46 protein-coding genes (2 of these 46 only partly in view) are annotated in these 57,671 nt (G+C 69.6%); 19 read left to right on the forward strand and 27 right to left on the reverse strand.

The genetic code is table 11. The annotated features are described in order from the left end of the window. The 4 genes from ACQEVI_RS07060 to glgB form a co-directional block, all read left to right on the forward strand. Positions 1-1,843 carry the 3' portion of an alpha-1,4-glucan--maltose-1-phosphate maltosyltransferase gene (locus ACQEVI_RS07060; RefSeq protein ID WP_432896114.1) on the forward strand. It extends 263 nt beyond the left edge of the window, so the window shows 1,843 of its 2,106 coding nt (coding positions 264-2,106); its start codon lies beyond the left edge, outside the window; it ends in the stop codon at positions 1,841-1,843. A gap of 101 nt (positions 1,844-1,944) precedes the next feature. Next, complete coding sequence (treS, locus tag ACQEVI_RS07065; RefSeq protein WP_432905833.1) at positions 1,945-3,699, forward strand: maltose alpha-D-glucosyltransferase; 1,755 nt, start codon at positions 1,945-1,947, stop codon at positions 3,697-3,699. Then, complete coding sequence (locus tag ACQEVI_RS07070) at positions 3,696-5,120, forward strand: maltokinase N-terminal cap-like domain-containing protein (RefSeq protein ID WP_432896117.1); 1,425 nt, start codon at positions 3,696-3,698, stop codon at positions 5,118-5,120. Before treS ends, ACQEVI_RS07070 begins: the two co-directional genes overlap by 4 nt. Before the next feature lie 56 nt (positions 5,121-5,176). After that, positions 5,177-7,492 (forward strand): 1,4-alpha-glucan branching protein GlgB, encoded by a 2,316-nt coding sequence (gene glgB, locus ACQEVI_RS07075; protein ID WP_432896119.1) that lies wholly within the window; start codon positions 5,177-5,179, stop codon positions 7,490-7,492. A gap of 80 nt (positions 7,493-7,572) precedes the next feature. Here glgB and ACQEVI_RS07080 read toward each other — a convergent pair whose 3' ends face one another. The 4 genes from ACQEVI_RS07080 to ACQEVI_RS07095 form a co-directional block, all read right to left on the reverse strand. Further along, positions 7,573-8,535 carry a tetratricopeptide repeat protein gene (locus ACQEVI_RS07080; protein ID WP_432896122.1) on the reverse strand — a complete coding sequence of 321 codons (963 nt, stop codon included), beginning with the start codon at positions 8,533-8,535 and terminating at the stop codon, positions 7,573-7,575. Positions 8,536-8,625: 90 nt separating this feature from the next. Beyond that, complete coding sequence (locus ACQEVI_RS07085) at positions 8,626-9,642, reverse strand: hypothetical protein (RefSeq protein ID WP_432896125.1); 1,017 nt, start codon at positions 9,640-9,642, stop codon at positions 8,626-8,628. 89 nt (positions 9,643-9,731) lie between these two features. Next, on the reverse strand, positions 9,732-10,739 hold the full coding sequence (locus tag ACQEVI_RS07090; RefSeq protein ID WP_432896128.1) for a hypothetical protein: 1,008 nt from the start codon (positions 10,737-10,739) through the stop codon (positions 9,732-9,734). Beyond that, positions 10,736-12,175 (reverse strand): hypothetical protein, encoded by a 1,440-nt coding sequence (locus tag ACQEVI_RS07095; RefSeq protein WP_432896131.1) that lies wholly within the window; start codon positions 12,173-12,175, stop codon positions 10,736-10,738. Before ACQEVI_RS07095 ends, ACQEVI_RS07090 begins: the two co-directional genes overlap by 4 nt. 359 nt (positions 12,176-12,534) lie before the next feature. On the opposite strand from ACQEVI_RS07095, the gene ACQEVI_RS07100 reads away from it, so the two are divergent. Next, positions 12,535-14,064, forward strand: coding sequence for a DivIVA domain-containing protein (locus ACQEVI_RS07100; protein WP_432896133.1), 1,530 nt, complete (start codon positions 12,535-12,537; stop codon positions 14,062-14,064). Positions 14,065-14,170: 106 nt separating this feature from the next. Here the strand turns inward: ACQEVI_RS07100 and ACQEVI_RS07105 are convergent, their stop codons facing one another. From ACQEVI_RS07105 to ACQEVI_RS07115, 3 genes are read right to left on the reverse strand one after another with little or no spacing between them, the layout of a single operon-like run. Next, complete coding sequence (locus ACQEVI_RS07105; protein ID WP_432896136.1) at positions 14,171-14,989, reverse strand: alpha/beta fold hydrolase; 819 nt, start codon at positions 14,987-14,989, stop codon at positions 14,171-14,173. Between the two features lie 40 nt (positions 14,990-15,029). Next, a complete protein-coding gene (locus ACQEVI_RS07110; RefSeq protein WP_432896139.1) occupies positions 15,030-15,803 on the reverse strand; it encodes an alpha/beta hydrolase in 774 nt (257 codons plus the stop codon). A 35-nt stretch (positions 15,804-15,838) separates the two neighbouring features. Then, positions 15,839-16,138 carry a hypothetical protein gene (locus tag ACQEVI_RS07115; RefSeq protein ID WP_357456456.1) on the reverse strand — a complete coding sequence of 100 codons (300 nt, stop codon included), beginning with the start codon at positions 16,136-16,138 and terminating at the stop codon, positions 15,839-15,841. A 154-nt stretch (positions 16,139-16,292) separates the two neighbouring features. Here ACQEVI_RS07115 and ACQEVI_RS07120 point away from each other — a divergent pair, with 154 nt between their 5' ends. Further along, positions 16,293-17,273 carry an FKBP-type peptidyl-prolyl cis-trans isomerase gene (locus ACQEVI_RS07120; protein WP_432896143.1) on the forward strand — a complete coding sequence of 327 codons (981 nt, stop codon included), beginning with the start codon at positions 16,293-16,295 and terminating at the stop codon, positions 17,271-17,273. Between the two features lie 128 nt (positions 17,274-17,401). Then, complete coding sequence (locus ACQEVI_RS07125; RefSeq protein ID WP_432896146.1) at positions 17,402-17,929, forward strand: phosphoribosyltransferase; 528 nt, start codon at positions 17,402-17,404, stop codon at positions 17,927-17,929. Here the strand turns inward: ACQEVI_RS07125 and ACQEVI_RS07130 are convergent. Then, entirely contained in the window at positions 17,871-18,584 is a 714-nt protein-coding gene (locus ACQEVI_RS07130; RefSeq protein WP_432896149.1) for a phosphatase PAP2 family protein, read from the reverse strand. The genes ACQEVI_RS07125 and ACQEVI_RS07130 overlap by 59 nt on opposite strands. Before the next feature lie 142 nt (positions 18,585-18,726). Here ACQEVI_RS07130 and ACQEVI_RS07135 point away from each other — a divergent pair, with 142 nt between their 5' ends. Both ACQEVI_RS07135 and ACQEVI_RS07140 read left to right on the forward strand, forming a co-directional pair. Then, on the forward strand, positions 18,727-20,259 hold the full coding sequence (locus ACQEVI_RS07135) for a sensor histidine kinase (protein ID WP_432896152.1): 1,533 nt from the start codon (positions 18,727-18,729) through the stop codon (positions 20,257-20,259). Next, positions 20,256-20,933, forward strand: a complete 678-nt coding sequence (locus ACQEVI_RS07140) for a response regulator (RefSeq protein ID WP_432896155.1) — start codon at positions 20,256-20,258, stop codon at positions 20,931-20,933. The genes ACQEVI_RS07135 and ACQEVI_RS07140 overlap by 4 nt, the downstream gene beginning before the upstream one ends. A 396-nt stretch (positions 20,934-21,329) precedes the next feature. Here the strand turns inward: ACQEVI_RS07140 and ACQEVI_RS07145 are convergent, their stop codons facing one another. The 4 genes from ACQEVI_RS07145 to ACQEVI_RS07160 all read right to left on the reverse strand — a co-directional run bounded on the left by ACQEVI_RS07145 (position 21,330) and on the right by ACQEVI_RS07160 (position 23,559). After that, entirely contained in the window at positions 21,330-21,599 is a 270-nt protein-coding gene (locus ACQEVI_RS07145) for a DUF5615 family PIN-like protein (RefSeq protein WP_432896158.1), read from the reverse strand. Next, complete coding sequence (locus ACQEVI_RS07150; protein WP_432896161.1) at positions 21,568-21,810, reverse strand: DUF433 domain-containing protein; 243 nt, start codon at positions 21,808-21,810, stop codon at positions 21,568-21,570. Before ACQEVI_RS07150 ends, ACQEVI_RS07145 begins: the two co-directional genes overlap by 32 nt. 287 nt (positions 21,811-22,097) lie before the next feature. Beyond that, positions 22,098-22,259, reverse strand: coding sequence for a hypothetical protein (locus ACQEVI_RS07155; protein ID WP_432896164.1), 162 nt, complete (start codon positions 22,257-22,259; stop codon positions 22,098-22,100). 67 nt (positions 22,260-22,326) lie between these two features. Continuing rightward, the gene (locus tag ACQEVI_RS07160) at positions 22,327-23,559 is read right to left on the reverse strand and encodes a DUF1684 domain-containing protein (RefSeq protein WP_432896167.1); all 1,233 of its coding nucleotides are present in this window, start codon (positions 23,557-23,559) and stop codon (positions 22,327-22,329) included. 109 nt (positions 23,560-23,668) lie between these two features. On the opposite strand from ACQEVI_RS07160, the gene ACQEVI_RS07165 reads away from it, so the two are divergent. The 3 genes from ACQEVI_RS07165 (at position 23,669) to ACQEVI_RS07175 (ending at position 27,735) form a co-directional block, all read left to right on the forward strand. Next, the gene (locus ACQEVI_RS07165) at positions 23,669-24,259 is read left to right on the forward strand and encodes a helix-turn-helix domain-containing protein (RefSeq protein WP_432896170.1); all 591 of its coding nucleotides are present in this window, start codon (positions 23,669-23,671) and stop codon (positions 24,257-24,259) included. Positions 24,260-24,412: 153 nt separating this feature from the next. Further along, the gene (locus tag ACQEVI_RS07170; protein ID WP_432896173.1) at positions 24,413-26,044 is read left to right on the forward strand and encodes an FAD-dependent oxidoreductase; all 1,632 of its coding nucleotides are present in this window, start codon (positions 24,413-24,415) and stop codon (positions 26,042-26,044) included. Positions 26,045-26,208: 164 nt separating this feature from the next. Continuing rightward, entirely contained in the window at positions 26,209-27,735 is a 1,527-nt protein-coding gene (locus ACQEVI_RS07175; RefSeq protein WP_432896176.1) for an MDR family MFS transporter, read from the forward strand. Between the two features lie 188 nt (positions 27,736-27,923). On the opposite strand, the gene nrdF is transcribed toward ACQEVI_RS07175, so the two are convergent. The 10 genes from nrdF to ACQEVI_RS07225 form a co-directional block, all read right to left on the reverse strand. Beyond that, on the reverse strand, positions 27,924-28,904 hold the full coding sequence (nrdF, locus tag ACQEVI_RS07180; protein WP_432896179.1) for a class 1b ribonucleoside-diphosphate reductase subunit beta: 981 nt from the start codon (positions 28,902-28,904) through the stop codon (positions 27,924-27,926). A 50-nt stretch (positions 28,905-28,954) separates the two neighbouring features. Next, positions 28,955-31,060 carry a class 1b ribonucleoside-diphosphate reductase subunit alpha gene (gene nrdE / locus ACQEVI_RS07185; protein WP_432896182.1) on the reverse strand — a complete coding sequence of 702 codons (2,106 nt, stop codon included), beginning with the start codon at positions 31,058-31,060 and terminating at the stop codon, positions 28,955-28,957. 38 nt (positions 31,061-31,098) lie between these two features. After that, positions 31,099-31,533 (reverse strand): class Ib ribonucleoside-diphosphate reductase assembly flavoprotein NrdI, encoded by a 435-nt coding sequence (gene nrdI / locus ACQEVI_RS07190; protein WP_432896185.1) that lies wholly within the window; start codon positions 31,531-31,533, stop codon positions 31,099-31,101. A 59-nt stretch (positions 31,534-31,592) separates the two neighbouring features. Continuing rightward, positions 31,593-31,835, reverse strand: coding sequence for a glutaredoxin-like protein NrdH (gene nrdH, locus ACQEVI_RS07195; RefSeq protein WP_020017613.1), 243 nt, complete (start codon positions 31,833-31,835; stop codon positions 31,593-31,595). A 401-nt stretch (positions 31,836-32,236) separates the two neighbouring features. Further along, complete coding sequence (locus ACQEVI_RS07200) at positions 32,237-33,712, reverse strand: serine hydrolase domain-containing protein (protein ID WP_432896189.1); 1,476 nt, start codon at positions 33,710-33,712, stop codon at positions 32,237-32,239. Between the two features lie 101 nt (positions 33,713-33,813). After that, complete coding sequence (locus ACQEVI_RS07205; protein WP_432896192.1) at positions 33,814-35,250, reverse strand: GH1 family beta-glucosidase; 1,437 nt, start codon at positions 35,248-35,250, stop codon at positions 33,814-33,816. Further along, the gene (yicI, locus tag ACQEVI_RS07210; protein ID WP_432896195.1) at positions 35,247-37,514 is read right to left on the reverse strand and encodes an alpha-xylosidase; all 2,268 of its coding nucleotides are present in this window, start codon (positions 37,512-37,514) and stop codon (positions 35,247-35,249) included. Before yicI ends, ACQEVI_RS07205 begins: the two co-directional genes overlap by 4 nt. Before the next feature lie 55 nt (positions 37,515-37,569). After that, positions 37,570-38,466: a carbohydrate ABC transporter permease gene (locus ACQEVI_RS07215; protein ID WP_432896198.1), complete on the reverse strand. Its 897-nt coding sequence runs from the start codon at positions 38,464-38,466 to the stop codon at positions 37,570-37,572. Then, a complete protein-coding gene (locus tag ACQEVI_RS07220) occupies positions 38,466-39,446 on the reverse strand; it encodes a carbohydrate ABC transporter permease (protein WP_432896200.1) in 981 nt (326 codons plus the stop codon). Before ACQEVI_RS07220 ends, ACQEVI_RS07215 begins: the two co-directional genes overlap by 1 nt. Further along, positions 39,439-40,743: an ABC transporter substrate-binding protein gene (locus ACQEVI_RS07225; RefSeq protein ID WP_432896203.1), complete on the reverse strand. Its 1,305-nt coding sequence runs from the start codon at positions 40,741-40,743 to the stop codon at positions 39,439-39,441. The genes ACQEVI_RS07220 and ACQEVI_RS07225 overlap by 8 nt, the downstream gene beginning before the upstream one ends. Positions 40,744-41,147: 404 nt before the next feature. Here ACQEVI_RS07225 and ACQEVI_RS07230 point away from each other — a divergent pair, with 404 nt between their 5' ends. The 7 genes from ACQEVI_RS07230 (at position 41,148) to ACQEVI_RS07260 (ending at position 52,231) form a co-directional block, all read left to right on the forward strand. Then, complete coding sequence (locus tag ACQEVI_RS07230) at positions 41,148-42,164, forward strand: LacI family DNA-binding transcriptional regulator (RefSeq protein WP_432896206.1); 1,017 nt, start codon at positions 41,148-41,150, stop codon at positions 42,162-42,164. A 214-nt stretch (positions 42,165-42,378) separates the two neighbouring features. After that, positions 42,379-43,395: an ABC transporter permease subunit gene (locus ACQEVI_RS07235; RefSeq protein WP_432896209.1), complete on the forward strand. Its 1,017-nt coding sequence runs from the start codon at positions 42,379-42,381 to the stop codon at positions 43,393-43,395. Between the two features lie 15 nt (positions 43,396-43,410). Then, positions 43,411-44,334, forward strand: a complete 924-nt coding sequence (locus ACQEVI_RS07240; RefSeq protein WP_432896212.1) for a carbohydrate ABC transporter permease — start codon at positions 43,411-43,413, stop codon at positions 44,332-44,334. A gap of 43 nt (positions 44,335-44,377) precedes the next feature. Further along, positions 44,378-46,129, forward strand: coding sequence for an ABC transporter substrate-binding protein (locus ACQEVI_RS07245; RefSeq protein WP_432896215.1), 1,752 nt, complete (start codon positions 44,378-44,380; stop codon positions 46,127-46,129). A 105-nt stretch (positions 46,130-46,234) separates the two neighbouring features. Further along, entirely contained in the window at positions 46,235-47,983 is a 1,749-nt protein-coding gene (locus ACQEVI_RS07250; protein WP_432896218.1) for an ABC transporter substrate-binding protein, read from the forward strand. A gap of 23 nt (positions 47,984-48,006) precedes the next feature. Further along, positions 48,007-49,755 (forward strand): ABC transporter substrate-binding protein, encoded by a 1,749-nt coding sequence (locus tag ACQEVI_RS07255; protein ID WP_432896221.1) that lies wholly within the window; start codon positions 48,007-48,009, stop codon positions 49,753-49,755. A 109-nt stretch (positions 49,756-49,864) separates the two neighbouring features. Next, positions 49,865-52,231 carry a xyloglucanase gene (locus ACQEVI_RS07260; RefSeq protein WP_432896224.1) on the forward strand — a complete coding sequence of 789 codons (2,367 nt, stop codon included), beginning with the start codon at positions 49,865-49,867 and terminating at the stop codon, positions 52,229-52,231. A 69-nt stretch (positions 52,232-52,300) separates the two neighbouring features. Here the strand turns inward: ACQEVI_RS07260 and ACQEVI_RS07265 are convergent, their stop codons facing one another. The 5 genes from ACQEVI_RS07265 to ACQEVI_RS07285 all read right to left on the reverse strand — a co-directional run. Beyond that, positions 52,301-52,948 (reverse strand): DUF624 domain-containing protein, encoded by a 648-nt coding sequence (locus ACQEVI_RS07265; RefSeq protein ID WP_432896227.1) that lies wholly within the window; start codon positions 52,946-52,948, stop codon positions 52,301-52,303. A 52-nt stretch (positions 52,949-53,000) separates the two neighbouring features. Continuing rightward, complete coding sequence (locus tag ACQEVI_RS07270) at positions 53,001-55,526, reverse strand: glycoside hydrolase family 3 C-terminal domain-containing protein (protein ID WP_432896230.1); 2,526 nt, start codon at positions 55,524-55,526, stop codon at positions 53,001-53,003. Between the two features lie 183 nt (positions 55,527-55,709). Then, complete coding sequence (locus tag ACQEVI_RS07275) at positions 55,710-56,300, reverse strand: GNAT family N-acetyltransferase (protein WP_432896233.1); 591 nt, start codon at positions 56,298-56,300, stop codon at positions 55,710-55,712. A gap of 87 nt (positions 56,301-56,387) precedes the next feature. After that, positions 56,388-57,005 (reverse strand): DUF402 domain-containing protein, encoded by a 618-nt coding sequence (locus tag ACQEVI_RS07280; protein ID WP_432896236.1) that lies wholly within the window; start codon positions 57,003-57,005, stop codon positions 56,388-56,390. A 46-nt stretch (positions 57,006-57,051) separates the two neighbouring features. Then, positions 57,052-57,671, reverse strand: the final stretch of a protein-coding gene (locus ACQEVI_RS07285) for an N-acetylglucosamine-6-phosphate deacetylase (protein WP_432896239.1). Its footprint extends 655 nt past the window's final position; only the last 620 of its 1,275 coding nucleotides appear in the window; the start codon falls outside the window, past its right edge — the gene reads right to left on this strand; its stop codon occupies positions 57,052-57,054.

The raw sequence follows: 57,671 nt of genomic DNA on the forward strand, positions 1-57,671 counted from the left end.
CGAGGGCGACTGGTCGTTCCGGGTGGAGGGGTGGTCGGACCCGTACGCGACCTGGGTGCACTCCGCTGGAATCAAGATCGCGGCGGGCATCGACACCGAGCTGATGCTCGCGGAGGGCGTGCGGCTGTTCGACAGGATCTGCCGCCGGGTGCCGGACGACGCGCTGGTGGCCTCGGGCCGCACCACCCGTGCCGCGCGGGCCCTGACGGCCGCGCGACGTGCGCTGGGTGACGCCTCCCGGCCGGCGGAGGCCCGGTTCGCGGTGGCGACGTCGCCCGAGGTCACCGAGGCCCTGCGGCGCGCGCCCCTGCGCGAGCTGGTCTCGGCGTCGGACACCTACCCGTTGCGGGTATCCCGGCAGCTGGCGCTGGCCGGTGCCTGGTACGAGATGTTCCCCCGGTCGGAGGGAGCGTACCAGAAGAAGGACGGCACGTGGGTGTCCGGCACGTTCCGGACCGCTGCCAAGCGGCTGCCGGCGATCGCGGCGATGGGGTTCGACGTCGTCTACCTGACGCCCGTCTCCCCCATCGGCACCACGTTCCGCAAGGGCCGCAACAACTCGCTGGAGGCTCAGCCGGGCGACCCGGGCAGCCCGTACGCGATCGGGTCGGCGGACGGCGGGCACGACGCCATCCACCCGGACCTGGGCACGGAGAAGGACTTCAAGGCCTTCGTCTCCGCGGCCCGCGCCCAGGGCCTGGAGGTGGCGCTCGACATCGCCCTCAACGCGTCGCCCGAGCACCCCTGGATCACCGAGCACCCCGAGTGGTTCGTCATCCGCGCCGACGGGTCCATCGCCTACGCGGAGAACCCGCCCAAGAAGTACCAGGACATCTACCCGCTCAGCTTCGACACCGACCCCGACGGTCTGTACGCGGCGATGCTGGACGTCTTCCGCACATGGATCGACCGGGGCGTCACCCTGTTCCGGATCGACAACCCGCACACCAAGCCGGTCAACTTCTGGGAGTGGCTGCTCGCGGAGGTGCACGCGACGAACCCCGAGGTCATCTTCCTGTCGGAGGCGTTCACCAAGCCGGCGATGATGCAGACGCTGGCGCGGGTCGGCTTCCACCAGTCGTACTCCTACTTCACCTGGCGCAACACGAAGGAGGAGATCGAGGAGTACCTGGCTGAGGTCAGCGGGCCGCAGGGCTCGGTGCTGCGCCCGTCCTTCTGGCCCACCACCCACGACATCCTGCCGCCCTACCTGAGCGAGGGCGGTGTCGCGGCCTTCGCCGTGCGCGCGGCGCTGGCCGCGACGGGCTCGCCCACCTGGGGCATCTACTCGGGCTACGAGCTCGTGGAGAACACCCCGCGGCCCGGCGCCGAGGAACAGATAGACAACGAGAAGTACGAGTACCGGCCCAGGGACTGGGAGCGCGCCGACGAGTACGGGATCGCGCTGCTGCTGGGCAAGCTCAACGAGATCCGCCGGGCACACCCCGCACTCCAGCAGCTCCGAAACCTGACGATCCACCCCACGACGAACAGCAACGTGATCGCGTTCTCGCGCCGGATCCCGGTCGATCGCCTCCCGCGCGCGACAGCGAAGCCGCAGGGCCGCACCATGAGTGCAGGGGGCAACGATCGGCGTGCCCCGCGGCACGACGACGTGGTCGTGGTCGTGCTGAACCTGGACCCCCGGAACGCACAGGAGTCTGTAGTGCACCTGAACCTTTCCGCCCTCGGCCTCCGCGCTCCCGAGGGTGATGACCGCGCCCCGTTCTTCGTGGCGCACGACCTGTTGTCCGACGAGACCTACGGCTGGGGGGCTCATCCCTGGGTGCGGCTCGACCCGCAGGTCCGCGTGGCACACGTCCTCCAGGTGGGTCCGGCATGACGACATTCGGATCGGGTGGCCCCGCCGTCGGGCCGCCGGAGGACTATCCCCGGACCGAGGCCGCACAGCCCGAGCGGCCCAGCATGCCGAACCCGCCGGTGATGCCCGTACCCGTCCAGGCGCTGCCGCCGCGGCGGCAGCCACGCCTGGACGCCCGGCGCAAGGGCCTGGCGCACGACCCCGAGTGGTACAAGAAGGCCGTCTTCTACGAGGTGATGATCCGGTCGTTCTCCGACTCCGGCGACGGCGGCGCGGGCGACCTGCGCGGCCTGGTGGAGCGGCTCGACTACCTGGAGTGGCTGGGCATCGACTGCCTGTGGCTGCCGCCGTTCTTCCCGTCGCCGCTGCGCGACGGCGGGTACGACGTCGCGGACTTCACGGCGGTCTCGCCGCAGTTCGGCACCATCTCGGACTTCAGCGACCTGGTGGCCGCCGCGCACGAGCGGGGCATCCGCGTGGTGATCGACCTGGTCATGAACCACACCAGCGACGCGCACCCGTGGTTCCAGGCCTCACGCGCCGACCCGGAGGGCCCGTACGGCGACTTCTACGTCTGGAGCGACGACCCCACGCAGTACGAGGGCGCGCGCATCATCTTCGTGGACACCGAGACGTCGAACTGGACGTTCGACCCCGTGCGGCGGCAGTACTTCTGGCACCGGTTCTTCAGCCACCAGCCCGACCTGAACTTCGAGAACCCGCGCGTGGTCGAGGCGATGCTCGACGTCGCGCGGTTCTGGCTGCAGCTCGGCGTCGACGGCTTCCGCCTGGACGCCGTGCCGTACCTGTTCGAGGCAGAGGGCACCAACTGCGAGAACCTGCCCGAGACCCACGCGTTCCTGCGCAAGGTGCGGCGCATGCTCGACACGGAGTTCCCTGGTCGCATCATGCTGGCCGAGGCCAACCAGTGGCCGGCGGACGTCGTCGAGTACTTCGGCACGGACGACGAGCCCGAGTGCCACATGTGCTTCCACTTCCCCGTGATGCCGCGCATCTTCTACGCGATCCGTGACCAGCGGGCCCGCCAGCTGCTGGAGATCCTCGCGGACACGCCGGCCATCCCGGCGGGCGGGCAGTGGAGCACGTTCCTGCGCAACCACGACGAGCTCACCCTGGAGATGGTGTCCACGGAGGAGCGCGCCAGCATGTACGGCTGGTACGCCCCCGACCCGCGGATGCGGGCCAACGTGGGGATCCGGCGGCGGCTCGCACCGCTGCTGGACAACGCCCGCAAGGAGATCGAGCTGGCGAACGCGCTGCTGCTGTCGATGCCCGGCACCCCGTGCCTGTACTACGGCGACGAGATCGGCATGGGTGACAACATCTGGCTGCCCGACCGCGACGCGGTGCGCACCCCGATGCAGTGGACGCCGGACCGCAACGCCGGCTTCTCCACGGCGGACCCGGGCAAGCTCTACCTGCCGCTCGTCCAGTCGCTCGTGCACCACTACCAGCACACGAACGTCGAGGCGCAGCTCGCGCAGCCGACGTCGCTGCTGCACTGGATGCACAACATGCTGGCGTTCCGGCGCCTGCACCCCACGTTCGGTACCGGCGACTTCACGGCGCTCGACTGCAACGACGAGTCGGTCATCGCGTTCACCAGGTCCTCCGCCGAGGAGACCATCCTGGTGGCCGCGAACCTGTCCGCCACAGCACGCTCGTCCACCATCAAGCTGCCCGGATACGCCGGCTGGACGCTCACCGACGTGTTCGGCGGGGGTGAGTTCCCGAGCGTCGGCGAGGACGGGATCCTGACCATGACGTGGGGTGCGCGCGACTTCTACTGGCTGGTGCTGGCCCCGCCGGTGCGCGCTGGATCGGCGGAGTCGGCAGGGCAGGCGGGAGCGGTGTGACTGCGGCGCGCCTCGTCCACGTCTCCCCAGGAGCCGCGCACCTCCCCCCGGAGGTGCTGCGGCTCCTGGACACGTGGCTGCCCCAGCAGCGCTGGTACCCGGTGCCCGCCGAGGGGGTGACGCACGAACCCTGGCTCACCGTCACCTTCCCGGGGGTCGCCGACGTCGTCGTCGCGCTCCTGCGGCTGGCCGGCCCCGGCCTCGCCGCGGGCTCCGATTCGCTGGTGATCCAGGTCCCGCTGGTCCTGACCCCCACCGCGGAGCCGGAGGCCGACACCGCCGAGACCGAGGCGGCGGGCCTGATCGGCACGGTGACGACGGCGTCGGGCACCGCGACGGTGCACGACGGCGGGGTCCACCCCGCCGCCTGGCACGCCTACCTCACCGCCGCCCTGCCGGAGGCGTGCGAGCCGGAGGACTGCGCCGAGCTGGCCGGCGCGCGCCGCATCTCCGGCGAGCAGTCGAACACGTCGGTGATGTTGCCTGCCCTGACCGCGCACGGAGGCCAGGGCGGCATGCTCAAGATCCTGCGGACCGTGGCGCTGGGCCCGCACCCGGACGTCGTGATCCCGGAGGCCCTGACCCGGGCCGGGTGGGACGGTGTGCCCCGGTTCCTCGGCGCGGTCGCGCTGCCGGTGCCCGACGACCTCGACGCGTCGCCGCTCGCCCACCTCGCCGTGCTCTCCGAGCTGGTCACCGACGCCACCGACGGCTTCGAGCTCGCCTGCGCGTACGCATCGCGCGACGAGGACTTCGGGGAGCGGGCCGCGGAGCTCGGGGCCGTCGTCGCACAGCTGCACGCCGTGCTGCTCGAGGCGCTCGGCCCGGGCCCCGGACTCGAGCCCGCGAGCTTCATGGGGGTGCTGCGGCGCCGCGCCGCCGAGGCGTTCGCCGACGTCCCCGACCTGGCCCCGCACCGAGCGGGCGTCACCGCGCTGTTCGACACCGTGAGCGACCGCCTGTCCGCCGTCGTCGAGCGCACCGGCGGACTCGTACCCCTGCAGTCCATCCACGGCGACCTGCACCTCGGGCAGGCGCTCTACTCGCCGGGTGGCTGGAAGGTGCTCGACTTCGAGGGCGAGCCGCAGCGCCCCGTGTCCGAACGTGTGGCGCCCGACCTGCCGCTGCGCGACGTCGCCGGGCTGCTCCGGTCGCTCGACTACGCGGCCGCCGTCGGGCAGGCGACCGACCCGCACTGGGCGGGACACGCCCAGATCAGCTTTCTCGAGGGGTACCGCGAAGCACACGAGGGAACGGTGCACGCGACGTCAGGCAGCGAGCTCACCGTCGCCACCGCCGAGCTGCTGCTGCGCGCGCTCGTCCTGGACAAGGCGCTGTACGAGGTGGTCTACGAGTTCCGGCACCGGCCCGCGTGGATGCACATCCCGCTGACCGCTGTGGAACGCGTCCTCGCTTCGTGACATCTACCAGCCCGGACGTGTCGCACGTCACCTGCTCCGCATGGAAAGGTGAACCCATGGCAGACCTGCCCGACGTCGACCTCGAGGTCCTGACCGCTATCGCGTCCGGAACCCACCACGACCCGCACACCGTGCTCGGCCCCCATCTGCTCGATGGGCCCCGGGCGGTGGTACGCGCCTTACGGCCACTTGCCGACGAGGTGGTGGTGACCATCTCCGGCCCGGGCGGCGACACGGAGGTGACCGCGACGCACCAGGGTGCGGGAGTGTGGGCCGCCGTCGTGCCGACGACGGAGGGCCCGGAAGGGACCAGGCACGCTCCCGACTACCGCATCCGCACCCGGTCGGGCACGGACACCTGGACGTCGGACGACCCCTACCGGTTCCTGCCCACCCTCGGCGAGGTGGACCTGCACCTGATCGGCGAGGGCCGGCACGAGCAGCTGTGGCAGGTGCTCGGCGCCAACCTGCACCGGTACCCGAGCGCGGCCGGCGACATCGCCGGCGTCGCCTTCGCCGTGTGGGCGCCCAACGCCCGCGGCGTGCGGCTCGTCGGCGACCACAACGGCTGGGGCGGCACGCACCCGATGCGGTCGCTCGGTTCCACCGGTGTCTGGGAACTCTTCGTCCCCGACGTCGGCCCTGGTCTGCGGTACAAGTACGAGATCCTGGGGGCCGACGGCGTCTGGCGCGCCAAGGCGGACCCCCTCGCCAAGGCGACGGAGCAGCCACCCGCGACGGCGAGCGTCGTGACCGCCTCGAGCCACGAGTGGCACGACGACGCGTGGATCGCGGCGCGGACCGCGACCGACCCGCACTCCGCGCCGCTGAGCGCGTACGAGGTGCACCTGGGCTCGTGGCGACCCGGCCTCGGCTACCGCGAGCTCGCGGAGCAGCTGACCGCCTACGTCAGCGAGCAGGGGTTCACGCACGTCGAGCTGCTGCCCGTCGCGGAGCACCCGTACGGCGGGTCGTGGGGCTACCAGGTCACCAGCTACTACGCGCCGACCTCGCGCTTCGGCTCGCCCGATGACTTCCGCCACCTCGTGGACCGGCTCCACCAGGCGGGGATCGGCATCATCCTCGACTGGGTGCCCGCGCACTTCCCGCGCGACGAGTTCGCCCTCGCCCGCTTCGACGGCGGGCCCCTGTACGAGCACCCCGACCCCCGGCGCGGCGAGCAGCAGGACTGGGGCACGCTGATCTTCGACTTCGGCCGGCGGGAGGTACGCAACTTCCTGGTGGCGAACGCGACCTACTGGTTCGAGGAGTTCCACGTCGACGCGCTGCGCGTGGACGCCGTCGCCTCCATGCTCTACCTGGACTACTCCCGCAAGGAGGGCGAGTGGTCCCCCAACGTGCACGGCGGGCGGGAGAACCTGGAGGCCATAGCGTTCCTGCAGGAGACCAACGCGACGGCCTACCGGCGCACGCCCGGCGTCATGATGATCGCCGAGGAGTCGACGGCGTTCCCCCAGGTCACCGGCCCGACCTCCAGCGGAGGGCTGGGCTTCGGCCTGAAGTGGAACATGGGCTGGATGAACGACACCCTCCGCTACCTGGCCGAGGACCCGTACAACCGGCGCTACCACCACGGCGAGCTCACGTTCTCGCTCGTGTACGCGTTCACCGAGCAGTTCGTGCTCCCGATCAGCCACGACGAGGTCGTGCACGGCAAGGGGTCGCTGCTCGGGAAGATGCCGGGTGACCGGTGGCAGCAGCTCGCGGGCGTGCGGTCCTTCCTCGCCTACCAGTGGACCCATCCGGGCAAGCAGCTGCTGTTCATGGGCTGCGAGTTCGCGCAGGAGACCGAGTGGTCCGAGTCGGACGGGCTGCCGTGGCACCTGCTCGGCGACGCCGGGCACGCGGGCGTGCAGCACCTGGTCCGGGACCTGAACGCGCTCTACCGCGCGACGCCGGCGCTGTGGGAGCTGGACTTCGACCACACCGGGTTCGAGTGGCTCGAGGGTGACGACGCCGACCACAACGTGCTGGCCTACGTGCGCCGGTCCCGCTCGGGCGACCCGGTGGTGGTGGTCGTGAACTTCGCGGGCGTGCCCCACGAGGGCTACCGGCTGCCGCTGCCGACGCTGCCCCTGGCCTCGCGGGACGAGTCTGCCGAGGCCGCCAACGCCGTCGAGCCCTCGCAGGTCGAACCTGCCGAGAGCCGGGCCACTACCGCCGAGCCGACCGCGGCCTCCGTGTGGCGCGAGGCGCTGAACACCGACGCGACCGTCTACGGCGGCTCAGGTGTGGGGAACATGGGCCGCGTGCAGGCCGAACCGGTGCCCCACCACGGCCGCGCGTGGTCGGCAGTGGTCCGTGTCCCCCCGCTGGGCGCCCTGGTCCTGATCCCCGAACCCCATAGCTGAGTGCTGGATCTTCGCCCTCCCGACCGCTCGGCAGGGGCGAAGATCCAGCACTCAACGGCAGGGCAGGGTCAAGGGCAGGGTCAGTAGAGGCTGATTGCCAGGCGCTTGCGCGCCTTGCTTACCCGCGGGTCTCCCGTGCCGGCGAGCTCGAAGAGCTCCAGCAGTCGTACGCGGAGCTTCTCCTTGTCGTCGGCGTCGGCGCCGGGCAGCAGGTCGAGCAGGCGTGCGAACGCGTCGTCCACCTTGCCGCCCAGCATGTCCAGGTCGGCGACGGCGAGCGCGGCGTCGACGTCGGACGGCGCGTCCGCCGCGGCCTTGCGCGCCGCGGCGAGGTCGGCGTCCCGGGTGCGCTGCATGAGGTGCACCTGGGCGAGGCCGGCCGTGGCGTCCGAGTCCTTGGGGTCCTGCCGCAGGGCCTTCTCGTAGGCAGCGACGGCGGCGTCCAGGTCGTCGCGCTCGATCGCGTCGTACGCCTCCTGGTGGAGGGGCGGCAACGGCGGCAGTTCCTCGGCCTCGACCGCGTCCGCCGCAGGTGCGGCGCCCGGGACCCGGCCGTTGACGCCGTTCTGCTCGGCGGCCGCCAGGACCTGGTCCAGCACACCGCGGATCTGCTGCTCCTCCGCGGCGCCCTGGAACAGCGGCAGGGGCTGGCCCTGGAGCACGGCCACCACCGTGGGCACACCCTGCACCTGGAACGCGGCGGCGACCTGCGGGTAGGCCTGCGCGTCGACGCGGCCGAGCAGGAATCGCCCGCCGTACTCGTCGGCGAGGCGGCCCAGCGTGACGCCCAGCTCGGCGTTCGCCTGGTCGGTCGGGATCCAGATCAGCATCACCACCGGATAGGTGGACGAGTCACGAACCAGCTGCTCGAAGTTCGCCTCGCTGACGTCCACGACGAAGCCACCGGCTACGGGTGCGCCGCCGGGTTCACCGGGCGGTGGCGCCTGGGGTCGGTTGAGGGCGGACAGGTCGACGGCGCCGCGCACCGCGAACTCGGGCTGTGCGCTCCGGGCGGGCCCGGGCTGAGGGGACGGACTGCTCATGGGGACAATCCTAATGACCGTGGGGGCGCCCACCCGCCGACTCCGCTCTCAGCGAGATCGGCGGGCAGCCGCCCCGACCGGCCCTCGCGGTCAGTCGTTCGAGACGTCGTAGGGCACCCGGTGGTGGCCGACCGCACTGATCGCGGTGTCCGAAGCCTTGGGCGGCACGTACAGGGCCACGATGTCCCGGTAGGCGATCCGCACCACGTTGGTCCGCTCAGCGTTGCCCCACAGCGCCCTGGCCGACGGCGTGGGCGGGCCGAGCTGCCAGTTCTCCTCGGCCCGGACCGTCTCCTGGCTGGTCAGCGCCCCGAGGACCAGTGCGCCGCCGTCGACCGTACGGACCGCCTTGACCAGGTCGTCCGTGGGCTCGTACTCGATCTCGAAGGTGCCCCTGCCTTCCTCCGCCTCGATGGCGTCGACCTGGAGCTCGCCGTACGACCGGATCAGCCGGCGAACGTAGTCGTCGGCGAAGCCCTCGGCGTACCGAGAGCGCTCGTCGTGCGTCAGCACCGACGCGTACTGCGCGACGGCCGCCTCGGGCGTCACCTTGAGCGTCGTGTCGTCCACCGCTACCGCCGGGCTGCCGAGGGCAGCCTCCGCGAAGCGGGGCATGGTGATGTCCGGCAGCAGCTGGACGTAGCCCCAGAGCTTGTACTGCTCCCGTGCTGATGTCTGCTCGAAGGCCGCGAGGACCGGCGTGCCCTTGCCCTTCGGCGTGACCCCGATGCCGTAGCTGCTGCGCGGCCAACCCTGCTCGGACGGCAGCACCACCTGCTGCATCTCCAGCGACAGGTCGGTCAGCAGTTTGCCGTCCTCCCGGGCCGCGGCGAGCTGCAGCTCGGCCTCGCGCATGGTGAGCGCCGGCCCGGACAGCCGCGCGGCCAGCGACCCCGCCTCGTCGACCTGGTCCGCCTCCGCGACGACGGTCGAGACCCGGTCGAGGATCTTCAGCTCCTGGGTCTCGCTGATCACCGCCGCGACCACCGGCGCGTCGGCCTCGGGCGTGGGCGGCTCCGCCGTGCAGCCGGCGACCAGCACCGCGACGGCGCCGGCCACGGCCAGGCGGGCGCCGCCCCGCCGTCGGGCGACCTGCCGATGCGTCATGGAAGGAGCTTCGGAACGCAGCAAGGGTGGCCTCCGTAGGTTCACGGAGGCCACCCTAGCGGCGGCTGCTGGTCGGTTCGCCGGCCTGATCAGCCGTTCGAGACCGAGCTCGGCACGTGCTCGTAGCCGACCAGGCTGACCTGGTCGTCCGAGTCCTTCGGCGGCACGTACATCGCCACGATGTCCTTGTAGTTGACCTCGACCACGTTGCTCACGTCGGCGTCGCCCCAGAGCGCCTGGGTCGTCTCCGTCGGCGGGCCGATCTCGCAGCCCTCCTCCTTGGCGGTGATCGTCTCCTGGCTGATCATCGCCGCCATCACGAGAGCACCGCCGTCCGCCGTGCGGACCGCCTTCACGGGATCCTTCGTGGGCTCGTACTCCACCTTGAAGTCGCCGCCGCACTTCTCCTTGTTGATGGCGTCGACCTGGAGCTTGCCGTAGTCCCGGAAGAACTGGCGCAGGTCGTCGTCGGTGAAGGTGTCGGCGTACTTCGAGTCCTTGTCGACGGTGAGCACCGACGCGTACTGCTTGATCGCGTCGGCCGGTGTCACCTTGAGGCTCTCGTCGTCCGACGGGACGGCGGGACTGCCCAGCTGGGCCTCGGCGAACCGCGGCATGGTCACGCCCGGCAGCAGGCGCACCCAGCCCCACAGCTTGTACTGGTCGCGCGCGGTGGCCTGGTCGAAGGCCATCAGCACCGGCGTCGTGAGGTCCTTGGGCTGCACCGTGATGGCGAAGCTGCTGCGCGGCCATTCCTGGTCCGACGGCAGGATGACCTGCTGCATCTCCATGCTCAGGTCCGTCAGCGGCTCGCTGTCCTTGCGGGCGCCTGCGACCTTGAGCTGCGTCTCGCGGATGTCGAGCGCGGGACCGGTCAGCCGCGAGTCAAGAGACTTCGCCTCGCTGGACTTGGTCACCTTGCCGACGACGCTCGCCACCTCGTCCAGGATCTTGCGCTCCTGGGACTCCGTGACGACCGCCTGCGCGACAGGTGCTTCCGGCATCGGGGTCGGCAGCTCCTCGGCGCAGCCGGTGAGCAGCCCTGTGGCGAGCACGGTTGCTACCACGGCCGTGACGCGGGTCGTGGAGCGTCTCATGAGTTACCTCCGTCGTTCCCGGTGACGCCCCAGGTCTGGCGCCACGCGGCAGCCCGGCTGCTCGGTGTCTCCGGCTCGGGTTCGGGTTCAGGTTCGGACGCGGGCACGGTGGGCATGGCGCCCGTCGCGGCCCTGAGCTGCGCCTGCTCGCGCAGGCGCATCTCGCGTCGGGTCAATGGCTTGCCCGACGCCGCGGGAGCGGCCGGCTCGGCCCGTGCGGCGGCCGGCGCCTGGGGCGACGCCGGTGCCTGTTCGGGTGCGACGCCGCCGAACGGCGTCCGCTCTGCCGAGGGCTGTCCGGTAGGCACGGGCGCTCCGGGCGCCTGGCCCCGGCGACGCCGGATCCCGCGGACCGACGCCGCGGCAGGGGCGGCGACCGGTTCGGGAGCCTGCTCGGGAACCGGGGGCGGGGTGATGGGCGCCGCTCCGCCGAACGGGGCCGGCGCCCCCCAGGTGCGCGTGTGGTCCTGGTCAGGTTCGGGCAGACCCCGTTCCGGAGGCCGCACGGGTTCGGGCCCGGGCCTGCCGCGCTCCGGCCTGCTGCGCTCCGGCCTGCCGCGCTCGGGGGTGTCGCGGCCGGGCAGCTCTCGGGCGGCCGGCGGGTAGACCGCCGTCCCGCCGTCAGCAGGGTCGCCCAGGGCAGGCGGGAAGCCTGCGGCCGGCTCGTGGGCGGCCGGGCTCGACTGGTCACCGTCCACCTCGAAGACCGTGTCCCGACGCGACGGGTCGGAGCCCGTCTTCCGGGTACGGCCGGTGGACGACGAGCGTCCCTTGCCGGCGCCGCGGTTCTTTCGACGTGCGCCGATGGCGAGGAAGACGCCGAGGATCAGGAGGAAGCCACCGCCCAGCACACCGGGCCACAGGAACGGGGTGTTCACGGGGCGAGGCCACGTGAACTCCAGCGTGGGCGCCGCCGCACCTTCACCGACGCCCGCGGCCAGCAGGACCGTGCGGCCGGGCTGCTCGGTCCAGCGCATCTGGACGGTGGTCTCGCCGCTCACCTCGGAGATCCACATGTCGGATCCAGCGGGATCAGGACCGGTGCCCGCCTTCTCGCCCGACTCCTCTGCCTCTTCTCCCTCTGCCTCTTCCCCCTCAGGGGCGGCACCGGTACCCGGGACGACGCTCAGCGCCTCCCAGGAGGACAGCCCGGTCACCGAGTCGTAGGGGTCCTCGCCCACCCAGCCGAGAACGTCGACGTCGGACCCGAGCGCGAGCGTGACCTTCTGCCCCTCGGGGACAGTGGCTCGCACGGTCACCTGGTCGTCGACCAGGCCAAGTACGCCGGGCTCGGTCACGACCATGGTTCCGTCGCCGCTGGGGGTCGCGGTCGCGACAACTGTGTCGGACTCGCGCAGGACGGTTGCCGTCGCAACCCCGAAACCGATCCCGCCGAGTCCGGCAAGGATCAGGAGGATTGCCAGAAAGCGTTGCACCACCGATTCCCTTCGAATTTTGGGCGCGCGGCCCGTCGATCAGGTGGATGTTCCAGCATAGGGACCGAACAAGGAGCCCTGTCCAATGACGGGCGTGCTTGTGCGGTTCGGTCGGGATTCTCACCCTTCCTTCACGGAGGTGTGCCTGAACCGCCACCGGGTCGCGGGCCGGTTCGCGCGGGTCAGGTCGCGCGGGCCAGCGAGAGTATTCCATGCAATACGTACATTGCATCCGCTAGCGGGAGTATCCACATCTGCACAAGGCACGTATCCTGGGCGCCGGACGGCCGGTATAAGCGGCGTCCCAGGGGGGAGCCTGACCCGCGCCTCACCAAGTTCCGACACTGGAGGTCTGCACCGTGTCCGACGAGCGCTCGCTCTTTCCGACTGCCATGCGCGGATACGACCGCGATCAGGTGCACGCGCACCTGGACCGGTTGAATCACGCCCTCGAAGAGGCACGGCGCCAGGTCGAGGCATCTGACGGCCGCGCCATGCAGCTCACGCAGGACCTCACCGACGCCAAGCGCAATCTGCGCGAGACCGAGAAGCCCTCGTACGCCGGCCTCGGCTCCCGCATCGAGCTGCTGCTGCGCTCGGCCGAGGACCAGTCGACCGACATCATCAACCAGGCCAACCAGCAGGCCGCGGACATCATGGCGCGGGCGAAGCTGTCCGCGGGACAGGTGCGCTCGCGCGCCGAGTCCGAGGTCGCCGAGATGCTCGCCAGCGCCCGCCGCGAGGCCGAGGAGATCCGCACCACGATGGCGGCGGAGGCCGAGGGCCACCTGCTGGCCGCGCAGCGCCGCGCCGAGGAGCTCGTGGGTTCCGCCGAGCGCGAGTCCGCGCAGATCGCCAGCGCCATCAACGCCGAGGAGAGCGAGCGCCGGGCCAGCCTCGAGCGCGAGCTCGGCACCCTGCGTTCGACCGTCGAGCGCGAGACCACCGAGCTGCGCGTCAAGACCGAGGCGGACGCCGCCAAGCTCCGCTCCGAGGTCGCCGCCCAGACGAGCGAGCAGCGTGAGTCCGCCGAGCGTGACTCCTCCGCGATGCTGTCCAACGCCCGCGCCGAGTCCGAGCAGATCCTCTCGGAGGCACGCCGCCAGGCGGCCGAGGCGGCCAACGCCGTCACCACCGAGATGGAGGAGCTGCGCGAGCAGGCCCGTGCGGCGCTCGCCCAGGCCGAGCTCGACATCGCCAACCGCAAGGAGAGCGTCGAGAAGGAGCTCGCCGAGCGGCACGAGACGGCGAAGTCCGAGATGGCCAAGCTGGTCAGCACTGCCGAGGAGCACGCCGCAGAGGCCGAGAAGCGCGTGGCCGTGGCTCTCGAGCAGTCGGAGAAGATCCGCTCGGAGTCCGACGTCTACGTCAAGGACCTCGTGGCAGACGCCCGCAAGTCCGCGGACCGCATCGTGGCCGAGGCCAGGGAGTTCGCGGAGCAGACGATCGACGACGCTCGCGCCGAGGCGGAGTCGAGCCGGTCGGCCGCGCAGCACCAGCTCGAGGACCTGACCCGTCAGCACGACTCGATCAACTCGTACCTGGACGAGCTGCGGGGCATGCTCGGCACGCCGGCCGAAGCCGCTCCGGCCAAGCCCGCCCTGCCGGCGAAGCCGAAGGGCATGTCCGGGGCGACCCCGGCACAGCAGGCCCGCTTCGCCGTCGTCGGCGACGGCACCGAGGCCGAGCCCGACGTCCCCGAGTCCACCGACACGGGCTCGATGCCCGCGTCGATCCCGCCGAGCAACCCGACGCCCGTGCCCGTCGGCACGGCGACAGTGGTCATCCCGTCGGTCAAGGGCACCAAGGCGAGCACGAAGGCCGGCCAGCCCGCCGAGAGCGAGGACGCCGAGGAGTCGGTCGGCGAGAAGGCCGGCGCCTCGAAGTAGCTCGGCCCGCTGAGGTAGTTCCGCGAAGTAGAGCGCCTGTCCGGTCTCCCTGGTGTTGCCAGGGAGACCGGACAGGCGCTCTACTTCGCGGAACTCGGTATTCTCGTCAGCGGTGCGCCACTACATGGGTGTGCAGCAGGCCCAGGGCCGCGGCGACGGCCTGTGGGTCCTCGACGACGCTCATGTGGCCGACGCCGGGCACGAGAGTGAGCGATCCGTCGCCGGCGGAGAGCCGGGCAGAAGTGCCCGCCGCCCGGACCATGTGCTCCGCCTCGGCGAGCGGCGTGATGCTGTCCTCCGCTCCCACCACCACGGAGACCGGCGCGCCGAAGCGTTCGAGCACCGCCGTCCGGTCCGGGCGGGCGGCCATCGCGCGCTGTGCCCAGGCGACGCCTGCGGGCGACTGCGCGCGGATCCACGAGTCCAGCACCGGGAACAGGTGTCGACGGCGTTCGGTGGTCGTCGGACCCACGAGGGCGGCGGGCATGCTGAGGACGGCGTCCACCGTCTGGCTGGCTTCCACCGCGGCGGCCACCCGGAGGCGCTTGGCGCGCGCCTCCTCGGTGTCCGCCGTCGACCTGGTGCTGACGAGCCCGAGCCCCGCGACGAACCCTGGGTGCCGCTCGGCCAGGGCGAGCGCCACGTACCCGCCCATCGAGTGGCCGACGACCACCGCGTTTCCCTCACCGGCCTCGGTCACGGTCCGGTGGACCCAGTCGGCCGCGTGGTCGATGCTCGGCTGGAAGCCGTCGAGGTCGCTGTGCCCCGCGCCCGGCAGGTCGACGCCGATGGCGCGGGTACCCGGGGGAAGGAACGCCGCGCAGGCCGCCCACATGCGGTGGTCGAGCGGAAAGCCGTGCAGCAGGACGAGCGGCACTCCGCCGCCGTCGTGCAGCGTGAAGGTGGCCAGGGTCTGTGAGGTCATCGTCGTCCTCCTGTGGTGGGTGCTGTGGTGGTGAGGCCGCTCAAGAAGCTCCTACGGGTCCGTCCCAGTGCGTCGGCAGCGGTAGCGGATGGTCGGGCAGCACGTGGGCCACTATCTCGTTCAGCGCGCGGGCGACCGCCGGCTCCCCCACCCACAGGTGCTTGGCTCCGTCGACGCCGATCACCTCGGCCTGCGGCACGCGCGCGAAGCGGCGGCGGGCCTCCTCCGGCCGGAGGTAGTCGTCGAGCTCCGGCACGAGGACCACGAGGGGTTTCCCGAACGCGGCCCAGCGGTCCAGGTCCTCGTCGGTCGCGCGGTGCAGCGGCGGCGACAGCAGGATCGCGCCCTCGATGCTCGGATCGGTGCCGTGCTTGAGCACCAGCTCGGTGCCGAACGACCAGCCGACCAGCCACGGCCGTGGCAGCCCCCGGAACTCGGCGAGCTCGATCGCCGCCGCGACGTCGTACCGCTCGGCGTCGCCGCCGTCGAACGTGCCCTCGCTCGTACCGCGCGGGGACGAGGTGCCGCGCGTGTTGAACCGCAGGACGGCGAGGTTCGCCAGGGCGGGCAGGCGCCCGGCGGCCTTGCGGTACACGTGGGAGTCCATGAACCCGCCGTGCGTGGGCAGCGGGTGCAGCGTCAGCAGGCTGGCCGACGGCTCGCTGTCCGCGGGCAGCGCCAGCTCGCCCACGAGCGTCAGGCCGTCGGCGGTGTGCAGCTCGACGTCCTCCCGCTGCGCGGGCAGGACGGTGAGCGAGCGGATCTGGTGGGTCGTCTGGCCGGAAGCCTCGTCCGGCGTCGCTTCGGTGGTCATCGATCCCATTGTCGCCCCGCTACCCGCCCGCGGGCTCACCGCAGGTTCGCGCGGCGCTGCCAGCAGCTGTTGTGCCAGTGCCGGCGACCGTCCAGGCCGGCCTCGGGACCGCCGAGGACGTCCGTCTTCCACGCGACGACGTGCGCGGTCCCGGGCGTCACCTCCTGGCGGCAGGCAGGGCAGACGTACGTCTTGTCGGACGACCGGATCCGCTGCACCACCCACTCACCGTCCGCCGCCGACTCGCTGCGACGGCCACCCGTAGCCCGATCGACATCGAGGGGGACGTGGTCCGCGGCATACGGACGCTTGCTGGAGCGGCGGTTCGACGGCATGGCAACTATTGTTCCGCAGGGTGGAGCGGACCGCTCGAACCCCGCCCAAGAACTGCTCGCATCGCGCATCACACTGCCTGGGAGCCCCACCCATCTCCGCCCGCTAGAGTGTGGCGGTCCCCAGCAAGGCGCAAACCCGACCGAAGGACTACTTGTGAAGCACCGCACAACTGCCGGCCTGGCAGCCGTCGCGCTGGCATCTATCGCGCTCACCGGCTGCGCAGGCCAAGACGGATCCGCGGACGGCGGCGACGCTGCCGCCTCCAACGGAAACGTCTGCGAGGTGACGGCCGCGCCTGAGCCGTCGCCCGCCCCCAGCCCGTCCGAGGCCGACGTCAAGGCCGTCGACGCGATCAAGGTCGACGGCCCGGTCGGCGAGGAGCCGAAGGTCACGTTCAAGGCGCCGCTGGAGGTCGCTGGCCCGACGTCCCGAGTGGTCTCCGACGGCACCGGTGAGGAGCTCGTCGACGGCGCCCAGGTGACCATCAACTACGTCGTGATCGCGGGCAAGGACGGCAAGACGAGCGGCTCGACGTGGGAGACCAAGAAGCCTGAGTCGTTCACGCTCGGCGACCCCCAGTACGACCTGCTGAACGACCGCCTGATCGGCCAGAAGGTCGGCGCGCGGCTCGTGATGGCGAGCACCGCGATGGACCAGACGATCCAGGTCACGATGGTCGAGGTCGCCGAGGTCAAGGAGATCCCGACGCGTGCCGAGGGCACCGAGGTCGCCCCGAAGGAGGGTCTGCCCACCGTCGCGCTCGCCGACAACGGCCAGCCGACCGTCACCATCCCGAAGAACTACGAGGCACCCACCGAGCTGCTGGTCCAGCCTCTCGTCGAGGGTGACGGCGCCGAGGTCACCAAGGACCAGACGGTCACCGTGCAGTACGCGGGCTGCCTGCTCGACGGCACGTCGTTCGACTCCTCGTGGAGCCGCGGCACCCCGACCTCGTTCCCGCTGAACGGTGTGATCCCGGGCTGGACCAACGGCATCGCCGGCCAGAAGGTCGGCAGCCAGGTGCTGCTCGTCGTCCCGGCGGACCAGGGCTACGGCGACCAGGAGAACGGCGCCATCCCCGCCAACTCGACGCTCGTGTTCGTGGTAGACATCCTCGAGGCCAAGGCCGCCTGACCTCTCAGACCGTCCGCTCGCGGACCGTCTGAGACCTCGCGCACTCCACGTGCGCATCGCCGCTGGTCACGGCGTAGACGTGGCGGGTACCCAAGCCGGGTGCCCGCCACATCTCGTAGGGTCGTCCCATGACCTCGACAGACCTTCCCGCCACTGAGCCCGCTCCGATGCCGGAGCGCGAGGTGCTCACCTGGGAGACCTTCCCCGACGCGGTGCGCGACCTGGCCCACAAGGTCGTCGACAGCGGGTTCGTGCCCGACGTGGTGGTCGCCGTCGCGCGCGGCGGCCTGGTGCCCGGTGGCGCGATGGCGTACGCGCTCGGCACCAAGGGTGTCGGCACCCTGAACGTCGAGTTCTACACGGACATCGGTCAGACGCTGGACGACCCCCGTGTGCTGCCGCCCCTCATGGACACGTCCGAGCTCCCGGGCGCCAAGGTCCTGGTGGTGGACGACGTCGCCGACTCCGGCCGCACCCTGGCCCTCGTCATGGACCTCCTGGACAAGCAGGGCGCCGAGGCTCGCTCCGCCGTGCTGTTCACCAAGCCGCGCACGATCATCCAGCCCGACTACTCGTGGAAGGACACCGACCTGTGGATCACCTTCCCGTGGTCCGCCGAGCCGCCGGTGACCGGCGCGAGGTCGATCGACGCGTGAACCGCTGAGCGCCGGTTTGCACGGCCAGGGCCACCAGGCAGGTGATCGCTACGCCGAGAGCCAGCCCTGAGGCGATGTCGTGCACGTAGTGGACGCCCGCGGCGACGCGGGCGCCCGCCACGGCCAGTGCCAGCGGCACCACCACTGGCCAGAGCCGCGGCACGACGAGCAGGCAGGCGACGGCCAGGGCCCCGGCGATGGTCGAGTGGTTGCTGGGCCAGGACCAGTCTCCGGGCGCGGGGCACGCCAGCACCGTGGCGACATCGATGACGCGGCACGGACGTTCCTCGGTGACCAGCACCTTGACGGCCTCGCTCGTCGCGTACGCGGTGACCGTCCCGGCCCCCGCAGCGGCGAGCAGGCCGAACCCTGGACGGTCACGAAGCCACGTGAACAGCGCCAGGCAGGCCACGACGGCGACGAGGACCAGCAGTCCTTTTTCCGCGACCAGCCCGGCGAGTCCGGCGAGGGGTGAGCCCGTGGTCCCACCCGCGATGCTCTCGAAGAGGCCGGCCCGTGCAGGCCAGGCCGCGAGCGACAGGGCACTCAGCCCGAGGAACGCGGTCAGCACGGTGGGAAGGGTGGCACGCGGGGTCCTGCTCTGGACCGACCCGGCCGGCCGGTTCGCTGCTGGTGCGTGGCGTGTTGTGGTCATGCGGAACACGCTAGGAACCGGCGGCACCTCGCGGATCTGGCGTGGGTAAGGAACGGTCTATGACCCTGGTCCTACGTCACCCGTCCCAAGATCAGCCCTGGGCGGGAAGCCCGCACGGCTACCTTTCGGCGACGATGGTCCGGTGATACCGCCGACCCAGATCGACACCGAGCACGCAGCCGGGGCAGTCGCCGTGCGTCCCCTCCGGCTGCTGCTCGTCGCGGTGTTCGCCGCGCTCCTGGTCCTCGCCGGTGTGGACCCGTGGTGGATGCTCGCGCTGGCCGCCGTCGCGGCGCCCGTCGGGCTGACCGGCGGCGGTGCTCGGCTGGGTGTCGTCGCCATGGTCGTCGCAGCGGGGGTGGGAGCGTTCGCCGTGCTGATCGGCTGGGCCGACCTGCGAGACGCACTGGTCACCGCAGCCCGCGGGGTGGTCACCGGTGTGCTGCCGTGGTCGGTGGCCGTCGCATGGCGCGCCCGTCGCATCGGCGAGGCCGATGCGGCGCTGGCGATGCTCCGCGAGCAGGAGGCCCAGCGGATGCGCGCGGAGACCGATCTCGCGCGCCAGCGGCTGCAGCTCGCCGGGAGCCTGCACGACGACCTGGGCCACGCCTTGAGCCTGGTCGCCGTCAACCTCGGCCGACTGGAGCTCGAGCTCGAGCGGGACCTGGAGACCCGGGCGCAATCCGACTCTCCCGTGGCCGTGCGGGAGTCGGTAGGGCTCGCACGGAGCCAGGTCTCTGACGCCGTCGCCCGTCTGGGAGCCTCGGTCCAGACTCTTCGCACCGGCCTGGCCGAGAGCGCCCCGGACACGCCGTCGGAGGCCTTCCAGCCGGACCTCGAGACGCTCGTACGGGACGCGCGCAGGGCGGGCGCTGATATCGAGCTCACTGGTTCGCCCGGGCCTGCGCGACTGGCCGCCTTCGGGCCTACCGTCTCCCGAATGGTCCAGGAAGGACTGACGAACGCGCTCAAGCACGCACCTGGCCAACCGGTCCGGGTCGCACTGGACGCAGGGCCGGAGCGTCTGGTGGTGACCGTCCGCAATCCCCTGCCGGAGCCACCGACCGCGTCACCGTCTGCTGACACGACCGCGACCGCGTCTCGTCCCTCCGTCGGCGGCACGGGCGTCGTGTCGCTCACCGAGCACGTGCGCGCAGCCGGCGGTTCGGTCAAGGCCGGCCCGGCGAACGGCGAGTACGTGCTGCGGGCAGAGCTGTTGCCGCTGGACGGACCTGTGCGTGGCCCCTCCCTCGGCCATCGGGCAGATCACTCGATCACCGGGAACGTGCGCGCTCTGGATGCCCACGCGGTCACCCACGGTCTGGTCCGCGCCCGGCGCCGCGGCGGGGCGCTCTTGCTGGCCGCGGTTCTCGTACCGGCAGTGGCACTGGTCGCTGTCGCGGCGGCGATCCAGCTCTCCGACCATCTCGACGCGCGGCGCGCGCTGCTGGCTCCGGATAGTTTCGCCCGGATCTCGGTCGGCGACTCCCAGTTCGACGTCCGGCGGTTGTTGCCCGCCGCCACGCTGCAACCGCCACCCGGCGCCGATCCGTCGTGCGACTACTACGCGGTCACGGCCGACCCGCTCGCCGACGCGTCCGGCGACGCCTACCGGATCTGCTGGGCGGACGGTCGTGTCGCCTCGGCGGACGTCGTGGTGGGCGGTGCGCGATGAGCAGCCCGGCTCCCGGCACACCGCTGCGCGTGGTGATCGCCGACGACGAACCCCTCGTCCGCGCCGGCCTCGTGGGGATCCTGGAGACCGACGACGGCGTGTGCGTCGTCGGACAGGGATCCTCCGGCGAAGAGGCGCTGGCGGCGGTCCGGGCCCACCGGCCTGACGTCGTGCTGCTGGATGTGCGCATGGGAGCCTTGAGCGGTCTGGACGCTCTCGCGGAGATCCGACGCTCCGAGGAGCATCTGCCGTGCCTCATGGTCACCACGTTCGGCGAGGACGAGTACGTCGCGGAAGCGATCAGGCTGGGCGCCGACGGCTTCGTCCTGAAGTCGGGCGACCCCCGGGAGCTGCTGCTCGCGGTGCACGCGGCAGCGTCGGGTGGTGCCTACTTCTCGCCCGCCGTGTCGCGGCGCCTGCTGCAGACCGGGTTGGGCACGCGGCTCGTCGCTCAGCAGGACGCCAAGGAGCGGTTCGAACGGCTGACCCGGCGCGAGCGGGAGGTACTGACCCTCATGGGCGACGGGCTGGCGAACCCGGAGATCGCCGAGCGGCTCCACCTCGCGGAGGGAACGGTCAAGGTGCACGTCACCTCGATCCTGCGCAGGACTGGTGCGCGTAACCGGGTAGAGGCGGCCCTGATCGCGGCGCAGGCGGCTGCGTCCTACTCCTAGCACTCCGGCGCGCGGTCTCCCCCTCCCCGTCGCCGCCTGACGCGTAGCGGCCCGGAACTGCAGAAGTCTGCGGTTCCGGGCCTCTGATCAGCCACTATGGGCGACGGGCTCCCGACACGAGGTCAGGAGTCCCGATACGTGCTCCGGAGGGCAAGAGGAGCGGTAACTCGGGGATTCTGCGATGTTCGCGAGGCGACGTGCCTTCTACAAGCCACTCGTAGGTGATTCTGCGGTTGCGAGCTCGATCGTCCGTTCATGAATGCGTTCGACGAGTGTGCAGGGTGAGTGCACTCGATCCCAACTCGACGAAGTCCGTATGAACGAACACTGCTGCAATCGCGACATGATGAGAGGTGACTAGCGTGAGCAAGTCCCGGTTCTTGATGTTTCCGACGGTCACGAGCAGCAACCTGCGGGGGTGCCCGCCCGTCTCGTGCGTGTGCCGAAAGTCCGCGTCCTGGTGACGACAATCCTGCGATCCAGATCAGCGACTTTCGTGATCTCGGAGTCGCTGGTGTCGCCCCCGGCCGGAAGCTCCTTGACGTGGATTGCGTCGTACCCAAGCTCTGTCAGCCGGACTGCCAGAGACTTCGGAAGCTGCGCATCGACGATGAATCGCTCCGATTCGGCCGCCTCAGGCGACAAGGGCCTGAACCTGGAGACCACCAGCTACCGAGGCCGCGTACTCGAGGGCAGCCGCAATATCCTCCCGGGACAGCTCGTCGTACTCGTCAAGGATCTCTTCGAAGGTCTCGCCAGCCGCGAGCAGTTCCAGGATGACCTGCACCGTCACCCGGGTGCCACTGATCCGTGGCTTCCCGTGCACCACCGTAGGGTCCACAGAGATCCGTTCGAGACGAGTCGTTTCAGCAGCCATACCGCCAGTCTCCCACGCGTGCCACCTCCTAGCCAGGGACACTCCACCGTTCCTTCGACCTTCCGTGCCCATGGAGAGTCGGCACGCGAAGATGCCCGGAACCGCAGGAATCTGCGGTTTCGGGCCCCTCATCAGCCGCTATGGGCGACGACCTCCCGACATGAGGTCAGAAGCCCCAGTTATCGCCCCTCGGTGGGTCACGGCCGCGGTGCCCTGAGGGCGCCCGCGGTCGGGACCTGGGCGCCGGTCAGATCGAGTTCACGATCCGCTCGTGCTCCAGCTCCCCCTCACGAGTCTGGATCGGCGTCCGGGTCGGTGAGGTAGCCCATGTTCCCGTGCGCGCTGAAGAACTGAGGGTCGGTGCTCTCGAACACGATCACGCGGACGCTCTCGTCCCTCCTCACCCGGTTGATGAACCCGCGCAGCGACGGCAGCAGAACGCCGTCCATCAGGTTGAGGGAGGGCGGTACCTGGGCGCCGATCGCGCCCAGGTGCCGAAGATCCCCCAGCGTTGGATCAGCTGTCGTCGCTCACGTTGCCTTCGTTGGGCGGCGTCATGTTCGCGTACTCCTCGATCCGGTCGATGAGGCCGTCCTTGAAACCGAAGTACATCGCCACGGGCAGCTCGATACCGGACCCGCCGGGCATGCTGATGTGCAGCACGTGCTGCTGGAGCACCTCGTCGGGCTTCTGGAACTGCCGGACGATGTCGTACCGCAGCGCGGCGCCGCCGCCCGTCATCTGCTTGAGCTGCTCGAGGTTCTCCTCGATCGTCTGCTCGCCCTTGCCGTCGTTGTGCCAGACGGTAGCCGTGTCCGCGCACATCGCACGCATGCTCGCGAAGTCGAACTTCTCCAGGTGCCGCAGGTACTGGACCGCCTTCTCCGTCAGCTCGGGTTCCATGGTTCCGTCCTGTCCTTTGTTGTCGGGCTCTGTCACCGTGCTCCCACTCCTCTCGTCGAGGACGGGCGCACGTTCTCCGGCGTCGACGACGACCGGGAGATGGTTCGCTTCAAGCGGGATCGGGCAGGGAAACGCCGTGGAGAACACGTGGTGGGGCAGGATCACCTGGTTGAAGTCGACCCGGAGGGTGGTGCCCTCGTCCGGGGGGAGGATCAGCCATCGACCGATCTCGGGGGTGTCGGTGCCGCTGCTGGGATCAGTGAATACCGCCAGCCGCAGGCCGGGGACGGATTCCATCACCAGCAGGGTGTGCTCCTGGCCGCCGAGCTCGACGACCAGATCGCCCGGGGCGGAGACCATCTCCTTGCTCCGCGGGCTGGTCAGCCGCCCCATCTCGACGGTACGGCCCGGCGTTGGCAGGTACTCGGCGTCGACGACCCAGCTTGGATCGTAGGGATAGGTCGCGATCTCACGCAGCCCCGTGAGAACCGGTGCGGACGGGTCCCAGACGACCATGCCGTAGGTTCCGCCCCGGCCCTGGACGAAACATATCCGCCCGTCAGCAAGCTCCACCTGGGTGCCGGACTCCACGTCCACCGCACCGGTCACCGGCCGCCCGCCGATCGACACACCGTCCGCAGCGGTGACGGTGAAGGTCAGGACCCCCGATGCACTCACCTCCCATCGACCAGGCAGGCCCGGCACGCCCGGTTCGGGATGCGAGATCATGGCCAGCTGGACGGTGCCCGCCTTGCCGCCCGGGCCGGCGACCTCCTCCCAACGGTTCTTCCGCCAGGTCGCGTACTCCACCGGCACACCCGGGTGGCCAGAGTCCTCAGTAGACATAGATCCTCCTGTTCCTGTTGACGCCCGGAACGAGCGCCTTCAGGTGCCACCTTGCGAGGACGCAACAAAATCTTGCAAACATTGTTGCTGTTCTGGCAAACTCGCAGCCATGAGCGATGAGAAAGGCGGGGGCCTGGACGCCGTCGGGCCCCGGCTGCGCAACCTCCGCCATGAACGTGAGACGACGCTGGCCGAGCTGTCGACCGCTACCGGCATCTCCATCAGCACGCTGTCCCGACTGGAGTCCGGCTCCCGGCGGCCGACCCTGGAACAGCTCCTACCACTGGCGAGAGCCCACGGCGTCACGCTCGACGAGCTGGTCGACGCCCCCGCCACCGGTGATCCGCGTATCCACCTACGCGCCATCAGCTGCAAAGGGGGCATGACGGTCCTGCCGTTGACCCGGCGCCCCGGCGGCATCCAGGCCTACAAGTTCATCATTCCCGGCGGCCGCCCCTCGGATCAGCCCGCCCCCAAGACCCACGAGGGGTACGAATGGGCCTACGTCCTGAACGGACAGCTACGGCTCGTGCTCGGTGAACACGACCTGGTCCTCTCGCCCGGTGAAGCCGCCGAGTTCGACACCCGCACACCACACTGGTTCGGCGCCGCAACCAACCAGCCCGTGGAGTACCTCTGCCTCATCGGACGACAGGGCGAGCGCGCACACATCCGCGCCCGCACCACCACCAAGAAATGAACTAGGTCGCCAGCCGGGCAACCACGGCCGTCCCCCGTGACGTTTGCCAAAACGGCAAACAGCTTTGGTGTTCTCCCGCGCGCCGAGCCAGTCTCGTGCATCGACCCAGGCCGCGGTGGCTTCGGGTATCACCAGAGGCAGGAGAACGCAACGATGAAGGTTGTCATCGTGGGTGGCGTGGCAGGTGGCATGTCAGCGGCCACACGCTTGCGCAGGCTCGTACCGGACGCCGAGATCATCGTGCTCGAACGAGGCGAACACGTCTCGTTCGCCAACTGCGGCCTGCCCTACTACATCGGCGGAACCATCGAACACCGATCGGCGCTGCTGCTGCAGACCCCCGAGAGCTTGCGCGACAGATTCGCGCTCGATGTGCGGGTACGCCACGAAGTGCTGGCGATCGACCGTGCCGCGCAGACGGTGGAAGTCCGAGACCATCGTGCCGGTGTCGACTACACGCAGGAATGGGACCACCTCGTGCTCAGCACCGGTGCCGCTCCGGTGGTCCCCTCCGTCCCTGGAGTGGAGCGGGCGCTGACCTTACGAGATGTCGCCGACGCCGATGTCATCGCAGAGGCCGCGGCACGATCACGCACCGCCGTGGTGGCCGGCGCCGGCTTCATCGGGCTGGAGATGGCCGAGAACCTGCACACCCGGGGGCTGTCGGTCGCACTCGTCGAACTCTCCGGTCAGGTGCTACCGCCCTTGGACCCGGAGATGGCCCAGCCGGTGCTCGACCACCTGCGCGCTCAAGGCGTCTCGGTGCACCTGGGCTCACGAATCCAGCGCATCGACGCCACCACCGTCGTGCTGGACGACGGCTCGATCCTGCCTGCCGACCTGGTGATCATGGCCATCGGCGTTCGGCCGGACAGCCGCCTGGCCGCCGCGGCCGGTCTGTCGACCAGCCCGGGCGGCGGCGTCGTCGTGGACGCATCGCTGCGCACCAGCGATCCCCGGATCCACGCGGTCGGCGACCTGGTCCAGAAGACCGACGCCGTGTCCGGCAAGGCGGGCCTCATACCGCTGGCCGGTCCCGCCAACCGGCAGGGCAGGCTCGCCGCGGACGCGATCGCAGGCCGGGCGGGGCACGACGAGAGCAGCCAGGGGACAGCCGTGATCGGCGTACTCGGCCTGACCGCGGCGGTGACCGGCTGGAACGAGAAGAGGCTGCGCGCGGCGGGGCGCCCACACCGCATCGTCCACATTCATCCGCTCGCCCACGCCGGCTACTACCCCGGTGCCACTCCCCTCTCGATCAAGCTGCTCATCGATGCCCGGACCGACCAGATCCTGGGCGCGCAAGCCGTCGGCACCGAAGGCGTCGACAAACGCATAGATGTCCTCGCCACCGCCATGGCCGCCCGGATGCGCGCGTCGGACCTTCTGCGGCTGGAGCTGGCATACGCCCCGCAGTACGGCACGGCCAAAGATCCCGTCAACATGCTCGGTTACCTGGCCGAGAACCTGGCCAACGGGACCACCGCGAACATCCAGTGGCACGAGGTCGAGGCGGCGCGAGCAGCTGGAGCGACCGTCGTGGACGTCCGCACCGCAGCCGAGTTCGCCGCAGAAGCGATCCCCGGTGCGATCAACCTCCCCTTGGACGAGCTCAGGTACCGGCTCGGCGAGCTGCCTCCTGGACGGCTGATCGTGCACTGCCAGGTGGGCCAACGCGCACACAGCGCGGTATGCCTCCTGCGCGCGCGGGGACGGGACGCGGTCAACCTGGACGGCGGCCTGCTGACATGGCGGGCGGGCAACCTGGCGCGCGGGGAGCTGTGAACGCCAGATCCGGAAGGGGCCGCCGTGTCACGTGCGATATTTGCCGGACTGGCAAAGATATTTGACGATCTCGCCGGCGCGGAGCCAGCCTTGTTCGTCAGAAGCAGGTCGCGTGCAACGTCGCTCTCGATCTCGTCCCACGCGCTGTACGAGAGGGCAACCCCATGAGTGCCACGACCGACATATCCGACCACCTGAGCGATCCACCGACCACTGCGGCCACATCCGACGGCGCATCGAGTGACATCCCCGTGCTCTCTCGCACCGACAAGCTCGCGCCCGGCCATTTCCGTGCCATCGCGCTGCTCATGGCCAGCGCGTTCACCGTGATCCTCAACGAGACCACGATGTCCGTGGCACTGCCGCCGATCATGGTCGACCTCGGCGTGACCGCCACGACCGGCCAGTGGCTCACCACCGCGTTCATGCTGACCATGGCCGTGGTCATCCCCGCCACGGGCTTCCTCATCAACCAGCTCGGCACGCGCGGTGCTTACCTGCTGGCGATGTCCCTGTTCACCGTCGGTACCGCGCTGGCGATGATCGCGCCCGGCTTCGCGATCCTCGTCACCGGACGCGTGGTGCAGGCGACCGGCACGGCCATCATGACGCCGCTGCTCATGACGACCATCATGACGATCGTCCCGCCCCACCTGCGCGGCCGGATCATGGGCAACGTGACGCTGGTCATCGCGCTGGCACCGGCCCTCGGCCCGACCCTGTCCGGTGCGGTCCTCGAACCCCTCGGCTGGCGCGGGGTGTTCGGCGTCGTCCTGCCGATCTCGGTGCTCGCCCTGGTCGCAGGCATCCTGTGGATCCGCGACGTGTCCGACAAGGACGAGCACCACCTCGACCCGCTGTCCCTGCTGCTCGCGCTGGTCGCGTTCGGTGGTCTGGTGTGGGGTCTGTCGGGCCTGGGCGAGGCGTCGCAGCACGCCACCGCGATCAACCCGTGGATCCCGCTCGGTGTAGGCATCGCGGTGCTCGGCCTGTTCATCTGGCGGCAGATCGCCCGGCAGCGCACCGACTCCGCGCTGCTCGACCTGCGCACGTTCCTCGAGTCCAACTTCCGCGTCGCCGTCATCATCATGGCGGTCGCGATGATGGCGATGTTCGGCACCCTGATCGTGCTGCCGCTCGTCCTGCAGGAGGCCCTGGGGCTGGAGCCGCTGACCGTCGGCCTGCTCATGCTGCCGGGCGGTGTCGCGATGGGCGTGCTCGGCCCGGTCGTCGGCCGCTGGTACGACCAGGTCGGTCCCCGGCCGATCATGATCCCCGCCACCACACTCGTCACCGTGGCGATCGGCGCGTTCGCGTTCATCTCACCCACGACGTCGATCTTCTACATCCTCGGCGCGCACATTCTGCTCATGGTCGGGCTCGCCTCGGTGTTCACGCCACTGTTCAGCGCCGCGCTCGGGGTCCTCAAGCCGCACCAGTACTCGCACGGTTCGGCCACGATCAACACGGTGCAGCAGGTGGCCGGTGCCGCCGGTACCGCGCTCTTCATCGCGATCATGACCATCCGGGCGGCATGCCTCGAGGGTTCCGGTTCGTCCGGCGCCGCGGCGATGGCCGACGGTGCGGGCCTGGCCTTCGGCATCGGTGCCGGCGTAATGGCGGTGACCATCGGGCTCGCGACGATGATCAAGCGTCCGGAGAGCGACGGTGAGCTCCACGGTGGTCACTAGCCCGATTTAGGCGGTCAGCCCCAGACCTGAGCCGGTCTGCCCCGTCGAGAGCCCTGGGAACGTGCGGCGGACCTAGCGTTGACAGGCTGTCCATGGAGAGTCGGCACGCGAAGAGGCCCGGAACCGCACGAACCTGCGGTTCCGGGCCTCTGATCAGCCGCTATGCGCGACGGGCTCCCGACACGAGGTCAGAAGTCCCAGTCGTCGTCCTCGGTCTCCACGGCCTTGCCGATCACGTACGACGAGCCGGACCCCGAGAAGAAGTCGTGGTTCTCGTCCGCGTTCGGCGAGAGCGCCGCGAGGATGGCCGGGTTGACGTCGGTGTCCTCCTTGGGGAACAACGCCTCGTAGCCCAGGTTCATCAGGGCCTTGTTGCCGTTGTACCGCAGGAACTTCTTGACGTCCTCGGTCAGCCCCAGCTCGCCGTACAGCGAGTCGGTGTACTCCACCTCGTTCTCGTACAGCTCGAAGAGCAGGTCGAACGTGTACGCCTTGAGGTCGTCCTGCTCGGGCTGCGTCAGCTTCGCGAGGCCCTTCTGGTACTTGTAGCCGATGTAGTACCCGTGGACCGCCTCGTCACGGATGATGAGGCGGATCAGGTCGGCCGTGTTCGTGAGCTTCGCCCGCGAGGACCAGTACATCGGCGCGTAGAAGCCGGAGTAGAACAGGAACGACTCGAGCATCGTCGAGGCGACCTTCCGCTTCAGCGGGTCGTCGCCCCGGTAGTAGTCGAGGACGATCTCCGCCTTCTTCTGCAGGTTCTCGTTGTTCTCGGACCACTCGAACGCCGCGTCGATCTCCGGCGTCGACAGCAGGGTCGAGAAGATCGACGAGTAGCTCTTCGCGTGCACGCTCTCCATGAAGGCGATGTTGGTGTACACCGCCTCCTCGTGCGGGGTGAGCGAGTCCGGGATCAGCGACACCGCGCCCACCGTGCCCTGGATGGTGTCCAGGAGCGTCAGCCCGGTGAACACCCGCGAGGTCATGGTCTTCTCGTGCTCCGAGAGGGTGTTCCACGACTGGATGTCGTTGGAGACCGGGACCTTCTCCGGCAGCCAGAAGTTGCCGACCAGACGGTCCCAGACCTCGGCGTCCTTCTCGTCCTCGAGGCGGTTCCAGTTGATCGCTGTCACGCGATCGATGAGCTTGAGCTTGCCGGTTGGCGACATGGGAGTTCCTTCAGGAGCAGCGGTAGGACGAGACTGGCGGGCAGGACCGGTCAGAGCATGCAGGAGACGCAGCCCTCGATCTCGGTGCCCTCCAGTGCCAGCTGACGCAGGCGGATGTAGTACAGGGTCTTGATGCCCTTGCGCCACGCGTAGATCTGCGCCTTGTTGACGTCGCGCGTGGTGGCGGTGTCCGGGAAGAACAGCGTGAGGCTCAGGCCCTGGTCCACGTGCTGCGTCGCCGCGGCGTACGTGTCGATGATCTTCTCGTACCCGATCTCGTACGCGTCCTGGTAGTAGTCCAGGTTGTCGTTCGTCATGTACGGCGCGGGGTAGTAGACGCGGCCGAGCTTGCCTTCCTTGCGGATCTCGATCTTGGCCGGGACCGGGTGGATCGACGACGTCGAGTTGTTGATGTAGCTGATCGAACCCGTCGGCGGCACGGCCTGGAGGTTCTGGTTGTAGATGCCGTGCTCGATGACCGAGGCACGCAGCTCACGCCAGTCGTCCTGCGTCGGGATCGACACCCCGGCGTCGGAGAACAGCCGCGCGACGCGCTCCGTGGCCGGCTTCCAATCCTGCTCGACGTACTTGTCGAAGTACTCGCCCGTGGCGTACTTCGAGTCCTCGAACCCACCGAACTTCGTGTTGCGCTCGATCGACAGGCGGTTGGACGCCCTGATCGCGTGGTACGCGACGGTGTAGAAGTAGATGTTGGTGAAGTCGATGCCCTCTTCGGAGCCGTAGTGGATGCGCTCCCGTGCGAGGTAGCCGTGCAGGTTCATCTGGCCGAGGCCGATGGCGTGCCCCTGCGAGTTGGCCAGCTTGATCGACGGGACCGACTCGATCGACGTCTGGTCGCTCACCGCGGTCAGCGCGCGGATAGCGGTGTCGATCGTGCGGCCGAAGTCCGGCGAGTCCATCGCCTTGGCGATGTTCAGCGAGCCCAGGTTGCAGGAGATGTCCCGGCCGACCTCGCTGTACGAGAGGTCCTCGTTGAACGTCGACGGGGTCGACACCTGGAGGATCTCGGAGCACAGGTTGGAGTGCGTGATGCGGCCCTTGATCGGGTTCGCCGCGTTCACCGTGTCCTCGAACATGATGTACGGGTAGCCGGACTCGAACTGCAGCTCCGCGAGCGTCTGGAAGAAGTCGCGCGCGCTGATCGTCGTCTTGCGGATGCGGTCGTCGGCCACGAGCTCGTCGTACTTCTCCGAGATGGAGATGTCGGCGAACGGCACGCCGTAGATCCGCTCGACGTCGTACGGGCTGAACAGGTGCATGTCAGCGTTCTTCTTGGCCAGCTCGAACGTGATGTCCGGGATGACCACACCGAGCGAGAGCGTCTTGATGCGGATCTTCTCGTCCGCGTTCTCCCGCTTGGTGTCGAGGAACCGCATGATGTCGGGGTGGTGCGCGTGCAGGTACACGGCGCCGGCGCCCTGACGCGCGCCGAGCTGGTTCGCGTAGGAGAAGGAGTCCTCCAGGAGCTTCATCACGGGGATGACGCCCGAGGACTGGTTCTCGATGTGCTTGATCGGCGCACCGTGCTCGCGGATGTTGCTCAGGAGGAGTGCAACGCCGCCGCCGCGCTTGGAGAGCTGCAGCGCGGAGTTGATGCTGCGCGCGATGGACTCCATGTTGTCCTCGATGCGCAGCAGGAAGCAGGACACGGGCTCGCCGCGCTGCGCCTTGCCGACGTTGAGGAAGGTCGGCGTCGCCGGCTGGAACCGCCCGGCGACGACCTCCTCGACGATGTCGCGCGCCGTCTGCTCGACGCCGTCGGCCAGGCCGAGCGCGACCATGGCGACACGGTCCTCGAAGCGCTCCAGGTACTTCTTGCCGTCGAACGTCTTGAGCGTGTACGAGGTGTAGTACTTGAAGGCGCCCAGGAACGTCTCGAAGCGGAACTTCTTCGAGTACGCGAGCTGGAAGAGCTCCTTGACGAACGCACCGGAGTACTTCGCGAGCACCGTGGGGTCGTAGTACTTGGCCTCGACGAGGTGCTCGAGCTTGGCTTCGAGCGACTCGAACTCGACGGTGTTCGGGTTCACGTGCTGCAAGAAGTACTGGCGGGCCGCCTCACGGTCCTTCTCGAACTGGATCTTCCCGTCCGGCCCGTACAGGTTCAGCATCGCGTTGAGCGAGTGATAGTCCATCTGGATGCTCTCCAGTGGGATCTCGCTCAGGCCCTCAGTCAGGCTGAGAGACTCAGTGGTTGTTGCTGCCAAAATCGTCCCAATCCGTTGCGGACGCGCGCGACGTCCTGCGCGGTGCCAAGTAGTTCGAAGGCGTACAGATACGGGACATCGCACTTCGCAGCGATGATGTCCCCGGTGATGCAGTACGCAGCCCCGAAGTTGGTGTTCCCCGCAGCGATGACGCCGCGGATGAGCGACCGGTTGTGTTCGTCGTTGAGGAACTTCCTCACCTGCCGTGGGACGGCCCCGCCCTCGTTGCCGCCACCGTAGGTGGGGGCCAGGAGGACGTAGGGCTCGTCCACGTGCAGAAATCCGTCGGCGGGGCGCAGCGGGATCCGGTGCACCGACATCCCCAGCTCTTCGAGACCAAGCTTCTCGACGAACCGGTGCGTGTTCTCTGACACGCTGGAGAAGTAGACGAGTGAACCCACGTCACGCCTCCTTGCCGACGTTGCGGTAGTACAAGGTGTTGCGGTGGTGCTGGTGCAGGTCAGGCCGAAGCGGCCTGAAGCGCGGCGACCGCGCTGATCTGGTCGGGGCGGAAGCCCGACCAGTGGGTGTCGCCGGCGACGACGACCGGCGCCTGGAGGTACCCGAGGCCGCGGACCATCTCGAGCGCCTCGGCGTCCTGAGTGATGTCGACGACCGTGTACTCGACACCCTTGCGATCCAGTGCCCGGTACGTCGCGTCGCACTGGACGCATGCCGGCTTGCTGTAGACAGTGACGCTCATGTCCGCCTCCTCTGACCTCGAAGGACATCTGTGAACTTACACCGATGTGCTTTGTGAGCGGGTCTGCGTCTCCCGCTGAACCAAACACTACACCTAGGGTCTGACACTCGCTCGCCCACGACATGTAGTGGTTGAGGTCGAGTGGCGCACTACACCGGAACTGCTCGTTGCGCTCATGGACCATGCTGCCACGAGCCTCTGACACCGCTCGGTAGGCCGCACACGCGGCTTGCTGCCGCCGCTCCCGGCCCGGCTCCGTGGGCCCCGAGAACCGGCACCTCACGTGCCTGCGAAGGGTCTCGGAGCCCCAAAAAAGTGATCTCAGTTCGCGGCGTGTCGCGACCGTTCGGCGTGTCCCGCGAGCGCCGACCGGGACGGTGAGCCCGGTCACAACGGACCGCTCAGAGCGCGTGCCAGCCGACGTCGTCGTGCCCGCCCGGGATCTCCACCTCGGGGGCGTACGGGCTCCGGGTGAGGCAGAAGGTGCCGACGTCGAGCGCCACGAGCCGTCCGTCCCGCTCGACGGGCCGGAGTGTCTCGCCCTGCCAGTAGCCGGCGGACACCCCGACCCAGGTCCCCGGTGCCCCACCCGGGGCGAACTCGGTCCCCCGCACCCCCGGGGCGCCGACCAGCGCGAGCCGGCCGGCTGCGGCACGCAGCGTGAACTGCACAGGCCCCCAGTACCAGGTACCGGTCAGCTCAGGAACGCCCGCAGCGGCGTCTCCACCGGTTCCCGCCGCGCCGGGCGTCCGGAGCCCCGCGGAGAGGCCCGCAGAGTCGCTCTCAGGGCCACGCACGACGGCGGGGAGCCCGACGACGGGGCGCGCGCCCCGCAGAGCCGCGAGCAGCCCCGTCCCGTCCCCGAACCCACCGGTGCTCGAGCCGATGACCGCGACGGCGTCGCCCGTCTCGACGTCGACGCGAAGGTCCGCCGTGAAGCCAGGCACCGAGCCGGAGTGACCCACGGTGCGCACCGGCACGGTGTCCTGCTCCGGTACGAGCCCCGGCACGTCGATCAGGTCCTTGCGGACCTGGACGCCCAGGCCGTAGGCGCCGGTCCAGGCCGCACCGGGCTCGTCCACGACCATGCGAGGCGCGGTCATGAGCCTGCGGGCCGCGGCAGGCAGCACGGCATCGCCCGCTTCGCCGAACGTGTCGTGGCAGGCCAGCCACATCCCGAACCGCACGAGGTCCGACGGCGTGGACCACAGCTCGCCCGCCGGACCCATCGCCAGGTAGTCGGCGACCGGCTCGTCGTGCACGAGTTCGGCGTGCGGGTGCACGGCGTATCCCGGCACGTGCGGACCGGTGGGCACCCGCCCGGTCGCCGTCATGCCGAGCGGGGTCCACAGCTCGTCGCGCAGCACCGCGTCCCAGGCACGCCCGCGCGCCACCTCGACCAGCCGGCCCAGCACCGCGAAGCCCACGTTGGAGTAGTGGTACCGGGTGCCCGGCGCGACGAGCCGCGGCAGGCCGGAGGCGACGATCTGCTCCCAGGTCGACCCGCCCGCCCGTTCCCACCAGTCACCAGCCGGCTCCGCGGGCAGACCGCTGGTGTGGCTCAGGAGCTCGGCGATCGTGGCGTCTGCCGCCGGCGCCTCGGGCAGGTGGGCGCCGATCGGGTCGTGCAGCGCAAACTTGCCCTCCTCGACGAGCCGGAGGACGGCCACGGCGACCATGGGCTTGGTGATGGACCCGATGCGGAACGCGTGCTCCGGCGTCGGACCACCCGCCTGCAGGGCGGACGCGACACCGGTCCAGACCACCTCGCCCGCGCGTCCCGCGGCCGCGGACACCGCAGGCACCCGGGCGCCGTCGCGCGTGCGGGCGAGCACGCCGCTCAGCTCCGCGCCCGGAACCTCGTCCACTCGAGTCATGCCCAGAACGTATCTCGTGTTGTCAGACGCCGACGGAGTTGTCAGACGTACAGGTCACCTCGATGACCTGTACGTCTGACACGTCGGCGGGTGTCTGACAGCTAGGCCGGCGAGACCTCGTCCGTGCCCGGGAGGGTGTTGGTCGTGGCCAGGCGGCGGTACCAGTGCGCGGAGTCCTTCCAGGTGCGCTCCAGCGTGTCGTAGTCGACCCGGATGATGCCGAAGCGACGGTCGTACCCGTAGGCCCACTCGAAGTTGTCGAGCAGCGACCAGGCGAAGTAGCCGCGCACGTCCACGCCCTTGTCGCGGGCCTGACCGAGCGCCTCGACGTGGTCGTGCAGGTACGCGACCCGGTCGACGTCGTGCACGCGTGCCACGCCGTCCTCGGTCACCACCGTGTCCTCGAACGCCGCGCCGTTCTCCGTGACCATGAGCGGCTGGTCCGGGTAGGAGTCGCGCAGCGAGACCAGCAGGTCGGTGAGGCCCGCCGGCTCGATGTTCCAGCCCATGGCGGTGTACGGACCGGGCTGCGGCAGGAACTCGACGTCGTCGGCCGCGGGCCAGGGCGTGCCGGCAGAGTCCTTGTGCCCGTCGGCCTGCTGGCGCTCGCCCTCGCCGGCGAAGTGACGCACCCGCGCCGTCGAGTAGTAGTTGACGCCCAGCACGTCGAGCGGCTGCTTGGTGATCTCCAGGTCGCCGTCGAGCACGAACGACCAGTCGGTGACCGATGCGGTGTTCTCCAGCAGGTCCGCCGGGTAGACGCCCTCCAGCACCGGCGCCAGGAACGCCCGGTTGGCCAGCGCGTCGACCTTGCGGACGGCGCCCTGGTCGGCCTCGGACGACGGGTCGTCCGGCCGGAAGACGTGCAGGTTCAGCGTGATCGACGTCTTGGCGGAGTCGCCGAGCACCTCGCGGATCTGCTGGACCGCGAGGCCGTGCGCCAGGTTGAGGTGGTGCACGGCCTGCAGCGCGGCCAGAGCCTCGGTGCGACCCGGCGCGTGGACGCCCGAGCCGTAGCCCAGGTACGCCGTGCACCACGGCTCGTTGAGCGTGGTCCAGACGTCGATGCGGTCGCCGAGCTCCTCGGCCATCTTCCGGGCGTACCGCGCGAAGGCGTAGGCCGTCTCGCGGTTGGTCCAGCCGCCCGCGTCCTCGAGCTCCTGCGGGAGGTCCCAGTGGTAAAGCGTGACGACCGGCTTCACACCGGCGGCGATCAGCCCGTCCACGAGGTCCGAGTAGAACCGGATGCCCTCGGCGTTGAACTCGCCGGAGCCGCCCGGCTGCACCCGCGGCCACGCGATGGAGAACCGGTAGGCGCCGAGCCCCAGGTTCTTGATGTGCTCGACGTCCTCCCGCCACAGGTGGAAGTGGTCGTCCGCGACGTCGCCCGTGTCGCCGTTCAGTGTCTTGCCGGGCGTGTGCGAGAACGTGTCCCAGATGGACGGGCCGCGCCCGCCCTCGGTCGCGCCTCCCTCGATCTGGTACGACGCCGTCGCGGATCCCCAGAGAAACTCCGGGGGGAAACTCCGTGCACTCACAGTGCCACCTCTCCCGGGCCGGTGGCCCGTGCTGTCCGTCCTTCGTACTCGACGCCCCACTCACCGGGGGCGTCCTCACTGGTCACCTGCACGACGCCGGACGCGTACCGCACGCGGAACGTCGCGGGGGCGCCGGTGCCACCGGGTACCAGTACCTCTTCGTCGAACCCCTCGGGCAGACGGGTGCAGCGTAACGTCACGCCCTCGGCCCAGGCGTAGTCGGGCCGGTCGTCGCGATCACCGACGGGCACCACCGCGCCGGGCCGGACGAACAGCGGGAGGCTGTCGAAGCCGTGCTCCTCGGTGACCCAGCGCGGCCCGGTGACGGTGGGCGCCAGCCCGGGCACGGCGACGTCGGGCAGACGGGTCCACTCGCCCTCGGGCAGGTAGTACTCCGCGCGCGACTCGTGGAAGACGGGCGCGACCAGCAGCGACGGCCCCAGCATGTACTGGGTGTCGACGGAGGCCGCGGTCCGGTCCTCGGGGAACTGGAGCACCATGGGGCGCATGACGGGCAGGCCCTCCTCGGCGGCCACGTGACCGAGCCGGCCGAGGTACGGCATGAGCCGCAGCTTCAGCTTCGTGAACTTGCGGGTGACGTCGACCGCCTCGTCGTCGAAGGCCCACGGCACGCGGTAGGAGCTGGACCCGTGCAGCCGCGAGTGCGAGGACAGCAGGCCGAACGCGGCCCACCGCTTGAAGACCGCGGGATCGGGCGTGCCCTCGAAACCGCCGATGTCGTGGCTCCAGTAGCCGAACCCGGACAGCGACAGCGACAGGCCGCCACGCAGGGACTCCGCCATCGAGACGAAGGTGGACTCGCAGTCGCCGCCCCAGTGCACCGGGTAGGCCTGCGTGCCCGCGGTCGCGGACCGGGCGAACAGCACGGCCTCGCCGCGCCCGCGCTCCTCCTCGAGCAGGTCGAAGACCGTCTTGTTGAACAGGGCGGTGTAGTAGTTGTGCATGCGCTGCGGGTCCGAGCCGTCGTGCCAGACGACGTCGGTGGGGATGCGCTCGCCGAAGTCGGTCTTGAAGGCGTCGACACCCTGGCCCAGGAGCACGCGCAGCTTGTCCTGGTACCACGCGGCGGCGTCGGGGTTGGTGAAGTCGACGAGGCCCATGCCGGCCTGCCACTTGTCCCACTGCCAGACGTCACCCTCGGACGTGGTGACCAGGTAGCCCTTCTCCTGGCCCTCACGGAACAGGTGCGAACGCTGGGCGATGTACGGGTTGATCCACACGCAGACCTTCAGGCCCTTGTCGTGCAGCCGGGACAGCATGCCCTCGGGGTCCGGGAACGTCGCCGGGTCCCACACGAAGTCGCACCAGTGGAACTGCCGCATCCAGAAGCAGTCGAAGTGGAACACCGAGAGCGGGATGTCCCGCTCGGCCATGCCGTCGATGAAGCTGTTGACGGTGTCCTCGTCGTAGCTCGTGGTGAACGACGTCGACAGCCACAGCCCGTACGACCAGGCGGGAACGACCGCGGGCCGTCCGGTCAGGGCCGTGTACCGGCGCAGGATGTCGGCGGGCGTGGGGCCGTGGATGACGAAGTACTGGAGCGACTGCCCGGCCACCGAGAACTGGGTGCGGCTGACGACCTCGGACCCGACCTCGAACGAGACCCGCTCGGGGTGGGCCACGAAAACGCCGTACCCGCGGTCGGTCAGGTAGAACGGCACGTTCTTGTAGGCCTGCTCGCTCGCGGTGCCGCCGTCCTCGTTCCAGATGTCGACGCTCTGGCCGTTCTTCACGAACGCCCCGAACCGCTCACCCAGGCCGTAGACGTGCTCGCCCACGCCGAGCGCGAGCTGCTCGTGCACGAAGTCGCCGTCCGGCGTGCTCGCGATCCCGATGCTCCGGTCCGACGACGAGGTGAGCACCTCGCCGTCGGCGATGAAGTCGACGTGCCACGGACCGTCGGTGGCGACGCGCGCGGTGAGGCCGCCCGACGTGAGCTCGGCGGGGCCGCTCTCGGGCACCACGACCTTGACCGCACCGGGCTCCGCGTTGACGCCGAAGTGCGGGCCGGGGTCGCGGCGGCCCTGGTGGTGCTCGATGCGCACGCCGATGACGTCGTCCGCCGGAGCGTTGAACGTGACCGTCACGAGCGGACGGTTCAAGGTGTCGCCGCGCTTGGTGATCGGCACGGTGGGCGCGTACACCGTCATGGTCTCGTCGCCGACCTCGACCGAGTCGACGTCCTGGGGACGGAGCATCTCGACGCCGGGGCGCAGCTGCCAGTAGCCGTCGGTGAATCTCATGGCTGGGGCCTCACTCGTCTCTGTAGGGCGTAGGGGTTCGTGGTGTGGAGCGCGGTCACTTGACCGCCCCGGCGGTCACGCCCCGGGTCAGGGTGCGCTGGAAGATGAGGAAGAACACGACGGCGGGCACGAGGGAGACGAGCGAGCCCGCGTTGATCGTCGGCGCGTCCATCATGCGATCGCCCTGCAGCGACGCCAGGGCGATGGGGATGGTCTGGGTGTCGTTGCTGGTCAGCATGACCAGCGGGATGAAGAACTCGTTCCAGGTCCAGATGAAGAAGAAGATCATCAGGACCGAGAGCGTCGGTCGCACGATCGGGAAGACGACCTGCCAGAGGATGCGCCACCGGCTCGCGCCGTCGAGCGCCGCGGCCTCCAGCAGCGCGGGCGGGAAGGTGCCGAGCACCGAGGAGAGCAGGTAGGTGCCGAACGCCGACTGGATGACGGTGAAGATGATGATCACCGACCACTGCGAGTTCGACAGGCCCACCGACTGCGCCATGGTGAACAGCGGGTAGATCAGGGCCTCCTGCGGCAGCATGTTCGCCAGCAGGAACAGCGCGACGATCCACAGCCGCCCCTTCACCCTGCCGATGCCGATCGCGTACGCGTTGAGCAGCGACAGCAGCGCACCGAGCACGGCGACCATGCCTGCGATGAACACCGAGTTCCAGAGCTTCACCGGGAACTCGGTGCGCTCCCAGAACGCCACCACCCCGTCGAGGTAGAGCGAGGACGGCCACGACAGCGGCCCGTTCGCCGCGTAGTCCTGCGGCGACTTGAAGGCGTTCAGCACCATGATCCCGAACGGCGCGAGGACCGCGAGGCCCACCAGCACCGCGGCGGCCAGCACGAACCAGCGGCCCGCTCCACGGCGATAGCGGGAGTCGACGGCGGTGGTGCGCACCTGCGCCGGCCGGGTGGGCGGTCGTACGTCCGTGGCGACAGCCATCAGATCCCCTCCCTCTCACGTCGTTCGGCCCGGTTCTGCAGGCCGAGGATGAGCACGGCGACGACGACGATCACGAGGGTCAGCACCGTGGCGATCGCCGAGCCGTAGCCGACCTGGGACTTGTCGAAGAAGCTCAGGTACGAGTAGTAGCTGGGCACGAGGGTCGAGCTCTCGGGCCCACCCCGCGTCAGCACGTAGATGGGCCCGAACACCTTGAGCGCCGCGACCGTGCAGGTCAGCGTGACCACGAAGGTCTCGGGCCGGATCTGGGGCACCGTGATGGCCCGGAACCGGTCCCACCAGCCGGCACCGTCGAGCTCGGCCGCTTCGTAGAGCTCCGGGTCCACCCGCTGCAGCGCGGCCATGAAGATGACCACGGGGTAGCCCATCTGGACCCAGATCAGCACGAGCATCACCGACGGCAGCGCCGTGGTGGGGTCGCCGAGCCAGTTGGGCGGCGCGGCGATGCCCATCCCGCGCAGGATCTCGTTCAGCGCACCGGTCTGGGAGTTCAGGATCCAGTTCCAGAGCACACCCGCCACCGCGACGGGCAGGATCTGCGGCAGGTAGTAGGTGGCCCGCAGCACCGAGGAGACCTGCGCGCCGAACCGCCGTCCGAGGTAGTCGAACAGCACCGCCGCGAGCACCAGCCCCAGCAGCGTGGGCACCAGGACCATCGCGACGATCATCGCCAGCGAGTTGCCGAACGACGTCCAGAACTTGTCGTCGCCCATCAGGTCCGCGTAGTTGCCGAGCCCGTTCCAGCGCAGCGGCGCCATGCCACCGCGCCACTTGAACAGGCTGAAGTACACGTTCGTCACGAGCGGGTACCCGATCACCACGACGAAGGCGATCGCGCCCGGCAGGAGGTACGGCAGGTACGCCACCCACTCGGGCCGACGACGGCGGCGCGTCTCGCGCGGGGCTCGTGGGCGCCCGACCGACCGCGAGCGCCGTTCGGTCAGGGTGCTGTCAGCCATCGAGCAGGTCGGCCTTGCCGTCGTCGTACGAGCTCTGCAGCCCGTCCAGCACCTCGTCCGGCGTCTTGGACCGGTTGACCAGCGACTGCAGCTCGCTGACGATCACGTCGTAGTAGCCGGCCACGGGCCAGTCCGGGTAGTAGGCCAGGCCGTCCTCGTCCAGGATCGCCTGGAAGTTCTCGGTCAGCTCGCGCGTGCGCTCGTCCTCGATCACGGACGCGTCGCCGGCCACGGGCAGGCCACCCTCGGCCGCGAGGACGTTCTGCACCTCGGGGCGCAGCGTGATGTCGATGAACTCCTCGGCGAGGCTCGGGGAGTCGGCGTTGGCCGGGACCACCCAGAGGTTGCCCGACGAACCCGTGTGCAGCGTGTTGCCCGGGAAGTTGAACTGGCCCCAGTCGGCCTCGACCTCGGTCGCGAGACGGCCGAACCACCAGGACCCGCTGACCATGAGGGGGTAGGTACCGTCGATGAACGAGACGCCCATGTCCTCGGCGGTGAGGGCTGCCGAGTCGGAGGCGATGTAGCCCTTCTCGATCCACTCGTCGAGCTTCTCCGTGGCCTGGGTCATCGCGTCGTTGTGGAAGTCGACATCGTTTGCGAAGAGCTGGTAGTCGTCCACCAGGGCGCGGTCGCCGTAGGCGAGGACGAGCTCGTACCAGAGCTGGCCGAGCGGGTACTCGGCGCCGGCCTCGGCCAGCGGCGTGATGCCCTCCTCCTCGAAGGCGGCCAGGACGTCCTCGAGCTCGTCGAGGTTCGTCGGCACCTCCAGCCCGTGCTCGGCGAACATGTCCTTGTTGTAGTAGACGCCGACGAACTCGCCGTAGTTCGGCACCCCGTACCACTCGCCGGAGCCCATGCGGCCCTGCTCGTCGTACGTGGCGGTGGTGGCCAGCGACCCGGTGAGCTTCTCGTCCCAGCCACGTTCGGTGGCGGCGTCTGTCAGCGGTGTCAGCAGGCCCTGCGCCGCGAGCTGGCCCGCCGTCGCGTTGCCCTTGTTGAACTCCATGACGTCGGGCACGTCGTCGCCGGTGAGCACGATCTTGGCGTTCTTCTGGATCTGCTCGAACGTCTGCTTCTCGACGTCGACGGTGACGTCGGGGTTCTCCTCCTCGAAGATCTTGATGGCCTCGGCCCAGGCCTTGCCCATCGCCGAGTCCTCGTTCTCGTAGTGCCAGATCGTCAGCGTGCTGTCGTCGGTGTCGCCACCGCCACCGCTCTGACCGGTGCAACCGGTCAGAGCCAGCGCACCGGCCATCGCGGCCGCTACGGCGGTCATGGTCCGCTCGTGCTTCATCGCATCTCCTTGGTTTCGCTCAGCCGCTGGGGCAGTGGTCGGCGCGGGCCCGGTGCCCAGGTACCACGTGGTACCTCCGGCCGGACCGCCGGGCGGCGGAGCGTGATCGTCGAAGCACCCTCGGGGGACGGTCGTCCGGTGATCGCGACCAGCGCCCCACATCGATTGGTCCTCGGCATCCTCACCCTCCCGGCCGCGCCCAGACCCCTGCGTCTGGATCGTCGAAGCGTTTCAACACGCTAACCCTAGGCGCTGGCTCGTGTCCAGTATCCGCTCTCCGGCAAGTGAACTAGGCTTCCATCGAAGCGCTTACCTGGCATGCGGCACACTGGTGTGCCCGGTGCCGACGCGCACCGCCTGCCACCGCACAGGGCACACTGCGGCATCCATCCGAGAGGAGCACCGTGGCCACGATCGACGACGTCGCCAAGGCGGCGGGGGTCTCGACCTCAACCGTGTCCTACGTACTGTCGGGCAAGCGACCGATCTCCGCGCCGACACGGGCTCGTGTCGAGCGTGCCATCGACAAGCTCGGCTACCGGCCGCATGCCGGGGCGCGGGCGCTGGCCTCGTCCCGCACCAACGTCATAGCACTCATGGCACCCCTCCGGGTGGGCGTCAGCGTACCCGTGATCATGCAGTTCGTGGCAGGTGTCGTGACGCGCGCACGAGACTTCGACTACGACGTCCTCCTCCTCACCCAGGACGACGTGAGCGGCCTCGACCGGGTGACCGGCGGCTCCATGGTGGACGCCCTGGTGATGATGGACATCGAGGCGGACGACCCGCGCGTGCCCCTCGTCGCGGCCGCCAAGCAGCCGACGGTGCTCATCGGCCTGCCACAGGACCCGGAGGGCCTCAGCTGTGTCGACCTCGACTTCGAGGCCGCCGGCCGGCTCGCCGTGCGACACCTCGCGGGCGCGGGCCACACCGACGTCGCGCTCATCGGCTCCCCGCCCGAGGTGCTGCAGCGGCACACGTCCTACGCCGAACGGCTGATGCGCGGGCTGCGCAACCAGGCCGAGCTCTCCGGCGTGACGGTCGAGGTGGAGGCGTGCGACTCCTCGCCGTCCGGGGCCGCGATCGCCGTGGACACGCTGCTGACGACCGCGCCGGACACCACGGGGATCATCGTGCACAACGAGGGCGCACTCCCCCACGTACTGTCCCGCCTGGCGGAGCGCGGCATAGCGGTAGGCACCGACATGTCCGTGGTGGCGGTCTGCCCCACCGACGTGGCACTTTCCCAGCGGATCCCGATGACCAGCATCGACCTGCCCGCAGAGGGGATCGGCAAGGTCGCCGTCGACATGGTCATGGCCCGCCTCGAGGGTGAGCACCCGTCCGAGACGAGGCTGCTCGCCCCCGTGCTCACCGAGAGAGCGAGCTCGGTGAGCGGCTCGGCCGACCTGCTCGACTGAAGGCAAGCGCTTCGCTCCCTCCCACCTGCGGCACTGCTGCCGCGCGGGTCAGAGCGAAGCGCGACAACCGGCCTTTCGTGGCCGAACCGTGAACTATTGGTCATTGCACGGCAAGACATCCGTCTGGTATTAATGTCGAAGCGCTTCGACGAGCCGCCTTCGGTTCGTCGCCCGCAACCACACAACGAAGTGGCCGATCACGAGGGAGTGACAGGTGAGCCTCACCCAGGGAGCGCGGCCGGAAGTGCTCGGCGCGGGCATCTCGCCGGGCACCGGACCAGCCGGTGCAAGCAAGGGCCGCGGTCGCGGCAGACGTCGTGAACCGCCGTCCCACGGCAAGACATCGCCGACGATGTTTCTCGTCATCCTGCCGTTCCTCGTACTCGCGTTCGTGTTCTCCTACCTGCCGCTGCTCGGCTGGGTGACTGCGTTCTACGACTACAAGCCGGCCCTCGGCCTGGGCGGCAGCGAGTTCGTCGGGCTGCAGTGGTTCGAGATCCTGGTCTCGTCCGAGACGCAGCTGCGGCAGATCGGCCAGGTCATGGCGAACACCCTCGCCATGAGCTTCCTGGGCATCGCGACGTCGATACTGCCGCTCTTCTTCGCGATCCTGCTCAACGAGATCCGCTTCGCCTGGTTCCGGAACGCCGTGCAGACGCTCACGACGCTCCCGAACTTCATCTCGTGGGTTCTCGTGTACATGATCGCGTTCTCGCTTTTCTCGTCGTCCGGTCTGGTGAACACCACGCTGCACGACTGGGGCCTGATCACGGTCCCGATGAAGTTCCTGGACACCGACCAGCACGTCTGGCTGACCATGCTCGCCTGGAGCCTGTGGAAGGGCCTGGGCTGGGGCGCGATCCTGTATCTCGCGGCCATCGCGGGTATCGACCAGTCGCTGTACGAGTCGGCGCGCATCGATGGCGCCAGCCGGTTCCAGCTCATGCGCTACATCACGTTCCCGCAGCTCATGCCGACCTTCGTGGTGCTGCTGGTCCTCTCCATCGCCAACATCCTGAACAACGGCATGGAGCAGTTCTACGTCTTCCAGAACGCCTTCAACAGGGAGCACATCCAGGTGCTCGACCTGTACGTCTACAACATCGGCATGACGGGGAACAGCCTGTCGATGGCGACGGTCCTCAGCATGCTCAAGAGCCTGATCTCGCTCGCACTGCTGCTCGCCGCCAACGCGATCGCCAAGCGCGCCCGCGGGTCGTCGATCATCTAGGAAAGGAACGACGTCGTGACCAAGACGGACCTTGGGCCCAAATGGCGCCGTACCCGCGGGGACATCCCGTTCGCCATCGTCAACTACGCGGGCTTCCTGCTCTTCGCACTCGTGTGCGGCTACCCGTTCTACTACCTGATCATCAACTCGATCAGTGCGAACGACATCAGCGCGCTCGGCGACGTGCGCCTGCTGCCGACAGGGATCCACTTCGAGAACTACGCCCAGATGCTGGGCCTGCCAGGACTGACGAACGCGGCGATGGTCTCGATCGCACGCACCGTGATCGGCACGGGGGCCACCGTCCTCGCGTCGGCGTTCCTCGGCTTCATGTTCACCCAGGAGCGCCTGAAGCATCGCTCCCTCTGGTACCGGCTGATCATCTTCACGATGTACTTCAACGCCGGCCTCATCCCGGTGTACGTGACGATCCACACGCTCGGGCTGACCAACAACTTCTGGGTCTACGTCCTCCCGGCGATCGTGCAGCCCTTCAACATCATCCTCGTCAAGACGTACGTCGAGTCCCTGCCGCAGTCGCTGCAGGAGGCCGCCGAGATCGACGGCGCCGGGATCGTGACGGTCTTCTTCCGGATCATCCTGCCGAACATGACGCCGATCCTCGCGACCGTGGCGATCTTCTCGGCGGTGGCCCAGTGGAACTCGTTCCAGGACACGCTGCTGTACGTCACCGACCAGAAGCTCTACCCGCTGCAGTACACGCTCTACACCTACCTCAACCAGGCCAACAGCCTGGCTACCGCAGCGCAGAACGCTCAGGGCAACCTCGGCTCGATCGTCTCCGCCGCCACGACCCAGACGCCGACGTCGATCCGCATGACCGTCGCCGTGATCGTGGTGCTGCCGATCATCTTCGTCTACCCGCTGTTCCAGCGGTACTTCGTCAAGGGCATCATGCTCGGCGCGGTCAAGGGCTGACGTATTCCGCCACACGATTTCGGTGCCAACACAAGGGAGTGTTATGAGATCACGAAAGGCCAGAGCGATGCTGGTGGTTCCGCTGCTGGGGGCACTGTCCCTCGCGGCCTGCTCACCATCAGGAACGACGAACGACGACGAGGTCGCGTCGCTCGACCAGGACTGGTCGGCGGCCGAGCCGATCACGATCGACGTCTTCGACGTCCCGGCCAACTACCAGGGCATCCAGGGTGGCTGGTTCGGCAAGATCGTCAAGGACAAGTTCAACATGGAGCTGAACATCCTCGCCCCGAACGTCGCGGGCGGCGGCGACACGCTCTACAACACCCGTGTGGCCGGCGGTGAGCTCGGCGACCTCGTCATCGTCGGCAAGGGCAAACAGGTCGACGAGCTGGTACAGGGTGGCTTGCTGCTCGACGCAGCCCCCTACTACGAGGCCATGGAGAACGCACCCGCGTACGACCCGGCCGTCCAGAAGCTGAACGAGGGCAAGGACGGCATCTACGCCTTCCCGACCGGGGTCTCCACGCTCAAGCCGACCGAACCGTCCGAGGGCGTGGACCCGACGTACGGCGCGTACCTGCGCTGGGACTACTACGCCGAGGCCGGCTACCCCGAGATCGGCACCATGGAGGATCTGCTGCCGGTCCTCAAGGAGATGCAGGACGCCCACCCGAAGGCCGACAACGGCAAGCCGACGTACGGCATATCGCTGTTCAAGGACTGGGACGGCAGCATGATGGTCCTGGCGGCTCACCCGCCGGCCCTCTACGGGTACGCGCACACGGGCTTCGCCGAGGCCAAGGCGGACGGCTCGGACTACCGGAGCGTCCTCGACTCCGACTCGGGGTACGTGCGCGCCCTGCGGTTCTACTACGAGGCGAACCAGATGGGTCTCGTCGACCCGGAGTCGACCACGCAGAACTACGACACGCTGTTCACCAAGTACCAGAACGGGCAGGTCCTGTTGTCCTGGTGGCCGTGGCTGGGCCAGTCGGCGTACAACACCGAGCAGAACATGGCCGAGGGCAAGGGCTTCGAGCCCGTACCGCTGCAGGACCAGAAGATCCTCTCCGCCGGCGCAGAGGTCTACGGCAGCGGGTTGGTGTTCGGGATCGGCTCGAAGGCCGAGGACCCGGCTCGGATCGCGGCGTTCATCGACTGGCTCTACTCGCCGGAGGGTGTCGAAGCCAACTCCTCCGACAACGCAGGCGCCGGGCCCGAGGGCCTGACCTGGGAGAACGGGCCTGACGGGCCGGTGCTCACCGATTTCGGCCAGGAGGCCATCCTGGAGGGCGGCGGTGTGGACGTGCCAGCCAAGTGGGGCGGCGGCACGTACAAGGACGGCGGCTCGGCCCTGAACGTCAGCGGCGTCCTGCACAACGACGTGGACCCGCGAACAGGCCACCCGTACAACCACAAGTTCTGGCCGAGCTACCAGGAGACCGCGACCAACCCGCTCACCGAGGACTGGTCCGAGCACATGGGCGACGCTCCGACGACCATGGACTACCTGCAGTCCAACGACATGCTGCTCGTCGCCCCCGGCGCGAGCTTCACCACTCCGACGGACAGCTCCGAGATCGAGACGCTGCGCAACCAGGTCAAGGCCACGATCGTGGAGCACTCCTGGAAGATGGCCTTCGCCAAGGACGGGGCCGAGTTCGACGCCCTGCTCGCCGAGATGCAGGAGACGGCGAACGGCCTGGGCTACGAGAAGGTCCTCGAGGTCGACCTCGCCAACGCCAGGTTGCTGCACGACGCCCGCGTCGCGGTCACCAACGAGTTCGGCTGAGCGCGCTCCGCGTTCCGCCACAGCACGGAGCGCGGCCCGGTCCGAGGGCCCTCCCCGGACCGTGTCTCACGCTCAGTCATCGTCAGAAAACATAAGGGAGTAGCAATGAGATCACGAAAGTTCATCGCGATGCTGGTGGTTCCGCTGCTGGGTGCACTGTCCCTCGCGGCCTGCACGCCGTCAGGGCCGGACGACGCCGAGGTGGCGTCGCTCGACCAGGACTGGTCGGCGGCTGAGCCGATCACGATCGACGTCTTCTCCATCCCGGCCAACTACCAGGGCACCCAGAGCGGTTGGTTCGGCAAGATCGTCAAGGACAAGTTCAACATGGAGCTGAACATCCTCGCCCCGAACGTCGCGGGCGGCGGTGACACGCTCTACAACACCCGTGTCGCGGGCGGCGAGCTCGGTGACCTCGTCATCGTCGGCAAGGGCCAGCAGATCGACGAGCTGGTCGAGGGCGGCCTGGTGCTCGACGCGGCACCGTACTACGAGGCCATGCAGAACGTGCCGACGTATGACCCGGCCGTCCAGAAGATCAACGAGGGCAAGGACGGCATCTACGGGTTCCCCTCCACGGTCTCCACGCTCAAGCCGACCGAGCCGGCCGCGAACATCGACCCGACGTTCGGGCCCTTCCTGCGCTGGGACTACTACGCCGAGCTCGGCTACCCGGAGATCGACACCCTCGAGGACCTCCTGCCAGTGCTCAAGGACATGCAGGACGCCCACCCCGAGGCCGACAACGGCAAGCCCACCTACGGCCTCTCCCTGTTCAAGGACTGGGACGGCAACATGATGGTCATGGCCAAGCAGCCGACGACGCTCTACGGCTACGACGAGCTCGGTTTCGTGCTCGCCAAGGCCGACGGCTCGGACTACCAGAGCATCGTCGACTCCGACTCGGAGTACGTGCGCACGCTGAAGTTCTACAACGAGGCGAACCAGATGGGTCTCGTCGACCCCGAGTCGACCACCCAGAACTACGACACGATGTTCGCCAAGTACCAGGCTGGGCAGGTGCTGTCGTCCTGGTGGCCGTGGCTGGGCCAGTCGGCCTACAACACCGAGCAGAACATGGCCGACGGCAAGGGCTTCCAGCTCGTGCCGATGCAGGACCAGAAGATCTTCACGTACGGCGCCGAGGCGTACGGCGGCGGGCTGGTCTACGGGATTGGCTCGAAGGCTGAGGACCCCGCGCGCATCGCGGCGTTCATCGACTGGCTCTACTCGCCCGAGGGCGTCCAGGTCACCTCCTCCGACACCATGGGTGCTGCCGGCCCCGAGGGCCTGACCTGGGAAGACGGGCCCGATGGGCCGGTGCTGACCGACTTCGGCCGCCAGGCCATCCTCGAGGGCGACGGTGACGTGCCCGCCGAGTGGGGCGGCGGCAAGTACAAGGACGGCGGATCGGCGCTCAACGTGTCGGCGGTGTCGCCCGCCCAGGAGGACCCGAACACGGGCTTCCCGTACAACTACAAGTCCTGGCCCAGCTACCAGGAGACCGTCGCCAACCCGCTGACGGACGACTGGAGCGAGCACATGGGCGGCGCCAGGACGACCGTGGAGTACCTGGAGAAGAGCGGCCAGATGCTCGTCGCGCCGGGATCCGGCTACACCGCCCCGACCGACGCCTCCGAGATCGAGGCGGCCCGCAACCAGGTGAAGGCCAGCGTCGTCGAGTACTCCTGGAAGATGGCCTTCGCGAAGGACGACGCCGAGTTCGACTCCCTGCTCGCCGAGATGCAGGAGACGGTGAACGGCCTGGGCTACGAGAAGGTCCTCGAGGTCGACCTGGCCAACGCCAAGGCCCAGAACGACGCCCGCGTCGCGGTCGCCGACGAGCTCGGCTGACGACGGACATCCAAGGGAGCGTCATGAGATCACACAAGGCCATAGCGGCACTGGTGGCTCCACTGCTGGGGGTGCTGTCCCTCGCGGCCTGCACACCATCGGGACCGGACGAGGAGGCGGACGTCTCCATAGACCAGGACTGGTCGGCGGCCGAGCCGATCACGATCGACGTCTTCTCCGCCCCGGCCAACTACCAGGGCATCGAGAGCGGTTGGTTCGGCAAGATCGTCAAGGACAAGTTCAACATGGAGCTGAACATCCTCGCCCCGAACGTCGCGGGCGGCGGTGACACGCTCTACAACACCCGTGTCGCGGGCGGCGAGCTCGGTGACCTCGTCATCGTCGGCAAGGGCCAGCAGATCGACGAGCTGGTCGAGGGCGGCCTGGTGCTCGACGCGGCACCGTACTACGAGGCCATGCAGAACACGTCCGAGTACGACCCGGCCGTCCAGAAGATCAACGAGGGCAAGGACAGCATCTACAGCTTCCCGACCATGGTCTCCACGCTCAAGCCGACGGAGCCGGCCGAGGGGGTCGACCCGACGTTCGGGCCCTTCCTGCGCTGGGACTACTACGCCGAGCTCGGCTACCCGGAGATCGACACCCTCGAGGACCTCCTGCCGGTGCTCAAGGACATGCAGGACGCCCACCCCGAGGCCGACAACGGCAAGCCCACCTACGGCCTCTCCCTGTTCAAGGACTGGGACGGCAACATGATGGTCATGGCGGGGCAGCCGCCGGCCGTCTACGGGTACGAGCACCTCGGCTTCGCCGAGGCCAAGGGAGACGGCTCCGACTACCACGGCATCCTCGCCCCCGAGTCGGAGTACCTGCGCGCTCTGAAGTTCTACTACGAGGCGAACCAGATGGGCATCGTCGATCCCGAGTCGACCACCCAGAACTACGACACGATGTTCGCCAAGTACCAGAGCGGACAGGTGCTGCTGTCCTGGTGGCCGTGGCTGGGCCAGCAGGCGTACAACACCGAGCAGAACATGGCCGACGGCAAGGGCTTCCAGCTCGTGCCGATGCAGGACCAGACGGTCCTCTCCCACGGTGCCAACGTGTACGGCGGCGGACTCGTGTACGGCATCGGCTCGAAGGCCGAGGACCCGGCCCGGATCGCGGCGTTCATCGACTGGCTCTACTCGCCGGAAGGCATCGAGTCCAACTCCGCCGACAACGCCGGCGCCGGCCCCGAGGGCCTGGCCTGGGAGAACGGCCCTGACGGGCCGGTGCTGACCGAGTTCGGCCGGCAGGCCATCCTGGAGGGCGGCGAGGTGGAGGTCCCGGCCGAGTGGGGCAGCGGCGCGTACAAGGACGGTGGCTCGTCCCTGAACGCCAGCGCCGTCCTGCCGAACGACGTCGACCCGCGAACGGGCTACTCGTACAACTACAAGCTGTGGCCGAGCTACCAGGAGACGTCGGCCAACCCGCTCATCGAGGACTGGTCCAAGGAGATGGGTGGCTCCAAGACCACCATGGAGTACCTGCAGTCCAACGACCAGCTGCTGGTCGCACCGGGTGCGAGCTTCACCGCCCCGACGGACAGCTCCGAGATCGAGACCCTGCGCAACCAGGTCAAGGCCACGATCGTGGAGCACTCCTGGAAGATGGCCTTCGCCAAGGACGGGGCCGAGTTCGACGCCCTGCTCGCCGAGATGCAGGAGACGGCGAACGGCCTGGGCTACGAGAAGGTCCTCGAGGTCGACCTGGCCAATGCCGAGGCACAGAACGAGGCCCGCGAAGCGGTCGCCAACGAGTTCGGCTGAGCCCGAACCTGGAACAGCACGCGTAAGGCCCAGGCGATCGATCGCTTGGGCCTTACGTCCGCCTGGCCCCAGCCCCCTGTCCCCTGTCACCAGAACCAAGGAGAGCATCATGCAACGACGCACTTTCCTCGCGTCGATCGGCGCGGCCGCGGCCGTGGCCACGATCGGCCCCGCGCCGGCACAGGCCAAGGTGCACGCGCCTGGCGCGTGCACCTACACGTGGAAGAACGCCGTCATCAACGGCGGCGGCTTCGTGCCCGGCATCATCTTCAACGAGACCGAGCAGAACCTCATCTACGCCCGCACCGACATCGGCGGCTGCTACCGCTGGCAGGAGAACTCCAGGACCTGGAAGCCGCTCCTGGACTGGGTCGGCCGCGACAAGTGGGGCTACTCCGGCGTCGTCTCCATGGCCACCGACCCGGTCGACACCCACCGCGTCTACGCCGCGGTGGGCACGTACACCATCGACTGGGACCCGAACAACGGCGCCGTGCTCTACTCCGACGACAAGGGCGACACCTGGGGCATCGCCGAGCTCCCGTTCAAGCAGGGCGGCAACATGCCCGGCCGTGGCATGGGCGAGCGCCTCGTCGTCAACCCGGCCGACAACGCCGAGCTCTACCTCGGCACGCCGAACGGGAACGGGCTGTGGCGGTCCAAGGACCACGGCCGCACCTGGGCGCAGGTCGAGGAGTTCCCGAACCCCGGCAACTTCGTCGCCGACCCGTCGAACCCGCTCCTCGCCGACAACCAGGGCGTGCTCTGGATCGACTTCGACCAGGCCGGCGGCAAGGTCTATGTGGGCGTGGCCGACCCGGAAGACCCGCTGTACGTCTCCGAGGACGGCGGATCGACCTGGCAGGCGGTCCCCGGCGCGGCCGAAGCGCTCGGGTCCGCGGACGGCAACCGCACCATCCCCGGCCAGTCCGCGGTGGACAACGTGAACGGGTACCTGTACGTCGTCACCAGCCACGATCCTGGCCCCTACAACGGCGCGCCTGCCTCCGGCGACGGCGGAAAGATCGTGCGGCTCGCCACCCGGACCGGCGAGTGGACCGACGTCACTCCCGGGTACAACCCGCGCGGCGTGATCCCGGCCTTCGGGGGCATCACCGTCGACCGCCAGAACCCCGGCACGCTCATGGCGGCCACGCGCAACAACTGGTATCCCGACGAGATCCTCTACCGCTCCACCGACTCCGGCGCCACCTGGCAGCTCAGCTGGGACTACGCCGAAGGCCAGGACCGCCACGACCGGTTCGACATGGACAACACCGGCAGCCCGTGGCTGTCGTGGAACGGCGAGGACCAGGGGCCCCAGTACGCGGTCAAGCACGGGTGGATGATCGACGCCCTCGCGATCGACCCGCACAACTCCGACCGGATCATGTGGGGCACCGGCGCGACCATCTGGGGCACCGAGGAGCTGACCCGGTGGGACGCGCAGGGTGAGCTCATCGGCCAGAACGAGGCCGGTGAACGCGTCGCGCTGCCGGTCGAGAAGTTCACCGTCGCCGTCCGCGTCGAAGGCCTGGAGGAGTGCGCGATCCTCGACCTCGCCGCTCTCGGCGGGGCCCTCGTCTCGGCAGTCGGCGACGTCGGCGGCTTCGTCCACACCAATCTCGACCGGGCCGAGCCGATGATCGACACCGACTGGTCCACGGGCACCAGCGTCGACTTCGCCCAGTACGAGCGCGACATCATCGTCGGCACCGGCAACGTGCACGGCAACGAGAAGGGCCACGTCGGCGTCTCCACCGACCGCGGCAAGACCTGGAAGAACGCCGCGCGCGTCGAGGGCGTCCTCGGCGACGGCCACGGCGGCACCGTCGCGATCAGCGCCAACGGGTCCAGGATCTTCTGGACGCCCGGCAGCTCCGAGGTCACCCCGGTGTACAGCACCGACCTGGGCGAGACCTGGATCCCGGTCCGGGGCCTGCCTGCGGGCGCGAAGATCCGGTCCGACCGCGTCGACCCGTCCGTCCTGTACGCGTTCTCGAGCGGCACGTTCTACCGCAGCACCGACGGCGGCGCGACGTTCGCCGCCACCGGAGCGAGGGGTCTGCCGACCGCGGGCGTCGACGACTTCCGCGCCGTCCCCGGCCACAAGAAGCACCTGTGGCTGGCCGGGCGCGGCGACGAGAAGACGGGTGTCACCGGCGGCATGTGGCGCTCCAGGGACGGCGGCAGCACCTGGAAGCGCATCACCAGGTTCCAGACCGCGGAGTCGGTCGGCTTCGGCAAGGCGGCCAAGAGGTCCAGCTACCCGACGATCTACAGCTCCGCGCGGATCGGCGGCAAGGCCGCCATCTACCGCTCGACCGACGGCGGCAGCCGCTGGGTCCGCATCAACGACGACGACCACCAGTGGGCCTGGTCGGGGTCCGCGATCACCGGCGACCCGTGGATCTACGGCCGCGTCTACCTCACCACCAACGGCCGCGGCATCATCTACGGCGACATCGCCCGCTGAGACCACCACCGACAGAGGTGCCCCCGATCTGGGCTCGTATCGGCCCAGGTCGGGGGCACCTCTCGCACGTCACTCGCCGGAGTGCGGGTCCACCGGGTCGAGCGCCGTCGGATCGCCGCCGCGCCGCCGGAAGACGCTGTGCAGCACGAACGCGTCCACGTAAGCACCCACCGAGAACCCGATGGTCACCACGAGCGCCACGAACGGCGGGTACACGTACATCAGGCTCACCATGACAGCCGGCCGCAGCAGCAGGGCGAGCGTCCGCAGCGGCTCGCCGAGCGGCAGCAGCAGGGCGTTGCGCACTGTCCGGCCCAGCGGGTCGGCGTACCGCGCGACCAGCGCCAGGCCGTACAGCAGCGCGGCCACCAGATAGGCGATGAACAGCACCGTTATCGTGCCGACGGCGGTGCCGAGGGCGCTGTCGAGCGCCAGCCAGAAGACCGCGGCGAAGCCCAGCATCGCGATCGGCACGCCGAACAGCAGCCCGACGGCGCTGCCCCGCCACAGGTTGCGACGGAGGCCGACGAGAAAGCCCCGGATCAGGTATCCCCGTTCCTCGTCGGCGTACCGCAGCGCCACCTCGTAGAGCGCTGCGGTCGCCGCCCCTGCCGTCACCACCGGCACGCAGGCCACGATGTACAGCACGTTGAGCGCGACGAACTGCAGGAACGTCGTCAGTCCCTGCACGCTGCGGCTGTCGGGGTCGACCCTCATGGCTGCGTCCTCATGGCTGCGTCCTCATACAGTGGTCCTCATACAGTGGTCCTCACCCGGTCGGCCCGGTAACGGTCAGCTCGTCGCGGACCGGCAGGCTCACGCTAGACGCTCCGGCGGCCACGGAGTAAGCGCCGGCCGGGACCCGGAGGTCCCCGTCGAGCAGGCCCGGCGCGTCACCGGACGGCGTCATCGTCCCGTGCCACAGCGCGAGACGCGCGGTGTCGAAGGGCACGGCCACCGACGCCGTCTCGCCCGGCTCGAGCCGGACGCGACCGTAGCCGAGCAGCAGCCGCACCGGCGAGTCTGTCCCGGCCGCACCGAGCGAGTACACCTGCACCAGTTCGTCGGCAGGCCGCGCACCGGTGTTGCGCACCGTGACGGTGGCCGTCACGACGCCCTGGCCGGCCGGGTCGCGGGGTGTCAGCGGCGGGTGGTCGCGTGTCGGCGCGGGTGCTGCCACCTCGGCCGCGGAGAGCGACAAGCCTTCGTAGGACACCGACGAGTAGGTCAGTCCGTGGCCGAAGGCGAAGGCGGGTACACCCGCCTCGTCGGCCGGCAGGTGCCGGTAGGTGATCTGCTGGCGGCGGGTGTCGTAGTCGAAGAGGTCGCCCGCCTGCTCCGGACGTGCCGGCCAGGTCTGGGCCAGCCGACCGGACGGCTCGACGGCGCCGGTCAGCACGTCGGCCAGGCCGTGCCCGAGCTCCTGCCCGCCGTGGCTGCTCCACACCACGGTGGGGGCGTCGTCGACGCCGGGGCCGAGCACGTACGGGTAGCTCGACACGATGGTCAGCACAGCCCTGGGGTTGGCCTCGACAGCGGCACGCCACGTCTCCACCGCCGTTTCGGGCAGCCACAGGTCGGGCCGGTCCTGCGTCTCGCGACCGTTCAGGTGCGGGTCGTTCCCGACCGCGACGACGACGGCGTCGCACGAGACAGCCGCCTGGGCCACCAGGGCCGCACCGGACTCGAGCACGCGAGCCGTGAACCGCTCGGCGTCGGCGAGCGTGTGCCCTTCGGCGCACAGCAGGCCGGTGTCGCGCTGCACACGCACCCAGCGGCCGGAGCCGAGGTGCAGCAGTGACCACGAGCCGTCGTCGTGCACATGCTTGCGGAAGCTCTCCTGAACCTCCCAGCCCCCTACCCGCTCGGCGTCCGCGCGCATCGGGTAGGCGCCGCCGGTGAGCAGGCGGCCGGAGGCGGCCGATCGCAGCGTGAGCACGCCCCCGCCCCAGTCCGTGACGGAGAGGCGCGCACCCTTGCCGGCCGTGGCCGAGTCCGCGACGACCGCCGTGCCGTCCTCCGTGACGGAGACGTACCGTCCGTTCGCCGCACGCAGGGCGACGACGTCGGAGCCGTCGGCCACGACCACGCGGTCCGCGCCGAACGCGGCACGGAGACCGTCCGCCGGGGTGACCGCGTAGGGCGGTGTGCCCGAGTACCAGTCGGTGAGCACCGCCTCGGCGAGCGGTCCGACGACGGCGACCGAGCCCCCCGCCGGCAGCGGCAGCAGCCCGTCGGAGTTGCGCAGCACGACGACGGAGCGGGCTGCTGCCTCTCGTGCCAGCGCGCGGTGCTCGGGCAGGTCGATGTCGTCCGCCGTGATGCCCGAGTACGGGTCGGCGTCGCCGTCGAGCTCGCCGCTGCGCAGACGGAGCTCGAGCATGCGCAGCACGGAGCGGTCGACCTCCTCCATGGTGAGCAGGCCGCGGTCGAGAGCCTCCTGGAGGCGCTGGACGGTGGGCGCGGAGTCGGCGTCGTCGTCGGTGAACGAGTCGACGCCTGCCCGGACCAGCGCGGCGTTACCGGAGGCGCGGTCCGCCGCGGCGCGCTGCACCTTGACCACGAACATCGGGGCGGCAGCGTCGGAGACGAGTGCGACCGAGTCGTCGGTCCAGGACCGCAGCTCGGCGAAGAGCTCGGTCTGCAGGTGCGCCGGGGTGCCGTTGACCTGGTTGTACGCCGGCATGACGCCCGCGGCCACGCCCTGCTCGATCGGCTCGCGGAAGGCGGGGAGCTCCTCCTCGTGCAGCGTGACCGGAGTGAGGTTCGAGCTCGTCGAGGACCGGTCGGTCTCGTTGTTGTAGGCGAGGAAGTGCTTGAGGGTCGGCGTGGTCTTCCACACCCGCTCGTGGTCCCCGCGCAAGCCGCGGCAGTAGGCGGTGGCGAGATGTGCGGTGAGGTGCGGGTCCTCGGAGTACCCCTCCTCATTGCGGCCCCAGGCCGGGTGCCGGAGCGTGTTCACGACCGGCGCCCAGACGTTCAGGCTCACGGCCGGGTCCGCCACGTGCTTGGCACGAACCTCGGTGGAGACGATCTCGCCGACCCTGCGGACGAGCTCCGGGTCCCAGGTCGCGGCCAGGCCGACCGGCTGCGGGAACACCGTCGCGCGGCCCAGCCAGGCGACGCCGTGCAGAGCCTCGCACCCGGTGTGGAACGCACCGAGGCCCAGGCGGTCGATGACCGGCTGGTGCTGGTGCAGCATCGCCAGGCGCTCCTCCGGGGTGAGCGAGGCGAGCAGGTCGCGGGCGCGCTCGGACACGGGCAGCGCGGGATCGCGGAAGGGGGGCACGTCCATGGGTTCCTCCTTAGGGTGCCGCGGCGGTGCGGCCAGGTGTGCGGCTGAGGCACAGTGGGGCGTGCGCTGCCGACGAAATGTCGAAGCGCTTCGATGGACGGTACCCGGCCGACGGCGGCGAGCGCTACCCGCCTGGCGAAAATAAAGGACGTCGACAGTGCGCGTCGATGGGCTGCCGGTGGATCACGCGAGCGCCGCGTGCTCGCGATCGAGGAGCGCGTAGACCACCTCGTTGGACCAGACGCCGTCGCGCAGGTCGTTCTCCAGGAGGTGGGCCTCGAGGCGCATGCCGAGCCGCTCGGCCACGCGGACGGAGGCGGCGTTCTCCTCGTCGATCCGCGCGTACACGCGGTGGAAGCCGTACGTGGTGAAGGCCAGGTCCAGGGTGGCGCGGGCGGCCTCGGTCGCGAGACCCCGCCCGCTGACGTCGGGGTGCAGGGCGTAACCGAGCTCGGCCTGCCGCGCGCCGGCCGCCCACTTGAGCATCGCCTCGCCGACGACGTCGCCGTCGACCTCGATCGCCAGCACCAGCACGTCACCGACCTCCTCGAACGGCGCCGTCGACCAGGTGCTGAGCTTCGCCTGAGCCGTGGGCAGGTCCCACGGCGGCTGGTACATGAACCGCACCACCTCGGTACGCGAGCGCCAGCGGAGGAAGGCCTCGGCGTCGGCGGGAGCTACCGGGCGGAGCTGGAGGCGGTCGGTGACCAGCGGCCACTCGGGTGCGGCGGGACCGGGTACGGCAGGTCTGGGGACGGGCAGCGATGAGGGCACGGTCCGACCGTAGCGCGCGGCAACATCCGTGCCACCGGTATCACCCCGGCGATCTTCGGATCGGATCGGGCTCCGGCGAGTCGCGGTTCAGCGTGCCTCGAACGGCACCGTCGCCCAGCCCGCGGGCATGGCGCGGGGCTGCCACGACGGATCGGGCGTCCAGTCGGCCCAGGCCTTGTCCCACCAGAGCTCGCCGGCGTCGAGCAGGCCGGCGATCCGGTCGCCCTCGGCGCGGATCTGCTCCATGCGGCCGGGGTAGCGCGCCGGCCCGGTCTCCTCGAACTCGAGGACGTCCTTGAACTCGTAGGTCTCGGCGTCGGCGGCCCACCAGACGTCGAGCTCGTGGTCGAGCGTGTCGAAGCCGATGGGGGTGCGGCGGGGCGCGTCCTCGAGGTTGAAGTACCAGCCCTGGAAGGCGCGCTGGGGTCCGTCCCAGAACAGGAAGATGGAGTGCTCGACCCCTGTCCAGTGCAGCTCGAGCCGGCCGTGGCCGCGCCAGCTCGTGCTGCCCGCGAGCTTCCAGGGGTGCTCCCCCACCGGGAAGGCGCCGGCCTCGGGGTACACCATCGGGGTGCCGCCAGGGGTGTAGGTGACGAGCAGGTCGCCGTCGTCCTGGACGCACACCTGTGGCATCGCGATCCACGGTTCGCCCCGCATGATCTCGCGGCGCACCACTGTCTGGCCGGGCTGGAACACTGGCGTCATGCCCGGCACGTTAACAGCGGTCGGTTACGGCCCGGCGACATCGGCGTCAACTCCGTGGCGGTGCCGGCCGGCCGGCCGTTACGTCGACGCCCTGGCGCAGGACCCGGAGGGGGTGCAGGTCCGCGTCGGTGATCAGGACGTCGGCTCGGGCGCCGGGGTCCAGGCTGCCGACCTCGCCGGTCAGCCCCAGGACGCGCGCGGGCACAGCCGTCGCGGAGCGCACGGCGTCGACCAGGGGAAAGCCACCGGACACCGCGAGCCGCACGACGTCGATCAGGTGCGCGGTGCCGCCGGCGATCGGCCCCTCTCCTTCGGGCTCCGGGCTTCCCTCCTCCGGGACGACCCGCGCCACGCCGTCGAGCACCTCCACGGACATGGGGCCCAGCTCGTAGCGGCCGTCGGCGACGCCCGCCGCCGCCATCGCGTCGGTGACCAGCACCACCTGGTCGGCTCCCACCATGTCGAACACCGAGCGGACCGTCGCCGGGTCGAGGTGCACGCCGTCACCGATGAGCTCGACGACCATGTCGCCGCGAGCGGCAGCGGCCAGGCAGGCCGCGATGGGGCCCGGCCGGCGATGGTGCAGCGGGCGCATCCCGTTGAACAGGTGCGTCGCGGTCATGGGTCCGATGGGGCGGCCCGCGGCGGCGAGCGCGGCGGTCACCT

This window comes from Promicromonospora sp. CA-289599 (genome assembly GCF_050936155.1).
Lineage (GTDB): Bacteria > Actinomycetota > Actinomycetes > Actinomycetales > Cellulomonadaceae > Promicromonospora.

Bases quoted from the DNA above. Each gene is read 5' to 3' on its own strand.
- treS (WP_432905833.1), top strand. From the start codon at position 1,945: ATGCCCGTACCCGTCCAGGCGCTGCCGCCGCGGCGGCAGCCACGCCTG.
- glgB (WP_432896119.1), top strand. From the start codon at position 5,177: ATGGCAGACCTGCCCGACGTCGACCTCGAGGTCCTGACCGCTATCGCG.
- ACQEVI_RS07080 (WP_432896122.1), bottom strand. From the start codon at position 8,535: ATGAGCAGTCCGTCCCCTCAGCCCGGGCCCGCCCGGAGCGCACAGCCC.
- ACQEVI_RS07085 (WP_432896125.1), bottom strand. From the start codon at position 9,642: ATGACGCATCGGCAGGTCGCCCGACGGCGGGGCGGCGCCCGCCTGGCC.
- ACQEVI_RS07090 (WP_432896128.1), bottom strand. From the start codon at position 10,739: ATGAGACGCTCCACGACCCGCGTCACGGCCGTGGTAGCAACCGTGCTC.
- ACQEVI_RS07105 (WP_432896136.1), bottom strand. From the start codon at position 14,989: ATGACCTCACAGACCCTGGCCACCTTCACGCTGCACGACGGCGGCGGA.
- ACQEVI_RS07110 (WP_432896139.1), bottom strand. From the start codon at position 15,803: ATGACCACCGAAGCGACGCCGGACGAGGCTTCCGGCCAGACGACCCAC.
- ACQEVI_RS07115 (WP_357456456.1), bottom strand. From the start codon at position 16,138: ATGCCGTCGAACCGCCGCTCCAGCAAGCGTCCGTATGCCGCGGACCAC.
- ACQEVI_RS07125 (WP_432896146.1), top strand. From the start codon at position 17,402: ATGACCTCGACAGACCTTCCCGCCACTGAGCCCGCTCCGATGCCGGAG.
- ACQEVI_RS07130 (WP_432896149.1), bottom strand. From the start codon at position 18,584: ATGACCACAACACGCCACGCACCAGCAGCGAACCGGCCGGCCGGGTCG.
- ACQEVI_RS07140 (WP_432896155.1), top strand. From the start codon at position 20,256: ATGAGCAGCCCGGCTCCCGGCACACCGCTGCGCGTGGTGATCGCCGAC.
- ACQEVI_RS07150 (WP_432896161.1), bottom strand. From the start codon at position 21,810: ATGGCTGCTGAAACGACTCGTCTCGAACGGATCTCTGTGGACCCTACG.
- ACQEVI_RS07155 (WP_432896164.1), bottom strand. From the start codon at position 22,259: ATGGACGGCGTTCTGCTGCCGTCGCTGCGCGGGTTCATCAACCGGGTG.
- ACQEVI_RS07160 (WP_432896167.1), bottom strand. From the start codon at position 23,559: ATGTCTACTGAGGACTCTGGCCACCCGGGTGTGCCGGTGGAGTACGCG.
- ACQEVI_RS07165 (WP_432896170.1), top strand. From the start codon at position 23,669: ATGAGCGATGAGAAAGGCGGGGGCCTGGACGCCGTCGGGCCCCGGCTG.
- ACQEVI_RS07170 (WP_432896173.1), top strand. From the start codon at position 24,413: ATGAAGGTTGTCATCGTGGGTGGCGTGGCAGGTGGCATGTCAGCGGCC.
- ACQEVI_RS07175 (WP_432896176.1), top strand. From the start codon at position 26,209: ATGAGTGCCACGACCGACATATCCGACCACCTGAGCGATCCACCGACC.
- nrdF (WP_432896179.1), bottom strand. From the start codon at position 28,904: ATGTCGCCAACCGGCAAGCTCAAGCTCATCGATCGCGTGACAGCGATC.
- nrdE (WP_432896182.1), bottom strand. From the start codon at position 31,060: ATGGACTATCACTCGCTCAACGCGATGCTGAACCTGTACGGGCCGGAC.
- nrdH (WP_020017613.1), bottom strand. From the start codon at position 31,835: ATGAGCGTCACTGTCTACAGCAAGCCGGCATGCGTCCAGTGCGACGCG.
- ACQEVI_RS07200 (WP_432896189.1), bottom strand. From the start codon at position 33,712: ATGACTCGAGTGGACGAGGTTCCGGGCGCGGAGCTGAGCGGCGTGCTC.
- yicI (WP_432896195.1), bottom strand. From the start codon at position 37,514: ATGAGATTCACCGACGGCTACTGGCAGCTGCGCCCCGGCGTCGAGATG.
- ACQEVI_RS07215 (WP_432896198.1), bottom strand. From the start codon at position 38,466: ATGGCTGTCGCCACGGACGTACGACCGCCCACCCGGCCGGCGCAGGTG.
- ACQEVI_RS07220 (WP_432896200.1), bottom strand. From the start codon at position 39,446: ATGGCTGACAGCACCCTGACCGAACGGCGCTCGCGGTCGGTCGGGCGC.
- ACQEVI_RS07225 (WP_432896203.1), bottom strand. From the start codon at position 40,743: ATGAAGCACGAGCGGACCATGACCGCCGTAGCGGCCGCGATGGCCGGT.
- ACQEVI_RS07245 (WP_432896215.1), top strand. From the start codon at position 44,378: ATGAGATCACGAAAGGCCAGAGCGATGCTGGTGGTTCCGCTGCTGGGG.
- ACQEVI_RS07250 (WP_432896218.1), top strand. From the start codon at position 46,235: ATGAGATCACGAAAGTTCATCGCGATGCTGGTGGTTCCGCTGCTGGGT.
- ACQEVI_RS07255 (WP_432896221.1), top strand. From the start codon at position 48,007: ATGAGATCACACAAGGCCATAGCGGCACTGGTGGCTCCACTGCTGGGG.
- ACQEVI_RS07260 (WP_432896224.1), top strand. From the start codon at position 49,865: ATGCAACGACGCACTTTCCTCGCGTCGATCGGCGCGGCCGCGGCCGTG.
- ACQEVI_RS07265 (WP_432896227.1), bottom strand. From the start codon at position 52,948: ATGAGGGTCGACCCCGACAGCCGCAGCGTGCAGGGACTGACGACGTTC.
- ACQEVI_RS07270 (WP_432896230.1), bottom strand. From the start codon at position 55,526: ATGGACGTGCCCCCCTTCCGCGATCCCGCGCTGCCCGTGTCCGAGCGC.
- ACQEVI_RS07280 (WP_432896236.1), bottom strand. From the start codon at position 57,005: ATGACGCCAGTGTTCCAGCCCGGCCAGACAGTGGTGCGCCGCGAGATC.